The 55,652-nt window shown below is 60.5% G+C and carries 53 protein-coding genes and 1 pseudogene (1 of these 54 cut by a window edge); 25 read left to right on the forward strand and 29 right to left on the reverse strand.

What is annotated here, in order from left to right; all coding sequences use genetic code 11:
- The 5 genes from greA to AC1DF8_RS03975 all read right to left on the reverse strand — a co-directional run.
- Positions 1 to 28: the 5' end (the start) of a transcription elongation factor GreA gene (gene greA, locus AC1DF8_RS03955; RefSeq protein ID WP_113147114.1), read on the reverse strand. Its footprint begins 455 nt before the window's first position; 28 of the gene's 483 nt are visible here — the first part of the coding sequence; the start codon lies at positions 26 to 28; its stop codon lies off the left edge, out of view.
- Between the two features lie 31 nt (positions 29 to 59).
- The gene (map, locus tag AC1DF8_RS03960) at positions 60 to 809 is read right to left on the reverse strand and encodes a type I methionyl aminopeptidase (protein WP_112543474.1); all 750 of its coding nucleotides are present in this window, start codon (positions 807 to 809) and stop codon (positions 60 to 62) included.
- Positions 810 to 848: 39 nt separating this feature from the next.
- Entirely contained in the window at positions 849 to 1,910 is a 1,062-nt protein-coding gene (locus AC1DF8_RS03965) for an LLM class flavin-dependent oxidoreductase (RefSeq protein WP_112972150.1), read from the reverse strand.
- 181 nt (positions 1,911 to 2,091) lie between these two features.
- Positions 2,092 to 3,351 carry an RNA polymerase sigma factor gene (locus tag AC1DF8_RS03970; RefSeq protein ID WP_112543472.1) on the reverse strand — a complete coding sequence of 420 codons (1,260 nt, stop codon included), beginning with the start codon at positions 3,349 to 3,351 and terminating at the stop codon, positions 2,092 to 2,094.
- Entirely contained in the window at positions 3,348 to 3,722 is a 375-nt protein-coding gene (locus tag AC1DF8_RS03975; protein WP_003565644.1) for a YciI family protein, read from the reverse strand. The genes AC1DF8_RS03970 and AC1DF8_RS03975 overlap by 4 nt, the downstream gene beginning before the upstream one ends.
- A gap of 203 nt (positions 3,723 to 3,925) precedes the next feature.
- Here AC1DF8_RS03975 and AC1DF8_RS03980 point away from each other — a divergent pair, with 203 nt between their 5' ends.
- On the forward strand, positions 3,926 to 4,888 hold the full coding sequence (locus AC1DF8_RS03980) for a hypothetical protein (RefSeq protein ID WP_477995019.1): 963 nt from the start codon (positions 3,926 to 3,928) through the stop codon (positions 4,886 to 4,888).
- A 49-nt stretch (positions 4,889 to 4,937) separates the two neighbouring features.
- Here the strand turns inward: AC1DF8_RS03980 and AC1DF8_RS03985 are convergent, their stop codons facing one another.
- A complete protein-coding gene (locus AC1DF8_RS03985) occupies positions 4,938 to 5,579 on the reverse strand; it encodes an HD domain-containing protein (protein WP_477995020.1) in 642 nt (213 codons plus the stop codon).
- A gap of 117 nt (positions 5,580 to 5,696) precedes the next feature.
- On the opposite strand from AC1DF8_RS03985, the gene AC1DF8_RS03990 reads away from it, so the two are divergent.
- Entirely contained in the window at positions 5,697 to 6,668 is a 972-nt protein-coding gene (locus AC1DF8_RS03990) for a GlxA family transcriptional regulator (RefSeq protein ID WP_477995021.1), read from the forward strand.
- Positions 6,669 to 6,672: 4 nt separating this feature from the next.
- Here AC1DF8_RS03990 and glpK read toward each other — a convergent pair whose 3' ends face one another.
- Positions 6,673 to 8,166: a glycerol kinase GlpK gene (gene glpK / locus AC1DF8_RS03995; RefSeq protein ID WP_477995022.1), complete on the reverse strand. Its 1,494-nt coding sequence runs from the start codon at positions 8,164 to 8,166 to the stop codon at positions 6,673 to 6,675.
- Positions 8,167 to 8,346: 180 nt separating this feature from the next.
- Between glpK and AC1DF8_RS04000 the strand changes: the two genes are divergently transcribed.
- From AC1DF8_RS04000 to xdhC, 4 genes are all read left to right on the forward strand, one after another.
- Complete coding sequence (locus AC1DF8_RS04000) at positions 8,347 to 9,123, forward strand: 3-hydroxybutyrate dehydrogenase (protein WP_112543467.1); 777 nt, start codon at positions 8,347 to 8,349, stop codon at positions 9,121 to 9,123.
- A gap of 27 nt (positions 9,124 to 9,150) precedes the next feature.
- A complete protein-coding gene (xdhA, locus tag AC1DF8_RS04005) occupies positions 9,151 to 10,617 on the forward strand; it encodes a xanthine dehydrogenase small subunit (RefSeq protein WP_477995023.1) in 1,467 nt (488 codons plus the stop codon).
- A 181-nt stretch (positions 10,618 to 10,798) separates the two neighbouring features.
- A complete protein-coding gene (xdhB, locus tag AC1DF8_RS04010; protein WP_477995024.1) occupies positions 10,799 to 13,135 on the forward strand; it encodes a xanthine dehydrogenase molybdopterin binding subunit in 2,337 nt (778 codons plus the stop codon).
- A 2-nt stretch (positions 13,136 to 13,137) separates the two neighbouring features.
- Positions 13,138 to 13,989 (forward strand): xanthine dehydrogenase accessory protein XdhC, encoded by an 852-nt coding sequence (xdhC, locus tag AC1DF8_RS04015; RefSeq protein ID WP_477995025.1) that lies wholly within the window; start codon positions 13,138 to 13,140, stop codon positions 13,987 to 13,989.
- Here the strand turns inward: xdhC and AC1DF8_RS04020 are convergent.
- Complete coding sequence (locus AC1DF8_RS04020; RefSeq protein WP_113117979.1) at positions 13,965 to 14,162, reverse strand: hypothetical protein; 198 nt, start codon at positions 14,160 to 14,162, stop codon at positions 13,965 to 13,967. The two genes, xdhC and AC1DF8_RS04020, sit on opposite strands and share 25 nt — an antisense overlap.
- Before the next feature lie 100 nt (positions 14,163 to 14,262).
- Between AC1DF8_RS04020 and AC1DF8_RS04025 the strand changes: the two genes are divergently transcribed.
- Positions 14,263 to 15,159, forward strand: coding sequence for a LysR substrate-binding domain-containing protein (locus AC1DF8_RS04025; protein WP_477995026.1), 897 nt, complete (start codon positions 14,263 to 14,265; stop codon positions 15,157 to 15,159).
- Between the two features lie 30 nt (positions 15,160 to 15,189).
- Here the strand turns inward: AC1DF8_RS04025 and AC1DF8_RS04030 are convergent, their stop codons facing one another.
- Positions 15,190 to 15,522: a hypothetical protein gene (locus tag AC1DF8_RS04030; protein ID WP_029868753.1), complete on the reverse strand. Its 333-nt coding sequence runs from the start codon at positions 15,520 to 15,522 to the stop codon at positions 15,190 to 15,192.
- A 252-nt stretch (positions 15,523 to 15,774) separates the two neighbouring features.
- Here AC1DF8_RS04030 and AC1DF8_RS04035 point away from each other — a divergent pair, with 252 nt between their 5' ends.
- Complete coding sequence (locus AC1DF8_RS04035; RefSeq protein ID WP_477995027.1) at positions 15,775 to 17,304, forward strand: winged helix-turn-helix domain-containing tetratricopeptide repeat protein; 1,530 nt, start codon at positions 15,775 to 15,777, stop codon at positions 17,302 to 17,304.
- Between the two features lie 368 nt (positions 17,305 to 17,672).
- Here the strand turns inward: AC1DF8_RS04035 and AC1DF8_RS04040 are convergent, their stop codons facing one another.
- Positions 17,673 to 17,867: a hypothetical protein gene (locus AC1DF8_RS04040; protein ID WP_049811456.1), complete on the reverse strand. Its 195-nt coding sequence runs from the start codon at positions 17,865 to 17,867 to the stop codon at positions 17,673 to 17,675.
- 167 nt (positions 17,868 to 18,034) lie between these two features.
- Here AC1DF8_RS04040 and AC1DF8_RS04045 point away from each other — a divergent pair, with 167 nt between their 5' ends.
- From AC1DF8_RS04045 to AC1DF8_RS04055, 3 genes are all read left to right on the forward strand, one after another.
- Positions 18,035 to 19,273, forward strand: a complete 1,239-nt coding sequence (locus tag AC1DF8_RS04045; protein WP_477995028.1) for a urate hydroxylase PuuD — start codon at positions 18,035 to 18,037, stop codon at positions 19,271 to 19,273.
- The gene (gene guaD / locus AC1DF8_RS04050; RefSeq protein ID WP_477995029.1) at positions 19,270 to 20,577 is read left to right on the forward strand and encodes a guanine deaminase; all 1,308 of its coding nucleotides are present in this window, start codon (positions 19,270 to 19,272) and stop codon (positions 20,575 to 20,577) included. Before AC1DF8_RS04045 ends, guaD begins: the two co-directional genes overlap by 4 nt.
- Positions 20,578 to 20,674: 97 nt before the next feature.
- Positions 20,675 to 21,817: an alpha-hydroxy acid oxidase gene (locus tag AC1DF8_RS04055; protein WP_113016947.1), complete on the forward strand. Its 1,143-nt coding sequence runs from the start codon at positions 20,675 to 20,677 to the stop codon at positions 21,815 to 21,817.
- Between the two features lies 1 nt (position 21,818).
- Here the strand turns inward: AC1DF8_RS04055 and AC1DF8_RS04060 are convergent, their stop codons facing one another.
- The 10 genes from AC1DF8_RS04060 to AC1DF8_RS04105 all read right to left on the reverse strand — a co-directional run bounded on the left by AC1DF8_RS04060 (position 21,819) and on the right by AC1DF8_RS04105 (position 28,671).
- On the reverse strand, positions 21,819 to 22,559 hold the full coding sequence (locus tag AC1DF8_RS04060; protein ID WP_477995030.1) for a metallophosphoesterase family protein: 741 nt from the start codon (positions 22,557 to 22,559) through the stop codon (positions 21,819 to 21,821).
- 1 nt (position 22,560) lies between these two features.
- Positions 22,561 to 22,917: a hydroxyisourate hydrolase gene (gene uraH, locus AC1DF8_RS04065; protein WP_477995031.1), complete on the reverse strand. Its 357-nt coding sequence runs from the start codon at positions 22,915 to 22,917 to the stop codon at positions 22,561 to 22,563.
- On the reverse strand, positions 22,914 to 23,450 hold the full coding sequence (locus AC1DF8_RS04070; protein ID WP_477995068.1) for an ureidoglycolate lyase: 537 nt from the start codon (positions 23,448 to 23,450) through the stop codon (positions 22,914 to 22,916). The genes uraH and AC1DF8_RS04070 overlap by 4 nt, the downstream gene beginning before the upstream one ends.
- The gene (locus AC1DF8_RS04075) at positions 23,419 to 23,781 is read right to left on the reverse strand and encodes a HepT-like ribonuclease domain-containing protein (RefSeq protein WP_112972133.1); all 363 of its coding nucleotides are present in this window, start codon (positions 23,779 to 23,781) and stop codon (positions 23,419 to 23,421) included. The genes AC1DF8_RS04070 and AC1DF8_RS04075 overlap by 32 nt, the downstream gene beginning before the upstream one ends.
- The gene (locus AC1DF8_RS04080) at positions 23,778 to 24,068 is read right to left on the reverse strand and encodes a nucleotidyltransferase family protein (RefSeq protein ID WP_112543455.1); all 291 of its coding nucleotides are present in this window, start codon (positions 24,066 to 24,068) and stop codon (positions 23,778 to 23,780) included. Before AC1DF8_RS04080 ends, AC1DF8_RS04075 begins: the two co-directional genes overlap by 4 nt.
- 57 nt (positions 24,069 to 24,125) lie before the next feature.
- Positions 24,126 to 25,148 (reverse strand): allantoicase, encoded by a 1,023-nt coding sequence (gene alc / locus AC1DF8_RS04085; protein WP_477995032.1) that lies wholly within the window; start codon positions 25,146 to 25,148, stop codon positions 24,126 to 24,128.
- A complete protein-coding gene (gene uraD, locus AC1DF8_RS04090) occupies positions 25,149 to 25,646 on the reverse strand; it encodes a 2-oxo-4-hydroxy-4-carboxy-5-ureidoimidazoline decarboxylase (RefSeq protein ID WP_112972130.1) in 498 nt (165 codons plus the stop codon).
- A complete protein-coding gene (puuE, locus tag AC1DF8_RS04095) occupies positions 25,646 to 26,569 on the reverse strand; it encodes an allantoinase PuuE (protein ID WP_112972129.1) in 924 nt (307 codons plus the stop codon). The genes uraD and puuE overlap by 1 nt, the downstream gene beginning before the upstream one ends.
- A 99-nt stretch (positions 26,570 to 26,668) precedes the next feature.
- A complete protein-coding gene (locus AC1DF8_RS04100; RefSeq protein WP_018114778.1) occupies positions 26,669 to 27,376 on the reverse strand; it encodes a DUF1045 domain-containing protein in 708 nt (235 codons plus the stop codon).
- Between the two features lie 116 nt (positions 27,377 to 27,492).
- On the reverse strand, positions 27,493 to 28,671 hold the full coding sequence (locus tag AC1DF8_RS04105; RefSeq protein ID WP_477995033.1) for an NAD(P)/FAD-dependent oxidoreductase: 1,179 nt from the start codon (positions 28,669 to 28,671) through the stop codon (positions 27,493 to 27,495).
- On the opposite strand from AC1DF8_RS04105, the gene mnmC2 reads away from it, so the two are divergent.
- Complete coding sequence (gene mnmC2, locus AC1DF8_RS04110) at positions 28,670 to 29,392, forward strand: tRNA (5-methylaminomethyl-2-thiouridine)(34)-methyltransferase MnmC2 (protein ID WP_112972126.1); 723 nt, start codon at positions 28,670 to 28,672, stop codon at positions 29,390 to 29,392. The two genes, AC1DF8_RS04105 and mnmC2, sit on opposite strands and share 2 nt — an antisense overlap.
- Here mnmC2 and AC1DF8_RS04115 read toward each other — a convergent pair.
- Positions 29,386 to 32,793, reverse strand: coding sequence for a response regulator (locus tag AC1DF8_RS04115; protein WP_477995034.1), 3,408 nt, complete (start codon positions 32,791 to 32,793; stop codon positions 29,386 to 29,388). The two genes, mnmC2 and AC1DF8_RS04115, sit on opposite strands and share 7 nt — an antisense overlap.
- Before the next feature lie 336 nt (positions 32,794 to 33,129).
- Here AC1DF8_RS04115 and AC1DF8_RS04120 point away from each other — a divergent pair, with 336 nt between their 5' ends.
- Both AC1DF8_RS04120 and AC1DF8_RS04125 read left to right on the forward strand, forming a co-directional pair.
- Complete coding sequence (locus tag AC1DF8_RS04120) at positions 33,130 to 33,447, forward strand: hypothetical protein (protein WP_113117964.1); 318 nt, start codon at positions 33,130 to 33,132, stop codon at positions 33,445 to 33,447.
- Positions 33,448 to 33,522: 75 nt separating this feature from the next.
- Positions 33,523 to 34,638, forward strand: coding sequence for a DNA alkylation repair protein (locus AC1DF8_RS04125; RefSeq protein ID WP_477995035.1), 1,116 nt, complete (start codon positions 33,523 to 33,525; stop codon positions 34,636 to 34,638).
- Positions 34,639 to 34,641: 3 nt separating this feature from the next.
- Here AC1DF8_RS04125 and AC1DF8_RS04130 read toward each other — a convergent pair whose 3' ends face one another.
- The gene (locus AC1DF8_RS04130) at positions 34,642 to 35,562 is read right to left on the reverse strand and encodes an alpha/beta fold hydrolase (protein WP_477995036.1); all 921 of its coding nucleotides are present in this window, start codon (positions 35,560 to 35,562) and stop codon (positions 34,642 to 34,644) included.
- A gap of 122 nt (positions 35,563 to 35,684) precedes the next feature.
- Here AC1DF8_RS04130 and AC1DF8_RS04135 point away from each other — a divergent pair, with 122 nt between their 5' ends.
- The 8 genes from AC1DF8_RS04135 (at position 35,685) to AC1DF8_RS04170 (ending at position 44,232) form a co-directional block, all read left to right on the forward strand.
- Entirely contained in the window at positions 35,685 to 36,152 is a 468-nt protein-coding gene (locus AC1DF8_RS04135) for a winged helix-turn-helix transcriptional regulator (RefSeq protein WP_477995037.1), read from the forward strand.
- Positions 36,153 to 36,360: 208 nt separating this feature from the next.
- Positions 36,361 to 38,082 carry a DEAD/DEAH box helicase gene (locus AC1DF8_RS04140; RefSeq protein ID WP_477995038.1) on the forward strand — a complete coding sequence of 574 codons (1,722 nt, stop codon included), beginning with the start codon at positions 36,361 to 36,363 and terminating at the stop codon, positions 38,080 to 38,082.
- A gap of 296 nt (positions 38,083 to 38,378) precedes the next feature.
- Entirely contained in the window at positions 38,379 to 39,788 is a 1,410-nt protein-coding gene (locus tag AC1DF8_RS04145) for a circularly permuted type 2 ATP-grasp protein (RefSeq protein ID WP_018114785.1), read from the forward strand.
- Entirely contained in the window at positions 39,788 to 40,729 is a 942-nt protein-coding gene (locus AC1DF8_RS04150) for an alpha-E domain-containing protein (RefSeq protein WP_018114786.1), read from the forward strand. The genes AC1DF8_RS04145 and AC1DF8_RS04150 overlap by 1 nt, the downstream gene beginning before the upstream one ends.
- Before the next feature lie 12 nt (positions 40,730 to 40,741).
- Positions 40,742 to 41,566 (forward strand): transglutaminase family protein, encoded by an 825-nt coding sequence (locus AC1DF8_RS04155; protein ID WP_477995039.1) that lies wholly within the window; start codon positions 40,742 to 40,744, stop codon positions 41,564 to 41,566.
- Positions 41,567 to 41,756: 190 nt separating this feature from the next.
- Positions 41,757 to 42,815, forward strand: coding sequence for an HD domain-containing phosphohydrolase (locus AC1DF8_RS04160; protein ID WP_112972119.1), 1,059 nt, complete (start codon positions 41,757 to 41,759; stop codon positions 42,813 to 42,815).
- A 96-nt stretch (positions 42,816 to 42,911) separates the two neighbouring features.
- Entirely contained in the window at positions 42,912 to 43,553 is a 642-nt protein-coding gene (locus AC1DF8_RS04165) for a DUF2268 domain-containing putative Zn-dependent protease (RefSeq protein WP_477995040.1), read from the forward strand.
- Positions 43,554 to 43,638: 85 nt separating this feature from the next.
- Positions 43,639 to 44,232, forward strand: a complete 594-nt coding sequence (locus AC1DF8_RS04170) for a nucleotidyltransferase family protein (protein ID WP_477995041.1) — start codon at positions 43,639 to 43,641, stop codon at positions 44,230 to 44,232.
- Positions 44,233 to 44,423: 191 nt separating this feature from the next.
- Here the strand turns inward: AC1DF8_RS04170 and araD are convergent, their stop codons facing one another.
- From araD to chvE, 6 genes are all read right to left on the reverse strand, one after another.
- Entirely contained in the window at positions 44,424 to 46,163 is a 1,740-nt protein-coding gene (gene araD / locus AC1DF8_RS04175) for an L-arabinonate dehydratase (RefSeq protein ID WP_112543442.1), read from the reverse strand.
- Between the two features lie 62 nt (positions 46,164 to 46,225).
- Positions 46,226 to 47,659 (reverse strand): aldehyde dehydrogenase family protein, encoded by a 1,434-nt coding sequence (locus AC1DF8_RS04180; RefSeq protein WP_477995042.1) that lies wholly within the window; start codon positions 47,657 to 47,659, stop codon positions 46,226 to 46,228.
- 74 nt (positions 47,660 to 47,733) lie between these two features.
- Entirely contained in the window at positions 47,734 to 48,729 is a 996-nt protein-coding gene (gene araD1, locus AC1DF8_RS04185) for an AraD1 family protein (RefSeq protein ID WP_113117960.1), read from the reverse strand.
- Positions 48,730 to 48,836: 107 nt separating this feature from the next.
- Complete coding sequence (gene mmsB / locus AC1DF8_RS04190) at positions 48,837 to 50,045, reverse strand: multiple monosaccharide ABC transporter permease (protein ID WP_018114775.1); 1,209 nt, start codon at positions 50,043 to 50,045, stop codon at positions 48,837 to 48,839.
- Positions 50,042 to 51,580, reverse strand: coding sequence for a multiple monosaccharide ABC transporter ATP-binding protein (mmsA, locus tag AC1DF8_RS04195; protein WP_477995043.1), 1,539 nt, complete (start codon positions 51,578 to 51,580; stop codon positions 50,042 to 50,044). The genes mmsB and mmsA overlap by 4 nt, the downstream gene beginning before the upstream one ends.
- Positions 51,581 to 51,673: 93 nt before the next feature.
- A complete protein-coding gene (gene chvE / locus AC1DF8_RS04200) occupies positions 51,674 to 52,738 on the reverse strand; it encodes a multiple monosaccharide ABC transporter substrate-binding protein (protein ID WP_018114773.1) in 1,065 nt (354 codons plus the stop codon).
- A gap of 270 nt (positions 52,739 to 53,008) precedes the next feature.
- Here chvE and AC1DF8_RS04205 point away from each other — a divergent pair, with 270 nt between their 5' ends.
- Complete coding sequence (locus tag AC1DF8_RS04205) at positions 53,009 to 54,022, forward strand: LysR family transcriptional regulator (RefSeq protein WP_113117959.1); 1,014 nt, start codon at positions 53,009 to 53,011, stop codon at positions 54,020 to 54,022.
- Between the two features lie 23 nt (positions 54,023 to 54,045).
- Here AC1DF8_RS04205 and AC1DF8_RS04210 read toward each other — a convergent pair whose 3' ends face one another.
- Positions 54,046 to 54,600 carry a putative glycolipid-binding domain-containing protein gene (locus AC1DF8_RS04210; protein WP_477995044.1) on the reverse strand — a complete coding sequence of 185 codons (555 nt, stop codon included), beginning with the start codon at positions 54,598 to 54,600 and terminating at the stop codon, positions 54,046 to 54,048.
- Positions 54,601 to 54,733: 133 nt separating this feature from the next.
- Between AC1DF8_RS04210 and AC1DF8_RS04215 the strand changes: the two genes are divergently transcribed.
- Together AC1DF8_RS04215 and AC1DF8_RS04220 are read left to right on the forward strand one after the other, a co-directional pair.
- Positions 54,734 to 55,195 (forward strand): hypothetical protein, encoded by a 462-nt coding sequence (locus AC1DF8_RS04215; RefSeq protein ID WP_477995045.1) that lies wholly within the window; start codon positions 54,734 to 54,736, stop codon positions 55,193 to 55,195.
- Positions 55,196 to 55,517: 322 nt separating this feature from the next.
- A pseudogene (locus AC1DF8_RS04220) lies at positions 55,518 to 55,652 on the forward strand (Hint domain-containing protein); the annotation flags it as partial.

Below are 55,652 nucleotides of genomic sequence, written 5' to 3' on the forward strand. Positions count from 1 at the left end.
TCTCTTCCTTGGTGAAGGCAACTGCCATCTCGACCTCCAACAGCGAGGGGAAATCCCCCTCAAGCCGCCAATGTCAGAATGATCGGTCCGTTGCGGGTCGCAACGACCGTATGTTCGTATTGCACTGTCGGGGCCTTGGGATCGGCGTAAAGCGTCCAGGCATCATCGCCGCCTTCAGCCCACGTGGCACCAAGCGAAAGAAAAGGCTCGACGGTAAAGACGAGGCCTTCCGTCATCATGCGCCGTTCTGAAGGATCAGGCCAGGTGGAAAGTTCGGCCGGTTCCTCGTGCAGCGAGCGGCCGACGCCGTGGCTCGCGAGATTGGCAACGAGCGTGTAGCGGTTCTTCTGTGCGAAGGCGCCGACGGCATTGCCGATCTTCGCCAGCGGCTCGCCCGCCTTGATCTGGTTCAGACCCACCCAGAGCGCCCGTCTGCCGTCCCGGCAGAGCCTCTCGATGCGGGATGCGACCGGCGGCACGGCGAAGGAGGCGCCGGTATCCGCAAAGAAGCCGTCCTTTTCCGCCGAAACGTCGATATTGACGAGATCACCGGGACGAATGACACGCGGGCCGGGAATGCCGTGGGCGATTTCTTCGTTGACGCTGATGCAGGTCGCACCCGGAAACTGGTAACAGAATTCGGGTGCCGAGCGCGCACCGGCGTCTTCCAGAACTTTGCGGCCGATCTGGTCGAGCTCCAGCGTCGTCATGCCCGGTTCCATCGCTGCCGCCATGACCTGGATGGCATTGGCGCAAATACGGCCGATCTCTTTGAGCTTGGAAAGTTCTTCGTCGTTCTCGATAACCATAGACACGTTCCGGCTTTGCCGAGAGCGACAGGCTCTTCGTCAGGCGGTGGCTTTCGCGCCTTCGGAAGTTTCAGTCAATGCCTTTCTGACGATCGGCGCCACTTTTGTCCCGTAGAGCTCGATGCCGCGCATGACCTGATCATGCGGCATCAGGCCGATCGCCATCTGCAGCAGGAAGCGATCGTTGCGGAAAACCTTGTGTGCAGCAACGATCTTCTCGGCCACGAGTTCCGGATCGCCAAGGAAGAGATTGCCGGTCGGGCCGCGCGACATGTCGAAATGCGCCCGGCTCGTCGGACCCCAGCCGCGCTCGCGGCCGATGCGGTTCATCACTTCAGCCTGCGGACCGTAAAACTGGTCTGCCGCCGCCTCGGTCGTATCGGCGATGAAACCATGCACATTGATGCTGGTCTTCAGCTTTGCCGCATCCTGCCCTGCCCGGCGGGCGGCTTCCCGATAGAGGTCGAAGAGTGGCGCAAAGCGCGGGTATTCGCCGCCGATGATGGCAAGCGCGACCGGCAGACCGAGCGCGCCGGCACGCGCCACGGACTGCGGCGTGCCGCCGACGGCAATCCACAAAGGCAGCGGATCCTGCAGCGGCCGCGGATAGACGCCGCGCCCATTGATCGGCGCGCGCAGTTCGCCCTGCCAGTTGATGATCTCGCTGTCGCGCAGAGCCAGAAGAAGATCGAGCTTCTCTTCGAAGAGCTGATCATAATCTTCGAGATTGTAGCCGAAGAGCGGGAAGGATTCGATGAAGGAGCCCCGCCCCGCCATGATCTCGGCGCGCCCGTTGGAAATCAGGTCCAGCGTCGCAAACTGCTGGAACACCCGCACCGGATCGTCGGAGGAAAGAACTGTGACGGCGCTGCTGAGACGGATGTTCTTCGTCTTCGCCGCAGCCGCCGCAAGCGCCACCACCGGCGCCGATGCCACATAGTCAGGCCGATGATGTTCGCCGAGCCCGAAGACATCGAGCCCTACCTGATCGGCAAGCTCGATCTCCTCGATCAGATGCTTGATCCGCTCGGCCGCTTCCACGCCCTTGCTGCGGGACGGATTGGGGTTGACGTCCGCGAATGTATAAAGGCCCAGTTCCATGGTCGGTATCCTGTTTAACTTGCGCCTGAGATAAGGTCCGGCAGGGCTCGGAGCAAACGGAAATTCTGGAACGGATTGTTCGACAAAGTTGATAGCTGCGTCAGGCCGATGCCCGCCACGGATCGATGATTTCCACGCCCGTGCCCCGAAAGTCGCGGGCGGCATCCCATGAAGGTACAGCTTATTTCGCCGCCGGCTGCGCCGCTTCTTCCTGCATCTTGTCGATCTGCCGGCGGATATGGGCAGCTTCCGCTGCGGAATGGGCAAGCGCGATGGCGCGGTCGAAGGCAATGCGGGCCGGCGCGATACGGCCAAGCTGCTTCAGCAGGTTGCCGCGCAGGCCGTGATAATAGAAGTAGCCGTCGAGCTTCTCGCCCAGCGGTTCGATGAGATCGAGCGCCTCCTGCGGTCCATTCAGCTTTGAGACCACGACCGCCCGGTTGAGCGTCACCACCGGTGAAGGCTGGACGCGCTCCAGCGCGCGGTAGAGCAGATCGATTTCCACCCAGTCGGTATCCGCGGCGCGTTTTGCACGGGAATGGACGGCCGCAATTGCTGCCTGGAGCTGATAGGGGCCGGGCTTGCGGTGACGTAGCGCCTTGTCGAGCAGAGCCAGCGCTTCGTTGATCAGGGGCTGGTTCCAGAGCGAACGGTCCTGATCCTCGAGCAACACGATCTCATCTTCGGCGCTGAAGCGTGCCTGCCGGCGGGAAATCTGCAAAAGCATGAGGGAAAGCAGCCCCATGAGTTCCGGTTCGGCGGGGAAGATATGCAGCATCAGCCGCGCCAGCCGGATCGCCTCGTCGCTGAAGGCAGCCGCCTCCTGTTCCGGATCCGCCTGACTGTAGCCCTCGTTGAAGATCAGATAGATCATCGTACTGACGATCACCAGCCGCTCCGCCCTCTCCTGCGGGCTCGGCGTCTCGAAGGGCACACCGGCTTTCGCCACACGCGCCTTGGCCCGTGTGATGCGCTGCTCCATGGCGCTTTCGGAGACGAGGAACGCACGCGCGATCTGTGTCACCGACAGGCCGGAAACGATGCGCAGCGCCAGCGCGATCTGCTGGGTGGCCGGCAGGTCCGGATGGCAGCAGATGAAGAGCAGCCGGAGGATATCGTCGCGATAATGGGAATCGTCCAGCCGATCGGCAATATCGCTTTCGGCGTCCTCCTTGTCTGAAATCTGATCCTCATCCGGCAAGGCCTGGATTTTCGCCCGCTTGCGCACCGCATCGATGCCGCTGTTGCGACCAACGAAGATCAGCCAGGCCGTCGGGTCGCGCGGCGGCCCTTTTTCCGGCCAGGTCCGGATCGCCCTCAGGCACGCCTCCTGAAACGCCTCTTCCGCAGTATCGAGATTGCGGAAATAGCGCAGCAGAGCGCCAAGAGCCTTCGGCCGGGCCGAGGCAAGCGCGAGGTCGATCCAGGCAATGTCTGTCATGATGCGATCTCTCCCGGCCTGAAGGTGTAGAACGGCCGAATTTCGTAAGAGGTGGAACCCGGATTGACCGCCGAAAGCTGTTTCGAGAAGGCGATCGCCTCATCCAGCGTTTCGAAATCAACCGTATAGAAGCCGAGAAGCGCCTCTTTCGTTTCCGCAAACGGACCATCGACAACGAAGGCCTCGTCCCTGCCCTTGCGCACGGTCGCTGCGGCCGTCGTCGGCATCAGCCGGCCGGTCGGGCCAAGCTTGCCGGCAGCGGCGAGCGGCTCGATCACGGCATGCAGATTTCCCATGACGGCAGCCTCTTCCTCCTCGGTCCAGGCAAAAACGGTTTCCTCGTTGGCGTAGCAAAGGATTGCGTAAAGCATCGGTAACTCCTCTTTCCGAATGACGAAGGAGTAACCGTTTGGCCGACAGGCCGCATCAAAAAATTACGAATAGGAAAATCAGTAAATCTGATCGAAGCGCTGCAGTTAGCCTGTGACAGGGCTTCGAAATCCACGCCATTGAGTTGCCTGATTTGGCCCTGAGAGCTGTCGGCGCTTCCATCACCTTTCCATTCGAGAGCCCCGTGAACAAATCTCAGAAACTTCTCGCAGCACTTGCCACTCTCGTATTGTCGACGCAGGCTGCCCACGCCGCCTCCGCCCCTGAAAATTTTCTCTATATGGGCGCCGGCGACCTCGCCGCTGCAAAGGCGAAACTCGCCCGGCCCGATATCGGCGGCGTACAGGTCGTCTATGCCTGGAAGAGCCTGGAAACGGCAAAAGGTCAGTATGATTTTTCGGCGATCGAGCAGGACCTGGCCATCGCCAAAAGCCTGAACAAGAAGATGTTCATCCAGGTGCAGGATCGCTTCTTCAATCCGAAGGCGCGCAACATCCCTGACTATATGCTGACCGAACCGGAATATGATTGCGGCCTGACCCCGCAATTCGACAATCCCGGCGAAAACAAGCCGGTCGGTTCCGGCTGGGTCGCCCAGCAATGGAACCCGGCCGTTCGAGCTCGCTATCAGGCGCTGTTGAAGGCACTTGCCGAAAAATTCGACGGCCAGGTCTATGGCATCAACCTGCCGGAAACCTCCATCGATCTCGACCCGAAGCATGAGCCGAAGGGCTTTTCCTGCGATGCCTATTTCTCGGCCGAGATGGAAAACCTCGCCTTCGCCCGCGAGGCCTTCGAAAAGTCGCTCGTCGTGCAATATGTGAACTTCTGGCCCTGCGAATGGGAGAACGACCATAATTACATGGGCCGCCTCTTCGATTTTGCGGCGAAGCACAATGTCGGCCTCGGCGGCCCTGACATCGTACCGAACCGCAAGGCGCAGATGAAGAACTCCTACCCCTTCTTCAACAAGTACAAGGGCAAGCTCTCCTATGTCGGCCTTGCCGTGCAGGAGCCGACGCTCACCTATAGAAACCCCGCGACCAGGAAGCCCTTCACCAAGGAAGAGTTCACTGCCTTCGCAGAGGACTATCTCGGCGCCGACGTGATCTTCTGGAGCACGGCAACGCCCTGGCTGAAGAAATGACGATAACAGGCAGGCGGTTACCAAGTCGCCTGCCACCGCCCCCTGGGGCTTAGCCGCCCCAGGCCGAATTGCGGATCACGCTGCAGAAATTACCCCTGTGGAAATGCGGTTCCTTGTCGGCTATCACATCCGCCTTCACATTACCGAAGGTCGTTTCCGGCTTGTGCTTGATGCCGTCATAGAAAGTCTGGATGATATCCTCCTTGAAATGCGGCGTGCGCGGATGGGCGTGCACCACCGCTTCGCGATCGGCATCACCGAAGCCGTGATAGTTGATGCCGAGTACATCCATCTCCACGCCTGCCGTCACCAGGGCCACGACCGGATGCATGTGCTTCGGAATGCCGGGTGTCGTATGCAGCGCGATTGCCGTCCAGACGGTGTCGATATCGACCTGCGAGATGCCGTAGCTTTTCAGGAAGTCACGAGCGGCATTGGCGCCGTCGACCTCGAAGCGCTCGTGCTCCGAACTATGCTGGTGCATCAGCCCCATGTCATGGAACATGGCTCCGGCATAAAGCAGTTCCGGGTCAAAGTTCAAGCCGCGGCGTTGGCCCGAGAGCGCACCGAAATAATAGACCCGGCTGGAATGATGAAAGAGCAGCGGCGATTCCGTGTCCCTGACAAGTTCGGTAATGTCGCGTGCCAGCTTGCTGTCGGGAATGCTGATGCCGCCGATCGTCAATGTCATCGTCTTTCTCCTTGATGGTGGATGCCAAGGAGCGTAAAAGCGGCTGGATATGTCAGCAATCGACGCTATCCGTCATTTTCTGCCAAAACCATTCCGCTGCGGACATGAGGCCGTCAGATGAAGCCCAGGACCATCGCCATCCTTGCAGTTCCCGGCGTCCAGCTTCTGGACGTTTCCGGCCCCCTCGATGTTTTCGCCGAAGCCAATCTGCAGAGTGGCAGGCAAGTCTATCGCCCCGTCGTCATCGCCACCACGCACGGGCATATCCGCAGTTCCTCCGGCATCCGCCTGATCGCCGACTATACGATCGAGGACGAGACCGGCCCGCTCGATACGCTGCTTGTCGCCGGCTGTCCCAATGCAGCTGAAATCGAGCATGATGCAAAGCTTCTGGCATGGCTCGGCAAGGCCGGCCCCGGCGCCCGCCGTTACGGCTCGGTCTGCAGCGGCGCATTCCTGCTCGCAGCCGCCGGCCTGCTGGAGGGCCGCCGGGTAACCACGCACTGGGCCGTCGCAGAGAGGTTGAGACAGGCCTATCCCGGCGTGACGGTGGAGGAGGACGCGATCCATGTGGCCGACGGAGAGTTGAGAACCGCTGCCGGCGTCACAGCGGGACTGGATCTTGCCCTCTCCCTTGTCGAAGAGGACCTCGCCCGTGACGTGGCGATGCGTATCGCAGCCCAGCTCGTCATGTTCTTCAAGCGCTCCGGTGGCCAGATGCAGTTCAGCCGAAAGGGCGAAGCTGCTCCTGCCGGACGCTCGGCCCTTCAGGAAGTACAGCGCTGGATCGCCGCCAATCCCGCTGCCGACCATAGCGTCGCCGAACTCGCCCGCCGGATGGAACTCAGCCCGCGGCATTTCGCCCGGCTCTTCCGCGACGAGGTTGGCATGACGCCGGCAGCCTGGGTCGAATCCACACGCATCGCCGCCGCCCGCCGGCTGCTCGAAAGCGGCCATGTACCGAAACAGGTAGCCAGCGAATGCGGCTTTGCCGATGACGACACCTTGCGCCGCGCCTTCACGCGCCATCTCGGCGTCACGCCTGCGGAATACCGCAAGCAATATGCACACATGAGCCCGGTGAGTTGAGCGATCAGAGCTCGCTCAACGTCCGCTTCACCGCATTCTTCCAGCCCCTGAGCTTTACGGCACGGGTCTTCTCGTCCATCGAGGGTTCGAAGCGCCGGTCACGCTTCCAGGTCGCGGAAAACTTCTCGCGATCCGGCCACACCCCGGCTCTGCTGCCGGCCAGCCAGGCAGCGCCCAACGCCGTCGTCTCCAGAATGACGGGGCGGTCTACCGGTGCTTCCAGCAGGTCGGAGAGACGCTGCATCGTCCAGTCGGAAGCCACCATGCCGCCATCGACACGCAGCACCGTGTCGTCCGTGCCGTTCTTCCAGTCCTTTTGCATCGCCTCCAGGAGATCGCGGGTCTGGTAACAGACAGCCTCCAGCGCCGCCCTCGAAAGCTCGGCCGGGCCACTATTGCGCGTCAGGCCATAGATCGCGCCGCGTGCCTTGGCATCCCAATGCGGCGCGCCGAGCCCGGTAAAGGCGGGCACGAGATAAACCTCCTGCGTCGGATCGGCTTTCTCCGCCAGATCGTTGGTATCGGATGCCCTGTCGATGATCCCGAGACCATCGCGCAGCCATTGGACCGCCGCACCGGCAATGAAGATCGAGCCCTCGAGCGCGTAGGTCGTCTCGCCGTCGAGGCGATAGGCGATGGTCGTCAGCAACCGGTTCTTCGATCGCACCATGTCGCTGCCGGTATTCAGAAGCGCGAAGCAGCCAGTGCCATAAGTCGATTTCAGCATGCCCGGCTCGAAGCAGGCCTGACCGATGGTCGCCGCCTGCTGATCGCCGGCAACGCCGAGGATCGGGATCGCGGCACCAAACAGCTCGGGATCGACGATGCCGAAATCATCGGCGCAATCCTTCACTTCCGGCAGCATGGCGGCCGGTACGCGCAGGATGTCGAGCAGATCCTCGTCCCATTCGTTGGTGGCGATATTGAACATCAGCGTGCGCGAGGCATTGGTCGCGTCGGTCACGAAGCTCTTGCCACCCGTCAGCCGCCAGATGAGGAACGTGTCGATCGTGCCGAAGCAGAGGTCGCCGCGCGCTGCTCTCGCCCGCGCGCCCTTCACGTTTGCAAGCATCCAGGAAAGCTTGGTGCCCGAGAAATAGGGATCGAGAATGAGCCCGGTCTTCTTCGTGAAGGTGCGCTCCAGATCCTGCCGCTTCAGATTGTCGCAATAGCTTGCCGTGCGCCGGTCCTGCCAGACGATGGCATTCTGGATCGGCTTGCCGCTCCCGCGCTCCCAGACGACAACGGTCTCGCGCTGGTTGGTGATGCCGAGTGCTGCAATATCCTTTGCCGTGACCTTGGCTTCGCGCAGCGCCATATGGACGGTGGAAACGACCGAATCCCAGATTTCCTCGGGATCATGTTCCACCCAGCCGGAGCGCGGATAGAACTGCGTGAATTCCTTCTGGCCCATGCCGGCGATCTTCATGTCGCCATCGAAGACGATCGCCCGCGTCGAGGTCGTTCCCTGATCGACCGCCAGAACATATCCACCCATGCGATTCCTCCCGCTGCATGCTGTTGCCGTGGCAAATCAATAGGGCAGGTCCGCCCGGCTTGGAAGGGCGTAACTGGCAGTGGCGCCCTCAACCACTTCCCGATTGCCAGCCCGACGCCTTTGAGCATAACCTCGCTCTAACGCTGCAATGCAGCATCTCATCATCAGGGAGGAAGAAGCATGAGCAGATCAGTCGTCGTCACCGGCTCCACCAGCGGCATCGGCCTTGCGATTGCCACTGCCTTTGCCGCCAGGGGCGACAACGTCGTCATCAACGGCTTCGGAAAAGAAGATGAAATCAAAGCGATAGTCGAGCGCCTTGAATCATCGTCGAAAGCCAAGGCCCTCTATCACCCAGCCGATATGACGAAGCCATCAGAGATTGCCGATCTGATCGAAACTGCGGCCAGGACCTTCGGGACGGTCGATGTGCTCGTCAACAATGCCGGCATCCAGCATGTCGAAAAGATCGAGGATTTCCCGATCGAAAAGTGGGACCAGATCATCGCCATCAATCTGTCCAGCTCTTTCCATACGATGCGTGCTGCGATCCCGCTGATGAAGGCGAAAAAACACGGCCGCATCATCAACATCGCTTCGGCGCATGGCCTGGTCGCCTCGCCCTTCAAATCTGCCTATGTAGCGGCAAAGCATGGTATATTGGGTCTGACAAAGACGGCCGCCCTTGAACTCGCCGAATTCGGCGTGACGGTAAATGCGATCTGCCCCGGTTACGTGCTGACCCCGCTGGTCGAAAAACAGATCCCGGATACAGCAAAGGCGCGCGGTATGACGGAGGAGCAGGTCAAGACCGAGGTCATCCTCAAGGCGCAACCGACGCACGAATTCGTCAAGGCCGAGGAGATCGGCGCGCTGGCGCTCTACCTCGCAAGCGAGGAAGCCCGGCAGGTGACTGGCACGCATATCTCGATTGACGGGGGCTGGACGGCGGCATAACGATTTTAGAAAACATCCGGGAATATCATGAACGACAGCATCCGTTTCATCCTCAATGGCGAGGACGTTACTTTGGGCAACGTCCGGCCGACGGAGACTCTTCTCGATTTTCTCCGGCTGAAGCGACGGCTGACAGGCACCAAGGAAGGCTGCGCCGAAGGCGATTGCGGAGCCTGCACCGTGCTGATCGGCCGGCTCATTGACGGCAAGCTCTTCTATGAATCCGTCAATGCCTGCATCCGCTTCATCGGCTCGCTGCACGCGACCCACGTCGTGACGATCGAGCACCTGGCTGCAAAGGATGGCACGCTGCATCCGGTGCAACAGGCCATGGTCGATTGCCACGGTTCCCAATGCGGCTTCTGCACGCCCGGCTTCGTCATGTCCCTGTACGGGCTCTGGCTCTCCAACGATAAACCGGATCGTGCCGAGATCGAAAAGGCGCTGCAGGGCAATCTCTGTCGCTGCACCGGCTACGAGCCCATCGTCAAGGCCGCCGAGCAGGTGAGCCTGCAGCGCCCAAGCACGCTTTTCGATCCGCTTGAAAAGACCCGCGCCGAAATCATTGCCCGTCTCTGGGCCATGCAGGCATCGGAGACGATCTCGATTGCGTCAGAAGAGGGCCGCCTCATTGTGCCCCGCTCCGCCGACGCGCTTGCGCGGGTGCTGGCCGCCGAGCCGACGGCGACCATCGTTGCCGGCTCCACCGATGTCGGCCTCTGGGTGACGAAGCAGATGCGTGAGCTAGATCCCGTCATCTTCATCAATCATCTGACGGAGCTTCAGTCGATCATCGCAGGCGAATACGGCATTACCATCGGCGCCGGCGTCACCTATACCCGTGCGCTTGAGACCATCGCCCGTAAGATACCCGCCTTTGCCCGCCTCATAACGCGCATCGGCGGCGATCAGGTGCGCAACATGGGCACCATCGGCGGCAACATCGCCAACGGCTCGCCGATCGGCGACAGCCCGCCGCCCCTCATCGCGCTCGGCGCACAACTGACGCTGCGTTCGATCGAAGGTGTGCGCAGGCTGCCGCTCGAGGATTACTTCATCGCCTATGGCAAGCAGGATCGGAAACCGGGCGAATTCGTCGAGAGCGTCTTCGTGCCCTACCCGGTCGCAGACGCCAAGTTTGCCGCCTACAAGATCAGCAAACGCCGAGACGAGGATATTACCGCCGTGCTCGGTGCCTTCTATCTGGTGCTGGACGAAGCCGAGCGCRTCACCGAGATCCACATTGCCTTTGGCGGCATGGCGGCAATACCCAAGCGCGCCCGCAGCGTCGAGGCCGAGCTGATCGGCAAGCCCTGGAGCGAAGCGACCATCGAGGCTGCACGCCCTGCCTTTGACGCCGACTTCCAGCCGCTGACGGACTGGCGCGCCACAGCGGAATATCGCCAACTGACGGCCAAGAACCTGCTGACGCGGTTTTACCTCGAAACGGTCGGTGCGCCCGCCGAGCTGAAGCGGTTCGAGGAGGTGGCATGATAAGGATGGTGTTTGTTGGTGCCGTGTGGCCCCCTCATCCGGCTGCCGCCACCTTCTCCCCGTTGGGGAGAAGGGGATGCCGCGCCGTCTCCTTCCCCCCTTCTCCCCTGGGGGAGAAGGTGCCCGAAGGGCGGATGAGGGGGCTACACGGCACCACATCTCCCCACGAAGGAGCCATCTGATGGACAAGTCCACCTTCGAGGATCGCAAGCTCATCAACGGCCAGATGCATGTCTCGCTGCGCCATGATTCAGCGCATAAGCATGTCACCGGAAGTGCCGATTATATCGACGATATTCCAGAACCCGCAGATCTCCTGCATGGCGCGCTCGGAATGTCTGACCGCGCCCATGCCGAGATCCTCTCGATAGATCTCTCCGAGGTCGCGGCCTGCCCCGGCGTCGTCTGGGTCTTCACCGGCAAGGACATTCCCGGCGTCAACGACGTCAGCTCGAACGGCAGCCACGATGAGCCGCTGCTTGCCGAAACCAAGGTCGAATTCCATGGCCAGCCGATCTTTGCGGTGATCGCGCAAACCCGCGAGATCGCGCGCCGCGCCGCGCGCAAGGCAAAGATCGAATATCGCGATCTCCCCCATTGGAGCGACATCGACGGCGCCATTGAAAATGGCAGCCCGCTCGTCATAACCCCGATGACGCTGCAGCGTGGCGAAGCGAAAGCGGAAATGGAAAATGCTCCACGCCGGCTGAAGGGCCAGATGCGCATCGGCGGCCAGGAGCATTTCTACCTTGAGAGCCATATTGCCATGGCGATCCCCGGTGAGGACGATGAGGTCGCCGTCTGGTCCTCGACCCAGCATCCGAGCGAAATCCAGCATATCGTCGGGCATGTGCTGAACATTCCCTCGAACGCCGTCACCGTCAACGTGCGCCGCATGGGCGGTGGCTTCGGCGGCAAGGAAACGCAGGGCAATCAATTCGCAGCGTTGGCCGCAGTGGCAGCCAAGAAGCTGAAGCGCGCCATCAAGTTTCGCCCGGACCGTGACGAGGACATGAGCGCCACCGGCAAGCGGCACGACTTTCGGGTCGATTATGAACTCGGTTTCGATGACGAAGGCCGTATCCATGCGGTCGACGCCACCTATTCCGCCCGCTGCGGCTTTTCCTCGGACCTGTCCGGCCCGGTCACCGACCGTGCGCTGTTCCATGCCGATTCCAGCTATTTTTATCCGCATGTGCATCTGATCTCGCAGCCGCTGAAGACCCATACGGTCTCCAACACCGCCTTTCGCGGTTTCGGCGGCCCGCAGGGCATGCTCGGCGCCGAGCGCTTCATTGAAGAAATCGCCTATGCCGTCGGCAAGGACCCGCTCGATATCCGCAAGCTGAATTTCTACGGACAGCCGGGATCGGGGCGCACGACCACGCCTTATCATCAGGAGGTCGAGGACAACATCATCGCCCGCGTCGTCGAGGAACTCGAAGACAGCGCCGACTACCGTGCCCGGCGCAACGCCATCGTCGCCTTCAATCGCGACAACCGCTATATCCGCAAGGGCATTGCGCTGACGCCAGTGAAATTCGGCATCTCCTTCACCATGACCGCCTTCAACCAGGCCGGCGCCCTCGTCCATATCTATCAGGATGGCTCGATCCATCTGAACCATGGCGGCACGGAAATGGGCCAGGGCCTCTACACCAAGGTGGCGCAGGTTCTCGCCGACAGTTTCCAGGTCGATATAGACCGCGTGAAAATCACGGCGACCACGACGGGCAAGGTGCCGAACACATCGGCGACCGCCGCCTCCTCCGGTTCGGACCTCAACGGCATGGCAGCCTATGATGCCGCCCGCCAGCTTAGGGAACGGCTGGTCGCATTCGCAGCGGAGAAATGGGAAGTACCGGTTTCGGAGGTCATCTTCCTGCCGAACCGCGTGCGGGTCGGCGAGATCGAAATCCCCTTCCCTGATTTCATCAAGCAGGCCTATTTCGCCCGTGTTCAGCTGTCGGCCGCCGGCTTCTACAAGACGCCGAAGATCCATTGGGACCGCAAGGCCGGCCGCGGCACGCCCTTCTATTATTTCGCCTATGGCGCCGCCTGCACCGAGGTCACGATCGACACGCTGACCGGCGAATATCTGATCGACCGTACCGACATCCTCCACGATGTCGGCCGTTCGCTGAACCCGGCAATCGATATCGGCCAGGTCGAGGGCGCCTTCGTCCAGGGCATGGGCTGGCTGACGACGGAAGAACTGTGGTGGGACGACAAGGGCCGCCTGCGCACGCACGCCCCCTCCACCTACAAGATCCCCCTCGCCTCCGACCGGCCGAAGATCTTCAACGTGCGCCTCGCCGAATGGTCCGAGAATGCGGAAGCCACGATCGGCCGTTCCAAGGCCGTCGGCGAACCGCCCTTCATGCTGGCGATCTCCGTGCTGGAAGCGCTCTCCATGGCCGTCGCCAGCGTCGCCAACTACCGCGTCTGCCCCCATCTCGATGCCCCCGCAACGCCCGAACGCGTGCTGATGGCGGTCGAGAGGATGAAGAGGGTGTAGCCATGACCCGGCGCGAAATCCTTTCCGGTTTTGTGCCCGGCAGCGACTTCCGCGCCTTTCTGGCCCTCCAGCCCGATGTGATCCTTGTCGAAATAACTGGCACGCAGGGCTCGACACCGCGCGAGACCGGCGCCTTCATGCTGGTTTCGGGCAGCAGCCTCTGGGGCACGATCGGAGGCGGCCAGTTCGAATTCATGGCGATCGGCAATGCCCGCGACCTGCTCGCCGGCACTGGCGGTACTGACACCATGGATATTCCGCTCGGCCCCGAAATCGGCCAGTGCTGCGGCGGCCGCACGCAACTGCGCTTCCGGCCTGTAACGGATGCAGTCAGGAACGAGCTGGAGAAAAAGCGGGAAAGCGAAGCCGAACAGCTGCCGGAAGTCTATGTCTTCGGTGCCGGCCATGTCGGCCGTGCGCTTGCCGCGGCACTCGCGCCGCTGCCGCTTTCGGTCACCGTCATCGAGACCCGGAAAGACGAACTCGCCAATCTTCCGGTCTCGACGAAGAGCCTGTTGGTGCCGATGCCCGAGGCATTGGTGAAGGACATGCCTGCAGGTGCGGCACTCGTCATCCTCACCCATGACCATGCGCTGGATTTTCTGATCGCGCGGGAAGCACTCGCCCGCGCAGACCTTGCCTATACTGGCATGATCGGCTCAGCCACCAAACGGGCAACCTTCGCGAACTGGCTTTCCCGCGAGGCAGGCGGCGAACGCTCCTGGCTCGATCGCCTTACACTGCCGATCGGCGGATCGGCAGTGAAGGACAAGCGCCCTCACGTCATTGCCGCCATGACGGCCGCCGAGATCCTGACCGCACTCGCCTCCTATCGCGACCGATCATCCTCATAGTGCGGATCGCGCCCGTCCAGGAAACCGAGATCGCGTTTGATGCGATCGGGCATGGCATCCATATCCAGCCGCGGAATTCGGCTGCCGATTCCGCCGGCCAGCCGGCGAATGACGGTGGTGATTAGCGCCTCTCTTGCTGGAGAACGGCTCTCGTCGATAGCTTGGCAATCCATGACATCACCTCGATGGTTTGATGAGATGATTGCAGTTTGCCGAGAAAAATGCTGCAATTCCAATCGAACAACCGTCTGCACCCATAAAGAGAACTTATTCATGAAACTGTCGAAGCAGTTCCCGCTGAATGCGCTGCGCGTCTTCGAAGCCGTGGCCCGGCTCGGCAGCTTCACCAGGGCCGGGGATGAACTCGGCATGACGCAGACGGCCGTCAGCTACCAGATCAAGCTTCTGGAAGAGAATATCGGTGAGCCCCTTTTCCTGCGCCGGCCGCGTCAGATCGAGCTGACCGAAGCAGGCGAACACCTGGCGCCGAGAGTTTTGGATGCATTCAACATCCTGATCGAAGCCATGGCCTCGATGCGCAAGACGACGGAGGAAACGCTGACGATCCATTCGACGGCGACTTTCGCCCAGCAATGGCTGTCGCGCTATATCGGTTCCTTCCAGCTGCAGTTCCCCAATATTGCCGTCAGGCTGGTCACCTCGGGCAATATCGTCGATTTCCAGAAAGAGGCCGCAGATGTGGCGATCCGCTGGGGTCGCGGCGACTGGCCGGGGCTCATCAGCCACCGGCTGATGAAACTCGACTATTCCCCCATGCTGAGCCCCAGGCTCGCTGCCGAAATGGGCGGCATCCACGAACCCGCAGATCTTCTGAAACTGTTCCTGATCAGCGCCGGCGATTCCTGGTGGGCGGAATGGTTCGCGGCCGCCGGCGTCAAGGATGCCGATCTCTCCCGCTATCCGAAAAGCGAATTCGGCACCCAGATCCTCGATGCCAGCATAGCGATCGCCGGCGGCGGTGTCGCTATGCTCAATCCCGGCCATTTCCAGGACGATGTCGCGGCCGGCAGGCTTTACCAGCCCTTCGAACTGACCGGCAATGACGGACGCGACTATTGGCTCGCCTATCCCGAAAACAGGCGAAACGTTCCGAAAATCAGGAATTTCCGGAAATGGCTGCTCGAGAAATTCAACGTCGAGCAAGCCTGACTATACAGCGCGTTAAGAAATGCGCGTCGCTCAGTATCCCATGTCGGGCGCATAGAAACATCGCGGCGTATCCTCGTTCGGAAACAGGCAGAGATGGTAGTCGCTGTCACCCGAATGCATCGCCTTGGTCATCGGCAGCAGAAAAACATGGTCGCGCGTCACAAGCCGGTGATCGCCGGGCCTTAACGTCAGAAGATAGCCATTGGGAGTAATGGCCACGGTTTTGGACGGGATCATCTGGCAATCGCCGTTATGAGCATCTCCATTGCAACAGTAAGGGTCGTAACTCCAACCCGTAGCGGCGTCGTGGGCCGTCGCAAACGACGCATATGCAATCATCACGCATGTCAGAATGCTGCGCATGGGCATCTTCTCCGTCGATGAATGCGCCGCCAGTGTCGTGCGGTTTCCACCTCGTTCCGGCGGCCCAATATTTAACAACTGTAATTCGATCTGCACATTTCAAGGAACCTTCTGTTCCACATTGACGCATTCACGGCGGATAAAATGTCGCAGAAATCGGCCGTTTTTTAAGGCACGCGAAACACACGTCTGCTTGGCAGCAGGATGCACAACCAGATTGCCACCTCAAATTGCGCGGATATAAATATTCTGATGGAAGACCAGCGATATGCTTTTGGCCGTTTCATGCTCGACCCCGCCAGCGGCATTCTGCGCCGGGATGGCCAGCCAGTCCCGCTCGGCCAGCGCGCAATCGCTCTGCTCACGGCACTGCTGGATGCGGACGGCAGACCGGTCGGAAAGGATGCCCTGATCGAAGCGGGCTGGCCGGGACTGATGGTCGAGGAAGGTAATCTTTCCGTACAGATCGCACATCTGCGCAAGGCGCTCGGGCAGCGACCCGACGGGCAGGAATGGATCGTCACGCTGCCACGCCTCGGCTATCGCCTCTTCAGGAGTCAAACGCCGACCGCTGATGTCGGCGACGACATATTCCCGTCTCTCGCGATACTGCCTTTCGAAAATCTCAGCGGCGACCCCGAGCAGCAATATTTTGCCGATGGGGTTGTTGACGATGTCATCACCGCACTCAGCCGCTTCAGGTCCTTTGCGGTCATCGCCCGCAATACCAGCTTCGTCTATCGCGGCATGGGTGACGTCAGGAAGATCGCCGGAGAACTCGGCGTCAAATATGTGCTGGAAGGAAGCCTGCGCAAATCCGGCAACAGATTACGCATCTATGCCCGGCTGGTGGATGCCGCCGCCAACATGCAGCTCTGGGCGCAAAGCTTTGACGGCGACCTCGAAGATGTCTTCGAGTTTCAGGACCGCATTACCGAATCCGTCGCCATAGGAATCGAGCCCCATGTCCAGCGCGCCGAACTGGAACACGCACGCCGGGAACGGCCCGGCAGCATCTCCGTCTATGATATCTGCCTGCAGGTCCTGCCGAAAATTCTTGCCGAAACCTCCAGGCAGAATGCAGAAGCCCATGCTCTGTTGACCGAGGCGCTCGAACGCGAGCCGGATAATGCCCGCATTCTGGCGCTCGCCTCCTATACTCTCGAACATCGCAGAACGATGGGCTGGCCGTCCTTTGGGCCCGATGATGCAGAAAAATGTGTCGCGCTCGCATGCCGGGGCATCGAACTGGCGAAAGGCGACGCCACGATCATGGCCACCTGCGGCATGTCGCTCATTCAGGTCGGACGCGAATATGATTGGGGTCTGGCAATCATGCAGGCCGCCGTCGATCTCAACCCCAACAGCCTGAGCGTTGTCGTAAGAGCTGGAATTGCCCACGTTCATTGCGGCAATCTTGATCGGGGGGAACAATATCTCACGCGTGCCCACCGCCTGAGCCCGCTTGATCCCTACGCCCACATCACCTTCTGCGGCCTCGCCGACATCGAGATGATCCGCGGCAATTATGAGCAATCGCTTCTGTGGGCATCGCGTTCACTGGCGTTGAACCCGAATTTCGATCCGACGGTCTGGATCCTGATCACCGACAATATGAACCTCGGTCGTGTCGAAGAGGCCAAACGCTTCCTGCAACATCTGTTGCGCATCGCGCCTGACAGCACGCTGGCAAGCATCGCGGCCGGGCAGGCAACCAAAATTCCCGAACGCCGGGCCCTTGTCCTGGAGGGTCTACGCAGCGCCGGCCTGCCGGAGGCTTAGGGACGCTTCGGAATTATTTGGATCTTTTAGGGGGCCGCTAAAGGACCCTGCGCACGCCCGCGAAGCAATCTCCTCTTACCGCGCAAGGAGCGCGGCACACCGGGAGGTTTCGATGTTATCGCCCTTGATGATACTGTCACTCGATCAGGGCAGGCTCGCCCCTGCACCACGATCTGTCGGCCAATTCGATGCCCGCCTGCTGGAGGACATTGCCGACTGCATCGCCGAGCCAGAGGTTCGAGCCTCAGCCGATCCGAAGAACGCAGGAATGATTGCCTTCATCCGCAAAAGCTTGCGAAATTGGCCAGCGATCCCTGGGTATGGGATTTTGCTTCGTCCGGCTCAGCCGCACCGGCCGAAACCGTAGATCAGTGTTTCTTCTGCTGCTGTTCGGCAGCGGCAACCCGGTTCAGCATCGCCACCATCTTGGTCTTGATCGATCCGTAGGTGCCGAGTTCGAAATTGCAGCTGAAGCAAGTGATGATGTCGCTGTCGATCGGCTGCGGGCGCGGAAATTTCATGCGCGTGTTGCGGCACTTCGGGCAAGGGACTTCGATCTGCATGTTTCAGCGGCTCCTTATTAGCGTCGTTGCGATGCCTTAGCACATATGCCGCACCCGGCAAGCTCTTACTGCAACGTCCACTGCGGCAAGAAACCCCAAGTTCCCCCTTTCCTCCCGCTTGAATTTCTCGCAATCTCACGAGTCGGGAAGAAGAACAGGGGAACTGAATGTATGAATATGCAATAGCCTGGGAGTGGCTGGCCTTTGCGGCGCGCTGGTTCCACGTCGTTACCGCGATCGCCTGGATCGGATCGTCCTTCTATTTCATCGCGCTCGATCTCGGCCTGGTGAAACGCCCGCATCTGCCCGCCGGAGTTCACGGAGAGGAATGGCAGGTCCATGGCGGCGGCTTCTATCACATCCAGAAATATCTGGTGGCGCCGGCCGAGATGCCGGAACACCTGACCTGGTTCAAATATGAGAGCTATTTCACCTGGCTCTCCGGTTTCCTCATGCTCTGCATCGTCTATTACGGCGGCGCCGACCTCTTCCTCATCGATCGCCATGTGCTGGATATTTCCAAGCCGGTCGCCATCCTGATCTCGCTCGCATCGCTCGGCTTCGGCTGGATCGTCTACGACCTGCTCTGCAAGTCGCCGCTCGGAAAGAACACCTGGGGCCTGATGGCGGTGCTCTATGTCGTGCTGGTCTTCATGGGCTGGGGCTATACGCAGGTCTTCACCGGCCGTGCCGCCTTCCTGCATCTCGGCGCCTTCACCGCCACGATCATGTCGGCCAACGTCTTCATGATCATCATTCCCAACCAGAAGATCGTCGTCGCCGACCTGATCGCGGGCCGCACGCCGGATGCCAAATATGGCTATATGGCCAAGCAGCGCTCGCTGCATAACAACTACCTGACGCTGCCTGTCATCTTCTTCATGCTGTCGAACCACTATCCGCTGGCCTTCGGCACCGCCTTCAACTGGGTGATCGCCGCACTGGTCTTCCTGATGGGAGTCACGATACGCCACTGGTTCAACACCACCCATGCCCGCAAGGGACGACCGACCTGGACCTGGATCGTCACAGTCGTGCTCTTCATCCTCATCATGTGGCTTTCGACGGCACCGAAGATCCTGACCGGTGAGGATCAGAGCGCATCGGTGGCACCCGCCTTCCAGCAATTTGCCGGCGATCCGCATTTTCCAGCCGTCAAACAGCTGATCGGCACGCGCTGTTCCATGTGTCATGCGGCAGAGCCGGTCTATGAAGGTATCGCCCGGCCGCCGAAGGGCGTAATCTTGGAAAATGACGCAGAAATCGCTTCGCACGCCCGCGAAATCTATATACAGGCGGGCCGCAGCCATGCCATGCCGCCGGGGAACGTGACCGATATTACACCGGATGAGCGCAAGCTGCTCGTTGCCTGGTTCGAAAGCGCAGTCGAAGGCAAACAAGAATGACCATGACACTCCTGCGCGGGCGCCTGCTCTCCTTCCGCCGCGCTCCGCTCAGCCTCGCCGATAGCGAGAGCTATTTCTACGAGACAGACGGTGGTCTGTTGATCGAGAATGGCATCATCGCTGCTATCGGCGCCTATGCTGACGTCAAGGCAAAGGCGCCTGCCGAGGTCGCCGAAATCGATCACCGTCCGAATCTGATCATGCCCGGCCTCATCGACATGCACCTGCATTTCCCACAGATGCAGGTGATCGCTTCCTATGCCGCAAACCTTCTGGAGTGGCTGAATACCTACACATTCCCCGAGGAATGCCGCTTCGTCGAAAGCGCCCATGCCGAGAAGATTGCCACGCATTTCTACGACGAACTGATCCGTCACGGCACGACGACGGCCGTCGCCTATTGCTCTGTCCACAAGACCTCGGCCGATGCCTTTTTTGCGGAAGCCATGCGCCGAAACATGCGCATGGTCGGCGGCAAGGTGATGATGGACCGCAATGCGCCGCAAGGCCTGCTCGATACGCCCGAGATGGGCTACGACGAGACCCGGCAGGTGATCGCCGACTGGCACGGCAGGGGCCGCAACCACGTTGCCATCACGCCACGCTTCGCAATCACCTCGACGCCTGAGCAGATGGAGGCGACGGCAGCGCTTGCCCGCGAGTTCCCCGATCTGCACATCCAGACGCATCTGTCGGAAAACCACGACGAGATCAAGTTCACCTGCGAGCTCTATCCTGATGCGGCCGACTACACCGATATCTACGCCCGTTATGGCCTGCTCGGACCGAAGAGCCTCTTCGGCCACGCCATCCATCTTTCGGACCGTGAGGCCGATGCCATGAGCGAGGCCGGAGCGGTCGCCGTCCATTGCCCGACCTCCAACCTTTTCCTCGGCTCCGGCCTCTTCCCGCTGAAGGCGCTCGCCCGCCGCGAGAAGCCCGTTCGCATCGGCGTTGCCACCGATATCGGCGGTGGTTCCAGCTATTCCATGCTCCGAACCATGGACGAAGCCTACAAGATCCAGCAGCTTCTCGGCGAACGGCTGAACCCGCTCGACAGCTACTATTATATGACCCTCGGCAATGCCGAGGCGCTATCTCTTGCGGACAGGATCGGCACGCTGGAGCCGGGCTCGGACGCGGACCTGGTCGTTCTCAACGCGGCCGCAACACCGGCCATGGCCCTGAGAATGGATGTCGTAAAGACGCTTTCGGAGGAACTCTTCCTGCTGCAGACCATGGGTGACGACCGTGCCGTTGCGGAAACTTATGTCGCGGGCGTCGCGATGAAAAGCGGGCTCTAGCAGGGCGGTGGCCTGACGGCAAAACCCTCTGAAATCAAATACCAAAGGCTGAAGAAGCGTGGTATTCGACCACGTCATCAGATGTGAAAGTTCGCTCATGACCAAGCCGCTGACGATCGCCGATCTCAAGAAAATGGCTCAGCGCCGCGTTCCGAAGATGTTCTTCGACTACGCGGATTCCGGCGCCTGGACGGAATCGACCTACGCCGCCAACGAAGCCGATTTTCGCGACATCAAACTGCGCCAGCGCGTGCTGGTCGACATCACCAACCGCACGCTTGAAACCACGATGATCGGCCAGAAAGTGTCGATGCCGGTGGCCCTTGCCCCGACGGGCATGACCGGCATGCAGCATGCCGATGGCGAGATGCTGGCGGCGCGCGCGGCGGAAGAATTCGGCGTGCCCTTCACGCTCTCGACCATGAGCATCTGCTCCATCGAGGATGTCGCCTCCGTCACGACGAAGCCTTTCTGGTTTCAGCTTTATGTTATGCGCGACAGAGGCTTCGTGCTCGATCTCATCAACCGCGCCAAGGCCGCAAAATGCTCTGCGTTGGTGCTGACCGCCGACCTGCAGATCATCGGCCAGCGCCACAAGGACCTGCGCAACGGCCTCTCGGCACCGCCGAAACTCACGCCGAAACATATCTGGCAGATCGCGACGCGCCCCTTCTGGTGCATGGAGATGATGAAGACGAAGCGCCGCAGCTTCGGCAACATCGTCGGCCACGCCAAGGGCCTCGCCGATCTTCCCTCGATCACGACTTTCGCGAATGAACAATTCGACCCGCAGCTGTCGTGGAGAGATGTCGCCTGGATCAAGGAACAGTGGGGCGGCCCCCTGATCATCAAGGGTATCCTCGATGTCGAGGATGCCAGGCACGCCGCCGAAACCGGCGCCGATGCCATCATCGTCTCCAATCACGGCGGCCGTCAGCTCGATGGCGCCCCCTCTTCGATCAGCATGCTGCCGAAGATCGTCGATGCCGTCGCCGATCGTGTCGAAGTGCATATCGATGGTGGTATCCGCTCCGGTCAGGATGTGCTGAAGGCCGTGGCGCTCGGCGCGCGTGGCACCTATATCGGCCGCCCTTTCCTCTATGGCCTCGGCGCCATGGGCAAGGACGGCGTTACGCGGGCACTCGAGATCATCCGCAAGGAGATGGATATCACCATGGCGCTCTGCGGCAAACGCGACATCAGGGATATCGATTCCTCGATCATTGCCGGCCGGCAGTAACTTACGGCATCCGGCCCGTCGCGAGTGCCACGGCCCATTCCGGGCGACCATTGGCCTTTGCCAGCGCCGACATGGCCATGTTGTCATAGCCGATATTGCGGAAATGCGCCGTCCATCCACTGGCTAATTTTTCCAGCACAGCGTAACTCGCCATCGCGTGGCCGGTCTCGACCTTATGCGGATAAGGCTTGTCATCGTCATAGGCCGGGGCGCCGACACTGCCGGGATTGACCACAAGACGACCGCCGGAAAGTGCTGCCATGCGCGGAATATGCGTGTGGCCACACAGGATCAGCGGGCTTTTGATGCCTTCTGCCAGCGCCTCGATCTCCGCCTGCGGCCGCAGCACCACGCTGCCATCGGCAACGGCCGTATCCAGCCAGTAGAGATTGTCGTCCTCAGGGGTCGCGTGGCAGAGATAGACCTCGTCCCTGTAGATCAGGTCGACTGGCAGCGATCGCAGCCAGTCGAGATGCGCCGCGCCAAGCTGCGCATAGGCGGCGGCATCCGAAATATGCATTTCTTCCGGCTGCTGCTCGATCAGATAGCGGTCGTGGTTGCCGCGCACGGTCGGAATGGAGAGCGACAACAACCGCTCAGCCACCCTGCCTGCCTCCAGCGGACCGCTGAAACAATCGCCGAGATTGACGATGCCAGTAATCCCCTGGGCAGCGATGTCAGCCAGCACGGCTTCAAGCGCAAGGTAGTTTCCATGGATATCGGCGATCGCGGCAAAGCGCATGTCAGCTCCCGCGATAGGTGGAATAACCGTAGGGCGAGATCAGCAGCGGCACATGATAATGCGCCGCAATGTCGGCAATGCCGAAACGGATCGGCACGAGATCGAGGAAGGCCGGATGCGGCAGAGGCGTCCCGCTTGCCCTCAGATAATCTCCGGCATGAAAAAGCAGTTCGTAGGTGCCGGCACGAAAGCTCTCGCCGGTCAGGATCGGCCCGTCATCGACGCGGCCATCGGCATTGGTCTCGACCGTCTTGATAAGGTGGCGAAGCTCCCCCTCGATGTGAAAGAGATCGATCCGCAGCCCCTGGGCCGGTTTGCCGAGAGCCGTGTCGAGAACATGGGTGGTCAGTCCGGTCATGGCGCGGCCTCTCTGATGATGAAGGGGCTGTCGAAGAAGAATTCTTCCAGATTGTTGCCCGGCCCGTCACGGTCGACAACGAGAAAGTCGCTCGGCTCGCCGAGTGCCATCAGCGGATGATGCCAGACATTGCGCCGATAATTCACGCCCTGGTCGCCGCCCGCGAGAAAGACCTGCGGACGCCCCGGACGGCCGCCTTCATCTTCGGAAACGACGACGAGGAAGGGGCGGCCCGATATCGGCGAGAAGCTCTGGCTACCGAACGGGTGCCGCTCCATCATGCCGACCTCGTAAGGAAAGCTGCGCGGCTGGCCGCGAAAGAGATTGATGATGACGCGCGCCCCTTCACCCACGGCTTCGGGCGCTGCAAGCGCATGAAAACGCTCGGTATTGCCGCCGTTGATATAGCGCATGCTCGCAGGATCGGCGTCGATCACGTCGCCGAAGGGCGCGAAGGCGGATTTTGTTAGAGACTGTATTTCGAGATATTTGGACACGGAATTACTCGCCCTGAACGCGCCAGTGGCGAACATTTTCAAGTTGGGAAACCAGAGCCGGAAGTTCGGTCCTCGCCGTCTGCCAGATGACGGGCAATTCTGCCCGATAATAATCGTGAACGATCAGGTCTCGCATGCCCTTTATCCGGGTCCACGGAATATCCTGATGATCCTGAATAAAGCCGGGGTCGCCAGCCGCAATTCGCGCCGCTGCTTCGCCGACGAGGACCAGCGACATCGTCACTGCCAACTGGGTACGAATATCATGGAGAAACTGCTCCTGGCTCATGCCCTCTGTCAGGTCGAAGGCCTGCTGCGCGGCCTCCTGCATGCGATCCACATGTTCAAGAAGGCGCTCGCGGCTCATATGGCGGAGGCTTCCGACAGAACACGGTGTTTAATGCGCTCCGGCAATCCACCCGCAGTAACCAGATCCACCTTAACCCCCAGAATATCCTGCAATTCTTCCAGCAGCCCGCCAAGATCGAACAGCGTTGTCCCTGGCAGCGCATCCACCAGAATATCCAGATCGCTGTCCGGCCGATCCTCGCCGCGGGCAACCGAGCCGAACACGCGCGGGTTTGCCGCGTTGAAGCGCTTGGTCGCTTCGCGGATCGCCTGCCTGTTCTTCTCCAGCACTTCCGACGGCCTCATCGCGGCATCACTCCTGATGCCGCGAATATAAGGGACGGGACTGAAAGAGGAAAGAACTCAAGCCTTCACCCCGAAGAGCCTGAGGCGCATCGTACCGCCATCCGGATGCATGGCATAACGCACATGCGTGATCGGGCCGATATCGGCAATCGCGTCGCTGCCATATTCATGGATATGGTCCATCTGCAGCTTGCTGCGCGGCAGGATCGGCTTCCAGTTTTCCGAAGCCGCAATATCAGCCTCAGACAGCGTATCGCCAAGATCGGGCAGATAGGCGCCGAAGAGTTCGCACGTATCGGGGAAATTGCCCTTGAAAAAGGCAGTATCGACGATCACGCGCTTGATCGTGCCGGCATGGCCAAGCCGAATGATCGCCCAGTCGTGACCGGGACCACGGCGGCGCTTGGTTTCCCAGCCGTCGCCCATGTTGAGGCCGCGTCCAGGACCGAGCAGCTTGTCCGGATGGCCATAATGCGCATCCGACCAGGCAAGCGCTTTTGCACCGTTGAAAATATAGGCGAGATCGACTTCCTCGCCGGCGCCGACTTTCGACCAGTCGAAATAGGCCGAGCCATAGACGCGAAGACGCGCCACACCACCATCCGGATAGATATGCAGGCGAAGATGCGTCCAGATCTTCTGCTTGTCAGCATTTTCGAAGAAATGATGGGCGCTGGAGCCGAGCGGCGACTTGGCCAGGATTTCGGTCCACTGCGTCGCATCATCAGGATCGCCGCTTTCGAGAAAGGCAGCCTCGATCGAGCAATGCGGCGGATAATTGCCCGTGAAATAGCTGGTATCGACATCGAAGCCGAAGATGCGGCCCGGCATGGCGAGCTTCACGATTGCCCAGTCGTGGCCGGGAACACGCTTGCGGCGGCTTTCCCAGCCGTCCATGTACTTGCCGTTATCGTCGTAGAGGTCCGGATCGAAGCTTGCCGGCACGTCCTGCAGCATGCGCTCCAACGGCGCGAAGAATTCGTCCGTGGCGCAGAGACCCTTGGCGCCGAGACGGGCCGAGGCAAGATTGATGGCGCCCGTGGCGAAAGCTGGCAGGCTGGTATCGGTCGTATCGGTCATTCAGGTCTCCGGAAGCATGGATGTCAGGCGCAGCAGCGCGATCTTTTCGACCTCGGCTGCCGCAGTCACGAATTCTTCGTCGGTGGTATTGTCGATCCGCTTTTCGAAAGCGGCAAGGATATCGTCCTTGTTCAGCCCCTTCACCGCGATGATGAAGGGAAAACCGAATTTCTGCGTGTAGGAGGAATTAAGGTCGGTAAAACGCACATGCTCTTCAGGGCTCAACCGGTCGAGCCCGGCACCGGCCTGTTCCTTCTTGCTGTCTTCCGTCAGTTCGCCCGCGACCGCCAGCCGGCCGGCAAGATCGGGATGAGCGCGCAATACACCGAGGCGCTCTTCCCTGCTCGCCGCGCGGAAAATGGCGACGAGCTCCGTATGCACACGATCCACCGTCAGCTTCTCACCGACAAAGCCATCGTCATAGGCCCGCTCGGCGATGAAGGGCGAATGCTCGAAGACGCCACCGAAGCGAGACACAAATTCGTTGCGCGAAATCATCAGATCGTTTCCGGCTTGTGGTTCGCATGCCAGTGCTGCGCAATCTCGATCCGGCGCGGGACCCACACCTTGTCGTGCTTCAGCACATATTCCATGAAACGCTTGAGCGACGCCACGCGTCCCGGCCGGCCGACGAGGCGGCAATGCAGTCCGACCGACATCATCTTCGGGCTGCCCTCCTTGCCTTCCTCGTAGAGCGTATCGAAGGCGTCCTTGAGGTAGGTGAAGAACTGGTCGCCGGAATTGAAGCCCTGCGGCGTGGCAAACCGCATATCGTTGGTCTCGAGCGTATAGGGAATGATGAGGAACGGATTTTCATCGGCACTCTTCACCCAATAGGGCAGATCATCGGCGTAAGAATCCGACGAATAAAGGAAGCCGCCCTCCTCCTGCACCAGCCGCAGTGTGTTGTCCGAAGGCTTGCCCTGGTACATGCCGTAGGGGCGCTCACCGGTTAGTTCCGTATGCAGGCGCACGGCTTCGAGGATGTGCTTGCGCTCCAGATCCTCCGGGAAATCCTTGTATTCCAGCCAACGATAGCCGTGGCTGGCAATCTCCCAGCCCGCCTCCTTCATCGCGGCGACCGCTTCCGGATTGCGGGCCATGGCGAGCGTGACGCCATAGACGGTCGCCTGCATCTTGAGATCGGTGAAAAGACGCCAAAGCCGCCAGAAGCCGGCGCGCGAGCCGTATTCGTAGATCGATTCCATGTTGAGATTGCGCTGGTTCGGCCAGGGCTGCGCGCCGACGATTTCCGACAGCAGGTTCTCCGAAGCCGGATCGCCGTCGAGGATGGAGCTCTCGCCGCCCTCTTCGTAATTGATGACGAACTGTACTGCGACGCGTGCCTCGCCCGGCCATTTCGGGTCGGGCGTGTTGCGCCCGTAACCGACGAGATTGCGCGGATAGGTCTCGGATACCATCAAATCACCTTTTGAAAAGACAGGTGAAACGGTAGCATCCGTGACCGGAATGTCGAGGCGTAAAAGTGCGTATTTGGCCTTCGACCTGTCGCGTGTAACTCAGGCGATCTTGCGCGCGCTCACCTTGCCCATCGGATGCAGCGAGTGCACCCGGAACGGGCCGCCGGCCCCTTCCTCGATCATCAGCGCAACATTCGAGACCGTTACCGGTTCGGCAAGAACCGGATCGAACATCGCCCGTAGCGCCTGCTCGATGCGCGGCATATCGACCGCGTTCACCGGGCCGGTAACCGGCATATGGAAACGGAACTCGTCCATCACATAGGGGTTGCCCCAGCGATGCAGGTTGGCAAATTGCGCCGCCGAAAGTCCGTCAGGATCGCTCCGCTCGATATCGGCCTCCGAGAGCGGCGCACGAAAACGGTCGAACTCCTGAACGATTGCCGAGGAAAGAAAGTGAACCTGATCGCAGGGGCGGATCGGTGACAGGCTGTAGAAAGTGCCGAGGCGCGCAACTTCCAGACGCGGAATCTGGAAGGGTGACAACGTCCCGCAAAAGCGCATGAGGTCGCGCAGGAGTTGCGGTTCGGAGACCTCGGACGAAAGGTGGAAAGGGGCTTTCAGCACGCCGTGGAATCCATAGCGACGCGGCACAGCCGTATGAAAGGCGATCTCGTGGATGCCAAGCCCGCGGATTGCCGGCGGTTCGACCATCTCGCCTGAAAATACGTTGCGGCCAAGCCAACTGGCCGCCACATGCGAGAGCGGATCGCTCGCTGATGGCGTGAAGCAAATGGCATAGCGCATGCGATTTCCTCCATCTGACTGAAGTAGGCGCGGACCAATTCCCGCGCCATCGATGCGCAAGCAGATAGGTGATTTGCATGACAGAATAACGAAGCGGAGCGCCTTCTAATTCACGTTTAACGTGAAGAGACTGCAATGTGGTTTGAAATTGCAAAGCTTTCCGGCAATAAAAATTCTGTATTTACATCGCTTGCAATGCATATCGCCGCTTCCGCCAGCCGATRTGCGAGCCCGAAACTGACCTTGAAACCGCCGGTCAGTGCGATGAGATTTTGATTCTCCGGATGCGCGCCGACCATCGGATCGCGGTCGATCGCCTTGGGGCGCAATCCGGCCCAGCGCTCGATAACGGGCGCATCGCGCAAGCCGGGAACCATATCGCGGGCGGCTTCGATCAGCGCATCGAGCTGCTCGTCCGTGGAAAAGGGATCGGCAAAGCTGTTCTCGCTGGTGCTGCCGATGGCCACATGCCCACCCTCATGGGCAACGACATAGAGCCCGTCGCGAAAGATCGTGGGCAAGCCGGGGTCGACATCAGCGGCAAGCAGTGCCGCCTGTCCTTTGACGGCCTGCCCGAGAGGTTTCTGCAACCCCGATGTTAGCGACTCGAGTAACGGAAAGGACCGATATCCGGCAGCAAGGATGGCGCGGCCGAAGGCGAGACTTTTGCCGCCTATGGATACCGTTCCCCGCGCCGGGTCAAGTGACGTTATCTCGGTATTTTCGAGTATGCGAACATGCCGTGCCGTGCGCAGAAACGCCGCCAGTGCCGCGACCAGCGAGCGCGGCGCGACGCGGGCTGCGAGCGTGTCATGCACGAAACCGCTTTCGCCTGCAGCCGGATCGATCCAGCCGTCACCCGGTGGCCGATCGAGCACATGCCAGTGAAAACACCGCTCTCCCGCTCTCCAGTGCGCCTTAGCATCTTCGGAATGGCCGAGCGCGATCTTGAGCAAATGCGGCTTCGGCAGCGGGATCAACCGGCCGGAGCGTCGGTATCCGGCCGAAAGCCCGGTCGCCGCTTCGATATCGGCAATGTCGGCTTCTAACGACACCAGCGCATCAAACTGGAACTGCTTCTTTGCCGACCAGCGGTCCGGCATGTGCGGCATCAGCGCGCCGAGCAGCCCGCCGCTTGCCCCGCCGCCGAGACGCCCGGAATCGACAAGCAGCGTTTTCACGCCGCGGCGCTCGGCATGCACGGCCGCCCACAGGCCCATGATGCCGCCGCCGATGATGATGACGTCGATCGATGATTGACCCGAGGCCGGGGCAGGACTATCGGCTTTTTCCATGACAGACATCAATCCGGATCAGATCGGCGCGGGCAAGCCGCAGCCTCTCGAATGGCGCGACGGCGATATGCCCTATTCGACCGCCTTTGGCGACCATTTTTATTGCCAGACGGACGGGCGGCTGGAATGCGGCCACGTCTTCCTCTCGGGAAACGGCCTGCCCGAACGATGGAGCGACCGCTCGGCCTTTCTCATCGGCGAACTCGGCTTCGGCACGGGGCTGAATGTCTCGGAAACCTGGCGGCAATGGAAACTTCACCGCCAGCCCGGACAGCATCTGCATTTCATGTCCTTCGAGCTCTATCCGATGCGCCGCGAGGAAATCGACCGAGCGCTTGCCCATTGGCCCGAGATCGATGCCGAGCGCCAGGCGCTGACCGCCCTCTGGCCGGACAGTCCCGAAGGCATTGTCTCACTCGCCCTGGACGAGCAGACGAAGCTCAGCGTCGTCTGCGGCCAGGCCTTCGACGGCGTTTCTCGGTCTGCCGCCGAATTCGACGCCTGGTATCTCGATGGCTTCGCTCCGTCGCGCAACGGCGACATGTGGTCGGCAGAGTTGATGCGCCTCGTCTGCGAAAAGACCGTTCCGGGCGGAAGCTTTGCGACTTATGCCGCAGCAGGCTTCGTGCGCCGCAATCTCGCGGCGGCCGGGTTCACCGTCGAGCGGCGCCAGGGTTTCGCCGGAAAGCGGGAAATGCTCTGCGGCACAAAGCCTCAATAACCGGAACGGCCGGGTTTCAACTCGCCGCCAAGCCATTGGCGGATCTTGTCTTCCAGGAGTTCCGGGCTGATCGGCTTCGACATGTAGTCGTCCATGCCGGCATCGAGGCAGAGTTCCCTGTCGCTTTCCAGCGCATGCGCCGTGACACCGATAACAGGTACGCGATGGCCCTGCCCCTGCTCCTTCTCGCGGATCAGCATGGTTGCCTGATGGCCGTTCATGACAGGCATTGAGACATCCATCATGATCAGGCGTGGCGTATGCCGCTCCCATGCCTCCACAGCCTCTTCGCCATTATTGACGACGAGGAAGGAAAGCCCGGTACCCTGCAGGATCTGCGTGAAGACGATCTGGTTGACCTCGTTGTCTTCGGCCACGAGCACGTCGACGAACTCGGCAGCCCGTTTTTGCGGAACAGGCGCAGGTGCCGGCGGCGGTGTCTCCGCCTCTTTCTGCAGCCGCGTGATCTCGGCCTCGGAAGCCTGTTTGACACGGCTTGCCCGCACCACCTCGACGACCGTATTGCGCAGCAAGTTGGCGCGCGCCGGTTTCATCAGATGCGCATGACCATTCAGCGCCGCAAACTCCTTCTCGGTGCCCGAAATATCCATCGAGGTCAGGAAGATGATCGGCAGCTCCGCGAAACGACTGTCAGCGCGAAGACGGCGGGCGACCTCGGCGCCGTTCATGTCGGGCATATGATAGTCGAGCACGACGGCATCGACCTTGATGCCGAGATCAGCGGCAGCCTCCAGAATGGCAAAGCCGGTGGCGCCGCCTTCCGCGGCAACGCCGTCGAAGCCCCAGAGGCCCAGCTGTTCGGTCAGGATACGGCGATTGACCTCGTTGTCATCGATGACGAGGATACGCGCACCCTGCACATTGATCGGCAGCGGCTTCGGCTCGATCCGGGCGGCAGCGACCGCAAAGGGCAGCCTGACGGTGAAGATCGAACCCCTGCCCCATTCGCTTTCGACATTGATATAGCCGCCGAAGAGGTCGACGAGACCCGCCGTGATCGCAAGACCGAGGCCAGTGCCTTCATGCCGCCGGGTCGATGAGGAATCGACCTGAGAGAACTTGTCGAAGACGGACTCCACCTTCTCGGGCGGAATGCCGATGCCGGTATCCTCGATGCGGATGCTGGTCATGATCTCGTCGCCGCCGGAAGCCTCGAAACCGATATCGACGAAGACATGGCCGCGCTCGGTGAATTTCACGGCATTGCCGACGAGATTGGTGACGATCTGGCGGAAGCGCCCGGCGTCGCCGATGACGGCAGCCGGCAGATCCGGTGCTGCCCGCACCAGAAGCTCGATATCCTTTTCCGCCGCAGGCGAAGACAGCAGCGTCGCCACATCCTCGACGGCCTCGACGAGATCGAAGGCCGCCTTGCGCAGCTTCATCTGGCCGGCATCGATCTTCGAGAAATCGAGGATATCGTTGATGATCGTCAAGAGCGCATTGCCCGATTTGACGATGATATCGACAAAGGTCTTCTGGCGGGTATCGAGATTGGTCTTGGCGAGCAGTTCCGCCATGCCAAGCACACCGTTCATCGGGGTGCGGATCTCATGGCTCATATTGGCGAGGAACTCGGACTTGGCGCGGTCGGCAGCCTCGGCGCGCGACAGAAGCTCAGTCAGATCCTCTTCGCGCTGCTTGAGTTCGGTCACGTCGGTAAACAGCGCCACCCAATGCTGCCGTTCGCTGATGGTGGCTTCCATATTCACCCAGCGCTCGCCGCCGACATGGAAGACGGTCGAGATCGGTTGACGCGCGGCGATATTGGCACGCCACTCCTCGAGCGTTTCGACGGCATTGTCGTGGAAATCGCCACGATTGGCACAGAACTGGAAAAGGTCGATCCATTCCCTGCCCGCCTCGGTCAGCTCGGCCGGAATGCGCAGTACTTCGGCAAGCCCGTCATTGGAAAGCTTGATCACGCCGTCCCGAACGATCGCGAGCCCCTGCGACATGGCATGCGTCGCGTCACGCATCATCTCGCCGAGGCTTTCCAGTGCGGCGCGCGCCTCGTGGATTTCCTGCTCGCGCTCGCGGACGGCGGAAATATCGGAATAGGTCAGCAGGATGCGGTTGGAGGAAATGCGCCTGGAGTCGAAGATGACGGACTTGCCGGCAGCCCAATCGAGCTGGATCGGCTCGGGGTTTTCATCTTCGAAAAGCCCCTTGCGGAACGAATAGATTTCGTCCGGCGTCTGCGTATCGCCGTAGCGGCCGAGCTCGTAATTGCGCTTGACGACATCGATGAACGGCCGCCCGTCGAAACGGTCGTCGAGCGGCAGTTCCCAGATGCTGTAGAACTCGTCATTGACGTAGAGAATGGTGTGATCATTGTCGAGGATCAGCACGCCGACCGGAAGCGAGCGCAGGATGCTCTCGATTTCCTGATGCAGGATTTCCTCTTGCTGGCGCGCGTCTATCAGTTCCTTCTCACGCGCTTTCAGCGGCGTGATATCGGAGAAGGAACCGACGACATAACGCTTGCCGTCGGGCGTGACGACCCGGTTGACGCGGGAGATCACCTGGAAGATTTCGCCGTCCGTATTTGGCAGATAGCTCTCGACCTCGATCAGCACGCCGTTTTCGAGCGCGAGGAGGTTTTCCCGATAGATCGCCTCACCCGCCGCCGGTCCGAACATGTCGTGCTCGGTCAGGCCCAGTGCCCTGGAACGGGCATGACCGGTGAAGGTCTCGTAATACTGGTTGGCATAGACCAGCCGATGGTCTTCGTCGCGCACGAAAGCCGCGACCGGAAGATCCTCCATGATGGTGCGCAAGAGGTCGCGTTCGCGCACGCTTTCGTGCCAGGAGGCCTCGCCTGCCGGCAGGGCCGTGGCGCCCTCGGGCGCAAACTGGCTGCCCTCAGGCGCATACCTGCTGCCGCCGCGGTAGGCGGCATTGACGACCAGCGGACGGCCGTCTTTGGCAAAGATGCCGATCGGGTGATCGAGATTTTCAAGCGCCTCGCGGATATGGCCAAGATCGGTCGCCATCGTATCGGCGACCTCGGGAATGGCACGTCGCGGTTCGCGTATATCGAAGATGCCGAGCACGTAAGCCCGGTCCTGCGAGGGCGAAAAACTCTCGATCAGCACGCGCTCATGGCTGAGGCCGGCGGCATCGAAAGAGATGGCGCTCTCTTCCGTACCGAACACAAGCGCACGGCGTTCGCGATCCTCGCGCTCCTCTTCTTCCGGTCGATCGAACAATTCGCGGCTGCGCCGCCCGATGAAATCGGAAATCTCGCGGCCGAAGAAGCGGGCATAGGCCTCGTTGACGGCGACATAGCGGAGTTCGCTGTTTTTGACATAGGCCGGGGTATCCAGATCAGCGATCCGGCGGCAGGCCAGTTCCAAGAGTTCCCCGGTAAAGTTCAAAAAATCTTCACTCCCGCAATGAACGAAATATCCCCCACAACAACTATAACGCCAAGGCTTTTAACAAGCTGTTAACCATAAAATTCCAYTGACAAAAATTCCAAGCCGGCTCATGAAGTTGATGAATCAGACTGACAACAAAGGCTTGCACGAAACTGAAATGGCTTGAAGATTCACGGGGAAACCCAGCCGGGCATGGCGAACGCGCGATCCGACGACGGCCGAGCATGGAGAAAATTTAATCCCGGCACGGCTTGCGCATCCATAAGCGCGCCGCGATCGCAGCAGATTCTGGCAATGGCTTCAATGACGAGCCTACCACGAAAGGAATTCGACATGTCCGTTCTTCATAAGACAATGGCGGCGGGCCTGGTTGCACTGACATTTGCAGGAGCCTCGCTGGCAACGGCCGATACCGCAAGCGCTCACTCCGGCGATGCCTTCTGGGGCGGTGTTGCCGGCGGTGTCGTCGGCGGTCTCGTGGGTGGAGCGATCGCCTCCGGTCCGGCCTATCCGGCACCTTACGCCTACTATCCCCGCCCCTATGCTTATTATCCTGCCTACCCCGCCTATTACGGCCCGCGCTACTGCCATCCGGAATGGCGCCATAATCGCTGGGGCCAGCCCTATCGCATCGAAATCTGCAGGCGCTGAGGGCTTTCCAGGCATCGCTTGACCTCTCGCCTTCATCGGGCCATGCATCGCATGACCCGAGGGGAGATTGCGCCGATGCCCGAACCACTGAAGAACCTTCTGCATACAGCGCTCGTACGCGCGATGGCGGACATTATCTCGGCCAATGCGCCCTCCTTCGACCGCGACCGCTTCACCGCACTCGCAACAGATGGCATCGAATCGCTGGAGCTCATGGAGCGCGCAACACTGATCCGCGACGCGCTGTTTGCGACCCTGCCCGAAAGCTTCCCCGAGGCGGCAGCCATTCTCGGCGCAAGCCTGCCGGCCGCCGGCAAGGCCGGGCTGACAGGCTGGATGCTCCTGCCCGTCAACCAGTTCATCGCCGCGCGCGGCCTTGGGCATTTCGATATCGCGCTTGATCTCCTCAAGGCGCTGACGCCGCATTTCACGGCGGAGTTCGGCATCCGTCCGTTCATCCATCAGGACCAGGATCGCGCGCTGGCGACGATCATCCGCTGGGTGGACGACGCCAGCCACCATGTCCGCAGGCTCGCGAGCGAGGGTACCCGCCCGCGCCTGCCCTGGGCGATGCGCCTGCCGCAATTGATCAAGGACCCCTCGCCGATAATCCCGATCCTTTCCGCGCTGATGGACGATCCCGAAGATTATGTCCGCCGCTCCGTCGCAAACAGCCTGAACGACATCGCCAAGGATCATCCCGATCTCGTCGCGGCCTTTATCGCCGAGCATATCGAGGGCGCCTCGGCAGAGCGCCGCTGGCTGCTGAAACACGCCTCCCGCACGCTGCTTAAGAAGGGCCATGCTCAGGCGCTTGCCAATTTCGGCTTCGGCGCGGCAGCTTCCCTGCATTGCGAATTGTTGCTGGCAAATCCTGCCGTGCTGTTCGGCGAAGGCCTCGATTTCGAGATCCGCCTGCGCAATGCCGGCGACATCCCCCAATCGCTGATGATCGACTATGCCATCCACCACGTGAAGGCCGATGGCTCGCTGTCGCCGAAAGTCTTCAAGTGGAAGACGGTGTCATTGGCCGCGGGTGAAGATCATGTCGTCCAGCGACGCCACGCCATGCGGCCGATCACGACGCGGCGCTACTATCCCGGCGAGCACCGCATCGTCATCCTCATCAATGGTGCCGAGACGGCGACAGGACGCTTTGTCCTCTCCATGCCGGCAGACCCTGCGGCCTGATCCTCAGTTCTCGCGCAGAAACTTCGAGATCAGCGTATTGATTGCCTCCGGGCTGTCTTCGAAGCTGTAGTGTCCGGCACCTGGCAGGCGATGGATCGGCCCATGCGGAAAGAGCTCTTCAAAGAGCGGCAGGAAATATTCCGCATTGAGGGTACGATCGGCATCTCCCCAGATGGCCAGAGCCGGCTTGCCACGTATTGTACGGATGGCAGCCGCATCGGGCATTTCGATCCTGTGAGCGCCGGTGGCAAATCCCTTCGCCCAACCGATCGCGCCAAGACAATCGGCAGGACCTTCGAATGGCGCGGCATAGGCACGGATGAAACTGTCGGTGATGATGTCATTGTTCTCGAAGCCGTTGAGCTTCAATGTGCTGAGGATGTTGTAGCCGAGCTGGCCGAGCACGCTCTCAAGCACGCCCTCGCCCTCGGCCTTCAATATCCACTGGAACCACGGCGCAACGCTTGCATTTGCGACCAGCCGATCAACGGCATCGGCCTGACCGAAAGATGTCGGACCGTTCACCGAGATGATGCGGCGGATGCGACCGGGATGCCGGGCAGCAAGCCCCATGCCGACTGGACCGCCAAAATCGTGCATGACGAGAGTGATGCCGGTGAGATCGAGCGCCAGCACGAATGCCTCGATATTATCGATGTGATCCTGAAGCCAATAGCTGCGGTTGGGCGGCGTCTCACTCTTTCCAAAGCCCATATGGTCGGGAACGATCAACCGATGCGTCTCGCTCAAGGACGCGATGAGATGGCGAAACAGATAGCCCCATGTCGGCTCACCATGCAGGCAAAGCACCACCTCGCCATCATCAGGTCCCTCATCGACATAATGCATCCGGAAACCCGGCACCTCGGTGAAATGAGGTGCGAATGAGAAGGTGCCGGTAAAAGTCTCGTGGGAATCGATCATAGTGCTCTCCAACGTGGTTTCAAACTAAAACCACGCCTCGGTAGACCTTGCGGTTTCAACTTGCAACCAATATGTTTTGCGCCATCGCAATTCACCGGCGACACGGAGCGGACGGGATCACCATGGCCAAGAGAATAAGTCACAGCACATCGCTCTGCGGGGTTGCGCGGCCGCTGGATGCGATCGGCGACTGGTGGTCGCTGCTGATCATCCGCGATGCCTTCGATGGCCTGCGCCGGTTCGGGGAGTTTCAGAAAAGCCTCGGACTCGCGAAAAACATCCTGTCGGCCCGGCTGCGCAACCTCGTCGTCCACGGCATCCTGGAAACCGTGCCGGCTTCGGATGGCAGCCCCTATCAGGAATATGTGCTGACGGAAAAAGGGCGCGGCCTGTTTCCGGTTCTTGTCGCACTACGGCAATGGGGCGAGGAATTCTTCTTCGAACCCGGCGAGCCGCATGTACAGCTGGTCGATAAACGGGCCGGCCGACCTGTTCGAAGGCTGGAACTGCGTGCCGAGGACGGACGCATCGTCAGCCCCGACGACACCGTGGTGCGCCTGCCAGACAATGCCGGCGCGGTATCCTCTTGACTTTCAGTCCGAAATAGACCACATGCACCGCAGCTTTCACCTTCCGGCCGCCGCGTGAGCGTGCCACTGCAACAGATGCTGAAGAAGGATAGAGCGCATTCTGATGATGCCGCGACCCAAGAGCGGCAAGACGCGCAGGAAGCTTTTTCCAACTTACAAGTTCCCATTTCACGCGGGGTTCTTGACGCTAGATTGACACCGGACCGCAATGTCGCGATCCGGCGTTTATGTTTGGCGCGCCCTAAAAGGTTATGACTTGACCAATTTTGAATCGCTCGGTGTCTCCAAGCCGGTCGTCGCCACCCTGTTTCAGCTCGGCATCGAAACGCCGACGCCCATTCAGGAACAGGCTATCCCCCTTCTCATCCAGGGCCGCGACCTGATCGGCCTTGCCCAGACCGGCACCGGCAAGACCGCTGCCTTCGGCCTGCCGCTCATCGAGCGCCTGCTCAAGGAAGAAAAGCGTCCCGACAACCGCTCCGTTCGTACGCTGATCCTGGCCCCGACCCGCGAACTGGTTAACCAGATCGCCGACAACCTCCGGAAATTCATCCGCAAGTCGCCGCTGCGCATCAATGTCGTCGTCGGCGGCGTCTCCATCAACAAGCAGCAGTTGCAGCTCGAGAAGGGCACCGACATCCTCGTCRCCACGCCCGGCCGCCTGCTCGACCTCTGCAACCGCAACGCCATCACGCTGACGGCCGTGCGCTACCTCGTGCTCGATGAAGCCGACCAGATGCTCGACCTCGGCTTCGTGCATGACCTGCGCAAGATCGCCAAGATGGTGCCGAAGCGCCGCCAGACCATGCTCTTCTCGGCCACCATGCCGAAGGCGATTGCCGATCTCGCCGGCGATTACCTGACCGATCCGGTCAAGGTCGAAGTGACGCCTCCGGGCAAGGCTGCCGACAAGGTCGAGCAGTATGTCCACTTCGTCCCAGGCAAGAACGACAAGACCGTCCTGCTCAAGAAGACGCTGACCGAAAACCCCGATGGCCGCTCCATCGTCTTCCTGCGCACCAAGCACGGCGCCGAAAAGCTCGCCAAGCATCTGGAGCAGGTCGGCTATTCCGTTGCCTCCATTCACGGCAACAAGAGCCAGGGCCAGCGCGAGCGCGCCCTCAAGGGCTTCCGCGACGGCGCCATCAAGACACTGATCGCCACCGACGTCGCTGCCCGCGGCATCGATATCCCGGCCGTCAGCCACGTCTTCAACTACGACCTGCCGGAAGTGCCTGACGCCTACGTGCATCGCATCGGCCGGACGGCCCGCGCCGGCCGCGACGGCATTGCCATTGCCTTCTGCGCCCCCGATGAGGCTCGCCTGCTGCGCGACATCGAAAAGCTGATGGGCATCGACATCACCGTTGCCAGCGGCGAACCGCCGGCTGACCTGCGTGCTGCACCCCGCAGCAACAATCGCGGTCGTGGCGGCCAAGGCCAGCAGCGTGGCCAGGGCGGTCGCGGTGAAGGCCGTGGTGAAGGTGGACAGCGTGGCGAACGCCGTGAAGGCGGCCGCAGCGAAACCCGCAATGGCAGCGGCCGTCCAGCCGGCCATGGCGACCGCCGTCCGCGCCACGAAGGCGATGTCTCGGAAGCGCGTGGCGGTGAAGAGCGTCGCGCTCGTCCCCAGCGCAACAACCGCAACCAGGACTTCCGCGGCCAGCGCCGCAACGAGCAGGCACCGGATCTCGGCCCGGACAACGATCTGGCCTCGACCTCGGATTTCCGCCCGGCCCGCAATCAGCAGCAGCGTCCGGCCCAGACGGAAGCGACCGGCCATCACCGGGGCAACAAGCAGCACGTCCATGGCCGCCCGCCGCGCAACCACGGCGACCAGCAGCCGCAGGGCGAACAGCGCCGTGACGGCAATGGCGGTCTCCGCCGCAAGGGCCGCAATGGTGGTGGCCCGCGCCGCGAACGCGCTTAAGCCAATGATATCAGGGAGGGCCGGAGTGATCCGGCCCTTTTCTTTTGACCGTCTCGGTCACAGGCGCGGGCAGAGTTTGGTCCGTCGCCCGGGCATGAAATGATCACCTGCCCATCTTTTGTGCGCCAAGTCAGGATTGCCAAAAGCACACCTCGCACCAACTGCCGATAAATGCCCAGTTTTTGACCCGTTTTTGCATTGCAGAAGATTTTATGAATCTTCCATGCGAACTGTGCATGGTTCTTGCATTGCCTATTGCGTTGTATTCAAATGAACAAAAAAGGGGAGCCACACCTTTGGCATTTGATGAAATGATCACCGGAGACGAAAGTCCCCGAGCGCCATATGACAAATACTTTGAGTGGTACAACAGCCAAGACCGGGCACACCTGATTTCAAAGTCCCGCGACGCTGAAAACATCTTCCGCAAAACCGGCATCACCTTCGCGGTTTACGGCCACGCCGACAGTTCCGAAAAACTCATCCCCTTCGATATCATCCCGCGCATCATCTCGGCCCGCGAATGGCGCAAACTCGCCCAGGGCATCGAGCAGCGGGTGATCGCGCTGAACGCCTTCCTCGACGATATCTACCACAAGCAGGAAATCATCCGCGCCGGCCGCATCCCGCGCGAACTGATCGAGAAGAACGTTGCCTTCCTGCCCGAGATGATCGGCTTCCGGCCGCCGGGCGGCGTCTACACCCATATCGTCGGCACCGATATCGTACGAACCGGCGAAGACCAGTTCTATGTGCTGGAGGATAATGCCCGCACACCCTCCGGCGTCAGCTACATGCTGGAAAACCGGGAAACCATGATGCAGATGTTCCCGGAACTCTTCCATGAGAACAAGGTGCAGCGCGTCGAGGACTACCCCTATCTCCTGCGCCAGAGCCTCGCTTCGCTCGCCCCTCCCGGCTGCAAGGGCAAGCCGCGAGTCGCCGTTTTGACCCCCGGCATTTACAACTCCGCTTACTACGAGCATTCCTTCCTCGCTGACACGATGGGTGTCGAGCTGGTCGAAGGCTCGGATCTGCGCGTCATCGACGGCAAGGTGAAGATGCGCACGACGCGCGGCTACGAGGCGATCGACGTGCTCTATCGCCGGGTCGACGACGACTTCCTCGATCCCCTCACCTTCCGCCCGGAATCGGCCCTCGGCATTCCCGGCATCATGGATGTCTACCGCTCCGGCAACATCACCATCGCCAATGCACCCGGCACCGGCATTTCCGACGACAAGGCGATCTATTCCTACATGCCCGAGATCGTCGAGTTCTATACCGGCCGCAAGCCGATCCTCGAGAACGTGCCGACCTGGCGCTGTTCGGAAGCCGGCAGCCTGAAATATGTGCTGGAGCATCTGGAGGAACTGGTGGTCAAGGAAGTGCACGGTTCCGGCGGCTACGGCATGCTTGTCGGCCCGACCGCTTCCAAGAAGGAACGCGCCGATTTCGCCGAGAAACTGAAAGCCAAGCCCAGCAATTACATCGCCCAGCCCACGCTTTCTCTGTCCACCGTTCCGATCCTCGTCAACAAGGGCATCGCACCCCGCCATGTCGACCTGCGCCCCTATGTGTTGGTCTCCGACAAGGTGCAGATTATTCCGGGCGGGCTTACCCGCGTGGCGCTGAAGCAAGGCTCGCTGGTGGTCAATTCCAGCCAGGGCGGCGGCACCAAAGACACCTGGGTATTGGAGGACTGATGCTCGGAAGAACTGCAAACGGGCTCTACTGGATGTTCCGGTATATCGAGCGCGCCGAAAATATCGCTCGCCTTGTCGATGCCGGCCTGCGCATGTCACTGACGCGGAGCGACGCCGGTGATGACAATTGGGACGGCGTGCTGCAAAGCGCCGGCGTGCGCGAACTCTATGACGAGAGCCATTCGAAGCTGACCGGTCCTGATGTCATCGACTACATGTTGCGCGACCGCCAGAACGCGTCGAGCGTCATGTCCTGCATCGATTTCGGGCGTAACAACGCCCGCATGGTGCGCACCGCGCTGACGCGTGAGACCTGGGAAGCAACCAACGAATGCTGGATCGATCTCAAGGAGCTTCTGTCGAAAAAGCTGAAGCCGGCGGAACTGCCCGAAGTCATCGATGTCATCAAGCATCGCGCCGGCCTCATCCGCGGCGCCTTCCATGGTTCGATGCTACGCAACGAACTCTATAATTTCGCCCGCATCGGCACCTTCATCGAGCGCGCGGACAATACGAGCCGCATACTCGACGTGAAATATTACGTCCTGCTGCCGTCGATCTCGCAGGTCGGTTCTTCGGTCGACAACGTTCAGTGGGAGTCGATCCTGCGTTCAGTCTCTGCCCACCGCTCCTACAGCTGGGCCTATGACGGCGAATACCGGGCCATGAACATCGCCGACTTCCTGATCCTGAACGGTCAGATGCCGCGTTCGCTTGCCTATTGTTACGAGAAGATCGTCAGCAACCTCGGCTATATCGCCAAGGACTACGGCGAGCGGCTTGCAGCGCACGATACGGCGGATGCCATTCGCGCCACGCTGCAGACCCTGAAGATCAAGGATGTCATGGATCAGGGCCTGCATGAGTTCCTCGAAGATTTCGTCTCGCGCAACAACAAGCTCGGCAACGAAATCTCCGATGGCTACCGGTTCTATGTTTAAGCGGGTCAGATCATGAGACTGAAGATCAGCCACCTCACCGAATACCGCTACGACGAACCGGCGCAGTTTTCGCTGCAGCGGCTGCGCCTGACGCCGCCGAATGCCGTTGGCCAGACCGTGCTCAACTGGTCGCTGCATGTCGAAGGCGCCAAGCCGGAAGTCGAGTATGACGACCAGTTCGGCAATCACGTGAACCTCGTCTCGCTGGAAGGCGAACAGCAGGTCACGCGCATCGTCGCCGAGGGCGAGATCGAGACCGAAGACCGCAACGGCGTCACCGGCCCGCATACCGGCTTCTGCCCGCTCTGGCTCTTCCTGCGCGAGACGCCGCTGACGAAGAGCGGCAGGCTGGTGAAGGAATTGATCAAGGGCGTGACTGGCGAGAACGACCTTGCCCGCATGCATGCGCTGATGGCGGCAATCCACGAGGCGGTCGAATACAAGCCTGGCACCAGCAGTACGGAGACCACGGCCGAACAGGCGCTGGAGAAGAAGAGCGGCGTCTGCCAGGACCATGCCCATATTTTCGTTGCCTCCGCCCGCGCACTGGAGATCCCGGCGCGTTATGTCTCCGGCTATCTGATGATGGAAGAGAAGGTCGATCAGGCCGCCACGCATGCCTGGGGCGAGGCGCATATTCCCGGCCTCGGCTGGGTCGGCTTCGACCCTGCCAACAAGATCTGCCCGGATGACCGCTATGTCCGCATGGCCTCCGGCCTCTGCTACCGCGATGCCGCGCCCGTATCGGGCATGCGCATCGGCACCCCGGGCGAGAAGCTCTCGGTCACGGTAAAGGTCGAAAACGGCGACCAGATGCAGAGCCAAAGCCAGAGCTGACAAAAGCAGGCGAAGTTGCCATGGCGATTATGCGCGTTCAAACACGCAATAATTGCTGTTGCAACCAATTCTCTACTTCAAACTAACCCGATGTTAAAGCCGCAGGCGGAAGCTGTGCGCTATGAGCTCGCATTTGTGGGCACCGGCGCAAAGCGCGCCGGCCTGTTTTGAGATTTCAGTAGGTCGTTTTATGTCTCTTCTTCTTATCGACGACAGCAAATCCAGCCTGCTTGCCCTTGAAACCGCCGTCCGCCGCTTTGCCGGCTGCGCGATCGAAAGCTTCACCAATCCACTGGAAGCCCTCGAGCGCACGACGCACGTCGAATTCGATCTTGTCCTGGTCGACTATATGATGCCCGAACTCAACGGCGTCGCCGTAATCCGCCGCCTGCGCAGCCAGCGCGGCTATGAGACCGTGCCCATCGTGATGATCACCTCGCAGACGGAACGCGCCGTGCGGCTGGAAGCGCTGGAGGCCGGTGCCACGGACTTCCTCGCAAAACCCTTCGATCCGCTGGAGCTCGAGGCCCGCATCCTGAACCTTCTCGCCCTGCGCAGCGCCCAGCTTGCCCTCGTCGATCGTGCCCGTTCGCTTGATCAGGCCTTCCGCCGCGCCACCGAACGGGCCGATATCCGCGAACAGGAAATAGTCTGGTGCCTGGCGCAGGCCATGGCCTCGCGTGACGGCAATACCGGCGATCACATCGAGCGTGTCGCCAACATTGCCGAACTGATTGCCGAAGGCCTCGGCATGGACCGTATCCAGCGCCGCAACATCTATCTCGCTGCCCCCCTGCACGATATCGGCAAGATCGGCATTCCCGACGCCATCCTGCAGAAGCCAGGCAAGCTGGAGCCGGATGAGATCGAAAAGATGCGCGAGCATGTGCCGATCGGCGTTTCGATCCTGCGCAATAGTTCCGCCGAGCTTTCGCGCGTTGCTACCGCCATCATCGGCGGGCATCACGAAAAATGGGACGGCACCGGCTACCCGCAGGGCCTTGCGGGCGAAGAGATACCGATCGAGGCCCGTATCGTCGCCGTTGCCGACGTCTTCGATGCACTCTGCTCCGAGCGCCCCTACAAGCGGGCATGGCCGATCGACGAAGCCTTCCGGGAAATCATCGCCTGCAGCGGCACGCATTTCGATCCGGCTTGCGTGGCGGCTTTCCGCCGCAAATGGCCGGAGATCCGTCTGCTCTTCGATCAGTTTGAGATGGAAGAAGACCGCCTGCGCTCCAGCGGTTGACATCCGATCGGGTTCCGCGACGCTTTCCCGACAGATCGGCGAGCCGGTAACGGCGGCCAATTGCCGAAATCCTCCGTATGAGCCTATGGTGCAGTCATGTCTCGCATGAACCTTCATTTTCTTGATGCACGCGGCCCGCTCTCGGACCTGCGGGATTGGCTGGACAACCGGCTGTCCGACGCATTCGATAAGGGGAGCGCTTTACTGCGCATAGAGCCTGTCGATGTCGTGGTGAAAGCAGGAGCCCGCGTACTTCCTGAAAAGGGTCATGTTGGATATGCGCCGGAGCCCGGCTTGATCTATGTCACGGTCGACCCCGCCAATCCGGTTCTTGCTGCAAACGCTGACGCATCCCTGGAGCGGATGTTTGTGCATGAGCTGCATCACGCCGCCCGATCGGATGGACCCGGATACGGAAATTCACTGGGAGAAGCATTGGTCTCTGAAGGCCTGGCGGGGCATTTTGCGCAGGAAATCTATGGCGGCCCGCTTGAGCCCTGGGAAAGACTGCCGAGGGATGAAATCCGCAGATATGTGACGGAGGCGGCTGGGGAGTGGGACAGCCGCAGCTATGACCATGAGGCCTGGTTCTTCGGCACTGCCGATTTCCCTGGCCAGCTGGGATATTCGATGGGTTTCCAGCTCGTCGCTGATCACCTGATGCGAACGGGCCAAAGATCATCTGCTCTGGTTCACGAGGCAGCATCGGCATTCAGACCTTCTCTGGATCAAATCTAGAATTCGCCCCCGCCCGGCGTTCAGCCAACACAGGTGGCATTTTCGGGATAGTTGGTTTGGCGAAACTATGGACGAGGGAGAGGCTATGTCGCTTAGCGAGAAGCAATTCATGGAGTCTGTCCGCCGCAACCCGATAAACGCCGAGTTGTTGAGCCGGTTGCGCACCCTGGGGGTTCCCGAGGCCAATCTGACTGCCGGCTGCCTCGTGCAGACGGTCTGGAACCTGAAATCGGGTTATGATCCGCAGTACGGGATAAAGGACTACGACGTCTTCTACTTCGATGACGCCGACCTGTCATGGGAGGCCGAAGACCTCGTTATTCGCAACGTGCAGAAGGCGGTCGACGATCTGCCCGTCAAGGTGGAGGTCAGGAACCAGGCTCGGGTCCATCTCTGGTACAAGGACAAGTTTGGAGCCGAATACCCAAAGCTACAAAAGGCCGAGGATGGCATCGACCGTTATCTTACCCTTTGCACAAGGGTCGGCATCCGCCTTCACGACGGCAGCCTCTATGCGCCTGACGGCCTGGATGACATGTGGAACGGCATCCTGCGCCTGAACCCTGCCAATCCTCAGCGTGGCCTGTTTCTGGATAAATGCGCACAGTACGTGCAGCGATGGCCGTGGCTGACGATTATCGATGATCAGATCGGGGGGTGCGATCCGCAGCCACAATGACGGTTCGCATTTTCCGCGTTCCGTCTTCGTTGCGGAGCTCGGAACCTTCAAGACGAAACCGTCGGCCCTGACCTTCCCGCAAATCTCTGTCGCGAACCACCACGAGAGGCGGAATTTCGCGACAGAAGTATTCACGATGGCGGGGTTCTCACCCCGCCTTTCCATCGGCCTATGTCTGGAGGACGGGCCGGTTAGTGGCTATCCTTGCCGACTGCACTTCCGCGACATCCCTTCAGGAAGTCGAGGTCGGCGCCGGTATCGGCACCTTCGACATGCTGCTGATGCAGGAAGGCGTAACCCGAGGTCGGCAGGTCATGGTTCGGCTGCCATTCGGCCAGACGCTTCGCCAGTTCCTCTTCGGAAATGTCGAGATGCAGGCGGCGGTTCGGCACGTCGAGCTCGATCATGTCGCCGTTGCGGACGACGGCGAGCGGGCCGCCGACGGCAGCTTCCGGCGAGGTATGCAGAACGACGGTGCCGTAGGCCGTACCGGACATGCGGGCGTCGGAAATGCGCACCATGTCGGTGATGCCCTTCTTGAGCACCTTCGGCGGCAGACCCATGTTGCCGACTTCGGCCATGCCCGGATAGCCCTTCGGACCACAGTTCTTCATGACCATGACGCAGTTCTCGTCGATATCGAGATTGTCGTCGTTGATCTTGGCCTTGTAGTCGTCGATGTCTTCGAAGACGACCGCCCTGCCCTTGTGCACCATCAGATGCGGCGAAGCGGCGGACGGCTTCAGAACAGCGCCCTTCGGCGCCAGATTGCCGCGGACCACGACGATGCCGCCGGATTGCGTCAATGCCTTTTCAGCCGGCAGGATGACGTCTTCGTTCCAGTTGACGACGTCCTTGACTTCGTCCCAGACGGTCTCGCCCGAAACCGTCACTGCATCCTTGTGCAGGAGGCCGGCTTCGCCGAGGCGCTTCAGCACGACGGGCAGGCCGCCGGCATAGAAGAACTCTTCCATCAGGTACTTGCCCGACGGCATCAGGTTGACGATCGTCGGCACGTCGCGACCACAGCGGTCCCAGTCGTCGAGCGTCAGGTCGACGCCGACACGGCCGGCCATGGCGAGCAGGTGGATGACGGCATTGGTCGATCCGCCGATGGCCGCATTGGTGCGGATGGCGTTTTCGAAGGCCTGCTTCGTCATGATGTCGGAAGGCTTCAGGTCGTCCTTGACCATCTGCACGATACGGCGGCCGGTCAGCTGCGCCATCACCTTGCGGCGGGAATCGACGCCAGGAATCGCGGCATTGCCTGACAGTGCCATGCCGAGCGCTTCGGCCATGGATGCCATCGTGGAAGCGGTACCCATCGTGTTGCAGGTGCCCGACGAACGGCTCATCGAAGCTTCAGCCTCGAGGAATTCGGCCTGCGTCATCTCGCCGGCCTTTACCATTTCGGAGAACTTCCACAAATGCGTGCCCGAACCGACGCGCTCGCCGCGGAAATAACCGTTCAGCATCGGACCGCCGGTAACGACGATCGACGGCAGGTCGACGGAGGCTGCCCCCATCAAGAGCGACGGCGTGGTCTTGTCGCAGCCGACGAGCAGCACGCAGCCATCCATCGGCTGGCCACGGATCGCTTCTTCGACTGCGAGCGCCGCGAGGTTGCGATACATCATCGCGGTCGGACGGAAGGTGTTTTCAGAGGCCGAGAAAACGGGCACTTCAAGCGGGAAACCACCGGCTTCCCAGACACCGGCCTTCACCTTTTCGGCGAGCTCGCGCAGGTGGCCGTTGCACGGCGTCATGTCCGACCAGGTATTGAGGATACCGATGACCGGGCGGCCGTCGAACAGGTCGTGCGGGTAACCCTGGTTTTTCAGCCAGCCGCGGTGGTAGATCACGTCGCGGCTCGTGCCGCCGTACCATTCCTGCGAGCGCAACTTGCGCGGCCATTCTGCTTTCTTCTTCATAATTTCTGTCCCTCAGGATATCCCCTGACCGCCTCGTACGATCAGGGTTATCGCGCTTTGTCTTAGGCCAGCGTATAGGCGGTTTTGACGGTTGTGTAGAATTCGGCGGCGTACTTGCCCTGCTCGCGCGGGCCGTAGGACGAGCCCTTGCGGCCGCCGAAGGGAACGTGGAAGTCGACGCCGGCGGTCGGCAGGTTCACCATCACCATGCCGGCCTCGGAGTTGCGCTTGAAATGCGTCGCGTGTTTGAGGCTCGTCGTGGCAATGCCTGCCGACAGGCCGAACGGCGTGTCGTTGGCAGTCGCCAACGCCTCTTCGTAATCCTTCACGCGAATGACGGAAACGACAGGCCCGAAGATCTCTTCGCGCGAGATGCGCATCTGGTTCGTCGCTTCGGTAAAGAGCGTCGGCTGCAGGTAGAAGCCGGGCGTGTCGCGCGAGATGAGTTCGCCGCCGAAGGCGAGCTTGGCGCCCTCTTCCTTGCCGATCTTGATGTAGTCGGTGTCGGTCTGAAGCTGGCGGGCATCGACGACGGGGCCGATATGGGTGCCGGGCTTCATGGCATTGTCGACGACGACGGTCTTCAGCTTTTCGGTGAGTGCCGCAACGAACTTGTCGTGAATGCCTTCGGTGACGATCAGGCGCGACGAAGCGGTGCAGCGCTGGCCCGTGGAGAAGAAGCCGGAATTGGCGGCTGCCTCGACGGCAACGGTGAGATCCGCATCGTCGAGCACGACCATCGGGTTCTTGCCGCCCATTTCCAGCTGGAACTTGCGGTTATGCTCGATGGAGGAAGTGGCGACGCGTTTGCCCGTACCGGTCGAACCGGTAAAGGTGATGCCGGCAATGTCAGGGCTGTCGAGCATGGCCTGGCCAACGACCGAGCCCTTGCCCATGACGAGGTTCAGAACGCCCTTCGGCAGGCCTGCGCGATGCAGGATGTCGGCAATCGCCCACGAACAGCCGGGGACGAGATCGGCCGGCTTGAAGACGACGGTGTTGCCGTAGCAGAGCGCCGGCGCGATCTTCCAGGCCGGAATGGCGATCGGGAAGTTCCAGGGCGTGATGATGCCGATGACACCGAGCGGCTCGCGGGTGATCTCGACGCCAATGTTCGGGCGCACCGAGGGAACGACCTCGCCGGCAAGGCGCAGCGCTTCGCCAGCGAAAAATTCGAAGATCTGCGACGCGCGGATCGTTTCGCCGATCGCTTCGGGAAGCGTCTTGCCTTCCTCGCGGGCGAGAAGAGCGCCAAGCTCGTCCTTGCGCGCCATGATCTCGTCGCCGGCCTTCTTCAGGATGACGTGGCGCTCCCAGATGCCGGAACGCGACCAGGCCGGAAAGGCAGCCTTCGCGGCAGCGATGGCAGCCTTCGCATCCTCGGCGCTCGCCTGAGCGTAGAGACCGACGACTTCGTTCGTGTCGGACGGGTTGATGTTCTCGGCGGCATTCGTGCCGGTCCATTCGCCGGCAATGAGATTCTGATGGACGGTCATGGCCTTGGAGCCTCCTCTATGTCAAATGACCGGCGGCTTTCGCGGCGGCCGGCCCCTTGAGATCACAGTTGAAATCAGAGCTGCTTGACGGCGATCTCTTCTTCGGCGGCAACCTTCAGCGGATTGCGCAGCGGCAGGCCGAATTCGGCAACCTCGATTTCAAAGACATCGCCCTCTTCCGCCTTGATGCCATCGGCAAAGGAAAGCGTCGCCGTACCGAACATATGTACATGCACATCACCCGGCACGCGGAAGAGGCCATATTTGAAATGGTGATATTCCAGATTGGCGAAAGTGTGCGACATGTTCGCTTCGCCCGACAGGAACGGCTTCTCGAAGATGACCTTGTCGCCGCGCTTGATGCGTGACGTCCCGCGGATATCCTCGGGAGCTACGCCGATCCGGATTTCCGGACCGAAGCTTGCCGGGCGCAGCTTGGAATGGGCGAGGAAGAGATAGTTGATCCGCTCGGTGACGTGATCGGAAAACTCGTTCGACAGCGCAAAGCCGATACGGAACGGCGTGCCATCCTTGGCGATCACGTAGATGCCGGCCATTTCAGGCTCTTCGCCGCCGTCGAGCGCGAAGGACGGCGAGACGAGCGGAGCGCCCGGAGCAGCGGCGCCATAGCCATTGCCCTTGTAGAACCATTCGGGCTGCACGCCCTTCTGGCCAGCCGCCGGCTTTCCGCCTTCGAGACCCATCCTGAACATCTTCATGGAGTCGGTCAGCGTTTCCTCTGCCGCTTCCGTGGTCTTCTTGTGCATGGAATCGCGCGTTGCGGCCGAACCCAGATGCGTCAGGCCCGTGCCGGTCAGGTGCAGGTGTGCTGCATCCGGATGCGTGATCGGCGGCAGGAAGCGGCCTTCGGCATAGGCCTTTTCAAGATCGACGGCGTCGCCATATCCATGCGCCTCGATAACGGAGACGAGCGACTTGCCGCCATCTGCGGCTTCCATCGCCAGAGCGTAGACGCTCGTAGCACCCTTGACGGTCTTGGCGGCGGCACCCGGCTCGCGCGCGGCGACGATGATCTCTCCGTTGGAGCCTTTGATCTGCGAAATAAGCACGGTCCTGATCCTTTTCGTTCGGCGACGGCAAAGCTACGCCGCTCCGGCTCCCCGAGGAGCCGGAATTCGTTTTCATACGACTGCGAATGCGCAGGCTGAGTTAGGCCTCAGCCCTTGTTCTTGTTGTAGACGTCGAAGAAGACGGCAGCGAGAAGCACGGCGCCCTTGACCATCTGCTGGAAGTCGATGCCGAGACCGACGATCGACATGCCGTTGTTCATGACGCCCATGATGAATGCGCCGATAACCGCACCGGTGATCTTGCCGACGCCGCCCGAAGCCGACGCGCCGCCGATGAAGCAGGCCGCAATGACGTCAAGTTCGAAACCGACACCGGCCTTCGGCGTTGCCGAGTTCAGGCGCAGCGCAACGATCATGCCGGCGAGACCCGCAAGCACACCCATGTTTACGAAGGTGAAAAAGCTCAGGCGCTCGGTGTTGATACCGGAAAGCTTGGTCGCCTTTTCATTGCCACCCATGGCGTAGATGCGGCGACCGATCGTCGTGCGGCGGGTGACGAAGCTGTACGCCGCGATCAGGACCAGCATGACGATCAGAACGTTCGGCAGACCCTTGTAGGTCGACAGCAGCCAGCCGAGCCAGACGATGGCGAGCGAAATGAGGACATTCTGGCCGATGAAGAAGCCCATCGGCTCGACGTCGATGCCGTGGCTCTCATTGACCTTGCGGCGGCGCCAGGCGAGGTAGAAGAGGATGACCGGCATGATGACGGTCAGGATCAGCGAGGTGAGCTGGGTCGGAATACCGAAGATGTCGATCATGTCGCCCGGCAGGAAGCCGGTGCTGATGACCTGGAATTCCTTCGGGAACGGGCCGATGTTCTTGCCACCGAGAACGGTGAGCGTCAGGCCGCGGAAAACCAGCATGCCGGCAAGCGTCACGATGAAGGACGGGATGCGGTGATAGGCGATGAAATAGCCCTGTGCCGCACCGATGAAGCCGCCGATGATCAGGCAGAGCAGACCCGCCAGCCAGAAATTCATGCCCCAGGAAACGGTGAAGATGGCCGCCAGCGCGCCGACGAAGGCAACGATGGAGCCGACCGACAGGTCGATATGCCCAGCAACGATCACCAGCAGCATGCCGAGGGCCATGATGATGATGAAGGAGTTCTGCAGCACGAGGTTCGTCAGATTGACCGGCTTGAACAGGATACCGCCAGTGTAGAACTGGAAGAATATCATGATCGCGACGAGTGCGATCAGCATGCCATATTCGCGGATGTTGCCGCGGATATAGTCGGCAATCGAAACGACGTTGCTTTCCTCTGTGGATGTCGGGTTGACAGGAGTCATTGTTTCTTCTCCCCTGAGCGCATGATAGCGCGCATGATGGTTTCCTGGCTTGCTTCTCCTTTCGGCAGTTCGGCGACGATGCGTCCTTCGTTCATCACGTAGATGCGGTCACATGTGCCAAGCAGTTCAGGCATTTCTGACGAGATCATCAGAACGCCCTTTCCATCGGCGGCAAGCTGGTTGATGATAGTATAAATTTCGTATTTTGCGCCAACGTCGATACCACGTGTGGGCTCGTCCAGGATCAAAACATCGGGATCGGAGAACAGCCACTTCGACAGCACGACCTTTTGCTGGTTGCCGCCCGACAGGTTGACCGTTTCCTGGAAGATGCCCGATGACCGTATGCGCAGCTTCGAGCGATAGTCCGTCGCGACTTTCATCTCCTTGATGTCGTCGATGACGGTGTTCTTCGAAATGCCGAGCAGATTGGCGAGCGTGGTGTTGTGCAGGATGTTGTCGTTCAGCACGAGGCCGAGATGTTTGCGGTCTTCCGTCACATAGGCGAGACCGGCGTCGATCGCCTTGCGCACCGTCGACGTATCGACCTTCTTGCCGTCGACGAAGACGTCGCCGGTGATCTTGTGGCCATAGGACTTGCCGAACACGCTCATGGCGARYTCGGTGCGGCCAGCACCCATGAGGCCGGCGATGCCAACGACCTCGCCCTTGCGGACATTGACGTTGATGTCGTGCAGGACCTGGCGGTCGCGATGCTGCTGGTGGAAGGCGTTCCAGTTCTTCACCTCGAAGATGGTCTCGCCCACCGGCACGGAGCGCGGCGGATAACGGTCGGCGAGGTCGCGGCCCACCATATTCTTGATGATGATGTCTTCGCTGATCTCGTCCTTGTGACAGTCGAGCGTCTTGACGGTCATACCGTCGCGCAGGACCGTGATCTGGTCGGCGACCTTGCGGATCTYGTTCAGCTTGTGGGAAATGATGATCGAGGTGATGCCCTGCCTGCGGAATTCCATCAGCAGGTTGAGGAGCGCGTCTGAATCGCTTTCGTTCAGCGATGCCGTCGGCTCGTCGAGGATGAGCAGCTTGACGCTCTTCGACAGCGCCTTGGCGATCTCGACGAGCTGCTGCTTGCCGACGCCGATGTCGGTCACGAGCGTATTCGGAGATTCGCGCAGGCCTACCTTCGCCAGAAGCTGCTTGGTGCGATTGAATGTATCTTCCCAGCTGATGACGCCCTTCTTGGCGTTTTCATTGCCGAGGAAGATGTTTTCGCCGATCGACAGGAGCGGCACGAGCGCCAGCTCCTGATGGATGATGACGATGCCGATTTCTTCCGAATCCTTCAGGACTTTGAAATTGCGAACATCGCCCTCATAGACGATCTCGCCTTCATAGCTTCCTGCCGGATAGACGCCGGAGAGCACTTTCATCAGGGTCGACTTGCCGGCCCCGTTTTCGCCCACCAATGCGTGGATCTCACCCTGGCGAACCCTGAGGTTCACATTCTCGAGCGCCTTCACGCCCGGGAACGTCTTGGTGATGTTCCGCATTTCGAGGATTGTATTGTCCATGACTAAAAACCCAACGCCGCGACCGAAACTGGCCCGGCGATCATAGAATCGAAGACCGGAACCCGCAATCACGCGGGTTCCGGCCATTCATAATTACTTCAGCTGATCTTCCTTGTAGTAACCGCTGTCAACGAGAACCGTCTTGTAGTTCTCCTTGGTCACGGTAACCGGCTTCAGCAGGTAGGACGGAACGACCTTGACGCCGTTGTCGTAGGTCTTCGTGTCGTTGACTTCAGGCTCCTTGCCGGACATGACGGCGTCAACCATCTGAACGGTGACCTTTGCGAGGTCGCGGGTATCCTTGAAGATCGACGAATACTGTTCGCCAGCGATGATCGACTTGATCGACGGGATTTCCGAGTCCTGGCCGGAGACGACCGGCAACGGCTGGTCAGCCGAACCGTAGCCGACGCCCTTCAGCGACGAGATGATGCCGATCGACAGACCGTCGTACGGAGACAGGACAGCGTCAACCTTGGCGTCGGTGTAGTTAGCCGAGAGCAGGTTGTCCATGCGGGCCTGGGCCGTTGCCGGATCCCAACGCAGCGTGCCGACCTTGTCCATGCCGGTCTGGCCGGACTTCACGACGAGCTTGCCGGAGTCGATGTAGGGCTGCAGGACAGACATTGCGCCGTCATAGAAGAAGAAGGCGTTGTTGTCGTCCGGCGAACCGCCGAAGAGTTCGATGTTGAACGGGCCCTTGCCGTCCTTGAGGCCGAGCTTGTCGACGATCGTACCAGCCTGAAGAACGCCAACCTGGAAGTTGTCGAACGTGGCGTAGTAGTCAACGTTGGCAGAGTCGCGGATCAGGCGGTCATAAGCGATGACCTTGATGCCCGCGTCATGGGCCTTCTGGAGAACGTCCGAAAGGGTCGTGCCGTCGATCGAAGCGATGACGAGAACCTTGGCGCCCTTGGTGACCATGTTTTCGATCTGCGAAAGCTGGTTCGGAATATCGTCGTCAGCATACTGCAGGTCGGTCTGGTAGCCGGCTTCCTGGAGCTGCTTGACGATGTTGTTGCCGTCGTCGATCCAGCGAGCGGAGGACTTCGTCGGCATTGCGATGCCAACCAGGCCCTTGTCTGCCGCCAGAGCAGGCATAACGAACGATGCGACGCCGAAGGCGGCCGCAGCCATCAATGAGATAATGGATTTCATTTCTCTCTCCCTTGTTAAAGATTCACGGACGAAAAATCGCCCGCCCCGAAACTGTGGCAGGTTCCGTATTGGATAGTTACTTCAGATGGTGAGAAACGAAGTAGGTCTCCTCCACGATCTCACACGTGTTGAGTGCCAACCAGCACACGGCGGCAAACTGGTATGGATTCCTATAACTGTCAAATAGAATAACTGGTAATGTGCATAACAATTTTGGTATATCGTTAAAAAGTATTACTTTTGATGGAACGCAGTGGGGAGGCTGCAACCATGACGATTATCTCCGAGCTCTTTTCATTGGAACATGTCGACATTCATAGCGACAATTTTGGCGATGACAGCTTTCTACGAGCGGGACTTAAGCTGAATCACCTGCGTATGATTGTCGCAATCGAAGATAGCGGGCAGATTTCGGCTGCCGCGGAAGTACTCAACATCTCGCAGCCGGCAGCCTCCCGAATGCTGTCCGATATGGAGTCGATCGTGAAGACTCCACTCTATGAACGGGTTGCCCGTGGCGTGGTGCTGACGACCTTCGGGGAAGCGCTCGCGAGACGCGCGCGCAAGATCCTTCTGGAGCTTCGTGAGGCAAGCCGCGAGATCGGCGAATTGAAGAGCGGCAAGGGCGGATCGGTCTTCATCGGCGCGGTCACCGCACCCGCCATGAGCCTCGTCGTTCCCGCCATCAACACGGTGCGCAAGACCTTTCCCGGCATCGAGGTCAACATCCAGGTCGAGACCAGCAATGTCCTGGCGCGCGAACTTCTCGCCGCCCGCCACGACTTCATCATCAGCCGCATCCCCGACGATCTCAACCCGCGCCTTTTCGAAGTCCGCGAGATCGGCGTCGAGAAAGCCTGCCTGATCGTCCGCAGCCGCCATCCCCTATTGAAGAAGAAGACAGGCCCAAGCAGCCTGTCGGAGATCAAGGATTACGACTGGGTGTTCCAGCCGCCGGGCACGCTGCTGCGCCGCACGATAGAGGATATCTTCCTGTCGCGCGCCGTTCGGCTTCCGGAAAACATCGTCAACACCTCTTCGCTGCTGCTGACCTGCGCGATCATCTGCGAGACGGATGCAATTGCCCCCGTCGCCGTCGATGTCGCACAGTTTCTCGCCTCGCAGAGTTCGAACGCCTCGGACGTGCGAATCCTGCCGATCGATTTCGAGATCAACGTCAAGCCCTACAGCCTGATCACCGTCCGCGAACGCGCCCTGCCGCCAAGCGCCCGGCTCCTCTACGATCTCATCCTGGAAGAAAGCATCCGGCAGGCAGAGGGCTAGCGCCGAGCCACAGACTGCGATCGTTACGACAACCTTCTATAGACGCCAGGATAGTCCAGCACGATGCCGTCGCCATCGACCTCAAGCTCGGCTGCAAAGCCGGTTGACAGGCCTTCATAGAGAAAGCGGTTCCCGGCAAGTTTGGTATATCGCTGCTGGACAGGTTCGACGATCAGGTTCGGCAGGGAAACATAGGCAACGCTGATCTTCTCGGCGACACCGGTTTTTTTCCCTAGCCGTCGAATTGGCAGGGTATTGGTGAATGGAGTCGCTGCAATATCGACATCCAGGCATCCGGCCAGATCGGAAAGCTCAGCGCCATCCTCGCTGATCCAGCGACCGCGGCCGTCGGACAGAATATGCAGTCGCTGACCATTGGCGATCTGAACTCTGACGTCTCGCACCCGCCACTGCCGGTCTATCGTCAACCGGTAGGTCAGATCGTATTTGCCGGCTTCGAACTGCCCGCTCACGATACCTTCCGCAAGCACGCCCTCGTCATTGTGGGCGATGGAAAGGGTCTCAAGTCGGTCTCCGTTCCAGTCGGTCCATTGCACTGTCCGTTTCCAACCTGCCATCCATGCCCCCTTTTCTCATCCGCATCTGTCTCCTGCCGCGGCATCCGCTCCGGAGAGATCCCGTGATCCTGCCTCGAATCCAGCCCTGCGCCAACTTGGCGCCGTCTAATGCGCCGCTCGAAAAGGAAGGCGCATGCTGTTCGGACAATCGATATTCCAATCCGTTCTCGAACGACTGAAGGCGGAAGACGAAGCCTCCGGCGATGCGCAGGAACCGGCCGTCCATCGCGTCTCCGGCTTCTCGACCGGCCTCGCCTTCGATGTGATGGAAGGTGTGTCGGCCGGTTCGCAAAGGGTCGGCGAGGCTTATTTCGACAATCTCGGTGCCGAACCCGCGGCCGCAGAGCCGCCGGCGCCCGAACCCGAACCGGTCATGCCTGCGCATCTGGGCCGCATTGCCCCGGAACAGATCGCCGCAGAACTTGCGATTTCCGCCGCCGACACGCTGCAGATACTCAATGAGAAGCGACGCACCTTCGCCAAGGCCAATCATCCCGACAGCGTAGCCCAGCCGTTCCGCGGCAATGCCAACAGGCGCATGATGATCGCCAACCTGCTGATCGACGAGGCGACGCGCCGTCTGCCGCGCAGCTGAAACTTCCCCCTCCGACCGGAGGATATGATAGATTCCAGCGTTTGAAAGACTGGAGCTTTCGACGCGTTTTCGATGGGTCTTCAAGCTGCTTCGCCCGATGGCCCGGGCGGCGCATCTAGGTGGTGTGCTGCGTCGTCATTTTTTCGCGCGGCGATTGCATATACCTCATCAGCTTTTGGTGCGTGTGACGGCATAACTTCTACAGGTCCGCCATACTACGCCCTACTCCCTTTTCATTAACCCTCGCGCTATTAGGCGAAGTTGTATGCAATGCAACCTATTGTAACATGGCTCGATGTGATTGTTTTCAAAGGAGATCGCCATGTCATCCACGGAAGATCCGAAACTTCTGCCGCACAATACTGCGCGCAGACATTTTCTAGGTGTCGCTGCTGCCGCCGGTGTTCGGCTCGCGGGCGTGGCGGCATTGGCCACGGCAATTTCCACATCTCCTGCG

It is taken from the genome of Rhizobium sp. 05N49, from assembly GCF_056396805.1.

Bases quoted from the DNA above. Each gene is read 5' to 3' on its own strand.
- AC1DF8_RS04130 (WP_477995036.1), bottom strand. From the start codon at position 35,562: ATGATCGATTCCCACGAGACTTTTACCGGCACCTTCTCATTCGCACCT.
- AC1DF8_RS04170 (WP_477995041.1), top strand. From the start codon at position 43,639: ATGTCGCTTAGCGAGAAGCAATTCATGGAGTCTGTCCGCCGCAACCCG.
- AC1DF8_RS04135 (WP_477995037.1), top strand. From the start codon at position 35,685: ATGGCCAAGAGAATAAGTCACAGCACATCGCTCTGCGGGGTTGCGCGG.
- uraH (WP_477995031.1), bottom strand. From the start codon at position 22,917: ATGACCGGACTGACCACCCATGTTCTCGACACGGCTCTCGGCAAACCG.
- AC1DF8_RS04160 (WP_112972119.1), top strand. From the start codon at position 41,757: ATGTCTCTTCTTCTTATCGACGACAGCAAATCCAGCCTGCTTGCCCTT.
- chvE (WP_018114773.1), bottom strand. From the start codon at position 52,738: ATGAAATCCATTATCTCATTGATGGCTGCGGCCGCCTTCGGCGTCGCA.
- alc (WP_477995032.1), bottom strand. From the start codon at position 25,148: ATGACCGATACGACCGATACCAGCCTGCCAGCTTTCGCCACGGGCGCC.
- AC1DF8_RS04070 (WP_477995068.1), bottom strand. From the start codon at position 23,450: ATGTTCGCCACTGGCGCGTTCAGGGCGAGTAATTCCGTGTCCAAATAT.
- AC1DF8_RS04080 (WP_112543455.1), bottom strand. From the start codon at position 24,068: ATGAGGCCGTCGGAAGTGCTGGAGAAGAACAGGCAGGCGATCCGCGAA.
- AC1DF8_RS04215 (WP_477995045.1), top strand. From the start codon at position 54,734: ATGCTGTTCGGACAATCGATATTCCAATCCGTTCTCGAACGACTGAAG.
- AC1DF8_RS04020 (WP_113117979.1), bottom strand. From the start codon at position 14,162: ATGGATTGCCAAGCTATCGACGAGAGCCGTTCTCCAGCAAGAGAGGCG.
- AC1DF8_RS03975 (WP_003565644.1), bottom strand. From the start codon at position 3,722: ATGCTTTACGCAATCCTTTGCTACGCCAACGAGGAAACCGTTTTTGCC.
- AC1DF8_RS04120 (WP_113117964.1), top strand. From the start codon at position 33,130: ATGTCCGTTCTTCATAAGACAATGGCGGCGGGCCTGGTTGCACTGACA.
- map (WP_112543474.1), bottom strand. From the start codon at position 809: ATGGTTATCGAGAACGACGAAGAACTTTCCAAGCTCAAAGAGATCGGC.
- AC1DF8_RS04150 (WP_018114786.1), top strand. From the start codon at position 39,788: ATGCTCGGAAGAACTGCAAACGGGCTCTACTGGATGTTCCGGTATATC.
- glpK (WP_477995022.1), bottom strand. From the start codon at position 8,166: ATGGGTGGATATGTTCTGGCGGTCGATCAGGGAACGACCTCGACGCGG.
- AC1DF8_RS04045 (WP_477995028.1), top strand. From the start codon at position 18,035: ATGTATGAATATGCAATAGCCTGGGAGTGGCTGGCCTTTGCGGCGCGC.
- AC1DF8_RS04060 (WP_477995030.1), bottom strand. From the start codon at position 22,559: ATGCGCTTTGCCGCGATCGCCGATATCCATGGAAACTACCTTGCGCTT.
- AC1DF8_RS04040 (WP_049811456.1), bottom strand. From the start codon at position 17,867: ATGCAGATCGAAGTCCCTTGCCCGAAGTGCCGCAACACGCGCATGAAA.
- guaD (WP_477995029.1), top strand. From the start codon at position 19,270: ATGACCATGACACTCCTGCGCGGGCGCCTGCTCTCCTTCCGCCGCGCT.
- mmsB (WP_018114775.1), bottom strand. From the start codon at position 50,045: ATGACTCCTGTCAACCCGACATCCACAGAGGAAAGCAACGTCGTTTCG.
- AC1DF8_RS04210 (WP_477995044.1), bottom strand. From the start codon at position 54,600: ATGGCAGGTTGGAAACGGACAGTGCAATGGACCGACTGGAACGGAGAC.
- AC1DF8_RS04035 (WP_477995027.1), top strand. From the start codon at position 15,775: ATGGAAGACCAGCGATATGCTTTTGGCCGTTTCATGCTCGACCCCGCC.
- AC1DF8_RS04030 (WP_029868753.1), bottom strand. From the start codon at position 15,522: ATGCGCAGCATTCTGACATGCGTGATGATTGCATATGCGTCGTTTGCG.
- AC1DF8_RS03970 (WP_112543472.1), bottom strand. From the start codon at position 3,351: ATGACAGACATTGCCTGGATCGACCTCGCGCTTGCCTCGGCCCGGCCG.
- AC1DF8_RS04000 (WP_112543467.1), top strand. From the start codon at position 8,347: ATGAGCAGATCAGTCGTCGTCACCGGCTCCACCAGCGGCATCGGCCTT.
- AC1DF8_RS04100 (WP_018114778.1), bottom strand. From the start codon at position 27,376: ATGCGCTATGCCATTTGCTTCACGCCATCAGCGAGCGATCCGCTCTCG.
- AC1DF8_RS04025 (WP_477995026.1), top strand. From the start codon at position 14,263: ATGAAACTGTCGAAGCAGTTCCCGCTGAATGCGCTGCGCGTCTTCGAA.
- AC1DF8_RS04055 (WP_113016947.1), top strand. From the start codon at position 20,675: ATGACCAAGCCGCTGACGATCGCCGATCTCAAGAAAATGGCTCAGCGC.
- uraD (WP_112972130.1), bottom strand. From the start codon at position 25,646: ATGATTTCGCGCAACGAATTTGTGTCTCGCTTCGGTGGCGTCTTCGAG.
- xdhB (WP_477995024.1), top strand. From the start codon at position 10,799: ATGGACAAGTCCACCTTCGAGGATCGCAAGCTCATCAACGGCCAGATG.
- xdhC (WP_477995025.1), top strand. From the start codon at position 13,138: ATGACCCGGCGCGAAATCCTTTCCGGTTTTGTGCCCGGCAGCGACTTC.
- mnmC2 (WP_112972126.1), top strand. From the start codon at position 28,670: ATGACAGACATCAATCCGGATCAGATCGGCGCGGGCAAGCCGCAGCCT.
- AC1DF8_RS03985 (WP_477995020.1), bottom strand. From the start codon at position 5,579: ATGACATTGACGATCGGCGGCATCAGCATTCCCGACAGCAAGCTGGCA.
- AC1DF8_RS03990 (WP_477995021.1), top strand. From the start codon at position 5,697: ATGAAGCCCAGGACCATCGCCATCCTTGCAGTTCCCGGCGTCCAGCTT.
- AC1DF8_RS04125 (WP_477995035.1), top strand. From the start codon at position 33,523: ATGCCCGAACCACTGAAGAACCTTCTGCATACAGCGCTCGTACGCGCG.
- araD (WP_112543442.1), bottom strand. From the start codon at position 46,163: ATGAAGAAGAAAGCAGAATGGCCGCGCAAGTTGCGCTCGCAGGAATGG.
- AC1DF8_RS04180 (WP_477995042.1), bottom strand. From the start codon at position 47,659: ATGACCGTCCATCAGAATCTCATTGCCGGCGAATGGACCGGCACGAAT.
- AC1DF8_RS04155 (WP_477995039.1), top strand. From the start codon at position 40,742: ATGAGACTGAAGATCAGCCACCTCACCGAATACCGCTACGACGAACCG.
- AC1DF8_RS04165 (WP_477995040.1), top strand. From the start codon at position 42,912: ATGTCTCGCATGAACCTTCATTTTCTTGATGCACGCGGCCCGCTCTCG.
- AC1DF8_RS03965 (WP_112972150.1), bottom strand. From the start codon at position 1,910: ATGGAACTGGGCCTTTATACATTCGCGGACGTCAACCCCAATCCGTCC.
- AC1DF8_RS04205 (WP_113117959.1), top strand. From the start codon at position 53,009: ATGACGATTATCTCCGAGCTCTTTTCATTGGAACATGTCGACATTCAT.
- AC1DF8_RS04075 (WP_112972133.1), bottom strand. From the start codon at position 23,781: ATGAGCCGCGAGCGCCTTCTTGAACATGTGGATCGCATGCAGGAGGCC.
- puuE (WP_112972129.1), bottom strand. From the start codon at position 26,569: ATGGTATCCGAGACCTATCCGCGCAATCTCGTCGGTTACGGGCGCAAC.